The sequence below is a fragment of the Bacillus sp. T33-2 genome (assembly GCF_002860205.1).
Taxonomy (GTDB): Bacteria; Bacillota; Bacilli; order Bacillales; family Cytobacillaceae; genus T33-2.
In genome coordinates, this window is the sequence record NZ_PGVB01000020.1 from 1 (window position 1) to 42,111 (window position 42,111).

General features: G+C 45.9%; 37 protein-coding genes and 2 pseudogenes. 26 read left to right on the forward strand and 13 right to left on the reverse strand.

Annotated elements, in window-relative coordinates; all coding sequences use genetic code 11:
• Positions 1 to 545 precede the first annotated feature (545 nt).
• The 7 genes from CVD19_RS14295 to CVD19_RS14325 all read left to right on the forward strand — a co-directional run bounded on the left by CVD19_RS14295 (position 546) and on the right by CVD19_RS14325 (position 10,575).
• Positions 546 to 2,117 carry a fatty acid--CoA ligase gene (locus tag CVD19_RS14295; RefSeq protein ID WP_101582507.1) on the forward strand — a complete coding sequence of 524 codons (1,572 nt, stop codon included), beginning with the start codon at positions 546 to 548 and terminating at the stop codon, positions 2,115 to 2,117.
• A gap of 18 nt (positions 2,118 to 2,135) precedes the next feature.
• Complete coding sequence (locus tag CVD19_RS14300) at positions 2,136 to 3,275, forward strand: CaiB/BaiF CoA transferase family protein (protein ID WP_101582508.1); 1,140 nt, start codon at positions 2,136 to 2,138, stop codon at positions 3,273 to 3,275.
• A 23-nt stretch (positions 3,276 to 3,298) separates the two neighbouring features.
• Positions 3,299 to 4,918 carry a long-chain fatty acid--CoA ligase gene (locus CVD19_RS14305; protein ID WP_101582509.1) on the forward strand — a complete coding sequence of 540 codons (1,620 nt, stop codon included), beginning with the start codon at positions 3,299 to 3,301 and terminating at the stop codon, positions 4,916 to 4,918.
• A gap of 157 nt (positions 4,919 to 5,075) precedes the next feature.
• Positions 5,076 to 5,570 carry a DinB family protein gene (locus CVD19_RS14310; protein ID WP_101582510.1) on the forward strand — a complete coding sequence of 165 codons (495 nt, stop codon included), beginning with the start codon at positions 5,076 to 5,078 and terminating at the stop codon, positions 5,568 to 5,570.
• A 321-nt stretch (positions 5,571 to 5,891) separates the two neighbouring features.
• Positions 5,892 to 6,812: a ketopantoate reductase family protein gene (locus CVD19_RS14315; RefSeq protein WP_101582511.1), complete on the forward strand. Its 921-nt coding sequence runs from the start codon at positions 5,892 to 5,894 to the stop codon at positions 6,810 to 6,812.
• Positions 6,813 to 7,063: 251 nt separating this feature from the next.
• Positions 7,064 to 8,788: an ABC transporter ATP-binding protein gene (locus CVD19_RS14320; RefSeq protein WP_101582542.1), complete on the forward strand. Its 1,725-nt coding sequence runs from the start codon at positions 7,064 to 7,066 to the stop codon at positions 8,786 to 8,788.
• The gene (locus CVD19_RS14325) at positions 8,785 to 10,575 is read left to right on the forward strand and encodes an ABC transporter ATP-binding protein (RefSeq protein ID WP_101582512.1); all 1,791 of its coding nucleotides are present in this window, start codon (positions 8,785 to 8,787) and stop codon (positions 10,573 to 10,575) included. Before CVD19_RS14320 ends, CVD19_RS14325 begins: the two co-directional genes overlap by 4 nt.
• Before the next feature lie 299 nt (positions 10,576 to 10,874).
• Here the strand turns inward: CVD19_RS14325 and CVD19_RS14330 are convergent, their stop codons facing one another.
• The 4 genes from CVD19_RS14330 to CVD19_RS14345 all read right to left on the reverse strand — a co-directional run bounded on the left by CVD19_RS14330 (position 10,875) and on the right by CVD19_RS14345 (position 13,005).
• A complete protein-coding gene (locus CVD19_RS14330; protein ID WP_101582513.1) occupies positions 10,875 to 11,213 on the reverse strand; it encodes an alpha/beta-type small acid-soluble spore protein in 339 nt (112 codons plus the stop codon).
• A gap of 417 nt (positions 11,214 to 11,630) precedes the next feature.
• Positions 11,631 to 11,816, reverse strand: coding sequence for a YfhD family protein (locus tag CVD19_RS14335; protein WP_101582514.1), 186 nt, complete (start codon positions 11,814 to 11,816; stop codon positions 11,631 to 11,633).
• A 98-nt stretch (positions 11,817 to 11,914) separates the two neighbouring features.
• Positions 11,915 to 12,034: a YfhE family protein gene (locus tag CVD19_RS14340; RefSeq protein ID WP_101582515.1), complete on the reverse strand. Its 120-nt coding sequence runs from the start codon at positions 12,032 to 12,034 to the stop codon at positions 11,915 to 11,917.
• A 68-nt stretch (positions 12,035 to 12,102) separates the two neighbouring features.
• Positions 12,103 to 13,005 (reverse strand): TIGR01777 family oxidoreductase, encoded by a 903-nt coding sequence (locus CVD19_RS14345; protein ID WP_101582516.1) that lies wholly within the window; start codon positions 13,003 to 13,005, stop codon positions 12,103 to 12,105.
• A gap of 79 nt (positions 13,006 to 13,084) precedes the next feature.
• On the opposite strand from CVD19_RS14345, the gene recX reads away from it, so the two are divergent.
• Positions 13,085 to 13,897, forward strand: coding sequence for a recombination regulator RecX (gene recX / locus CVD19_RS14350; RefSeq protein ID WP_101582517.1), 813 nt, complete (start codon positions 13,085 to 13,087; stop codon positions 13,895 to 13,897).
• Positions 13,898 to 13,929: 32 nt separating this feature from the next.
• On the opposite strand, the gene CVD19_RS14355 is transcribed toward recX, so the two are convergent.
• The gene (locus CVD19_RS14355) at positions 13,930 to 14,607 is read right to left on the reverse strand and encodes an SDR family NAD(P)-dependent oxidoreductase (RefSeq protein WP_101582518.1); all 678 of its coding nucleotides are present in this window, start codon (positions 14,605 to 14,607) and stop codon (positions 13,930 to 13,932) included.
• A gap of 79 nt (positions 14,608 to 14,686) precedes the next feature.
• On the opposite strand from CVD19_RS14355, the gene CVD19_RS14360 reads away from it, so the two are divergent.
• Complete coding sequence (locus CVD19_RS14360; RefSeq protein WP_101582519.1) at positions 14,687 to 15,022, forward strand: YfhH family protein; 336 nt, start codon at positions 14,687 to 14,689, stop codon at positions 15,020 to 15,022.
• A 31-nt stretch (positions 15,023 to 15,053) separates the two neighbouring features.
• Here the strand turns inward: CVD19_RS14360 and CVD19_RS14365 are convergent, their stop codons facing one another.
• On the reverse strand, positions 15,054 to 15,221 hold the full coding sequence (locus CVD19_RS14365; RefSeq protein ID WP_101582520.1) for a small, acid-soluble spore protein K: 168 nt from the start codon (positions 15,219 to 15,221) through the stop codon (positions 15,054 to 15,056).
• Between the two features lie 162 nt (positions 15,222 to 15,383).
• On the opposite strand from CVD19_RS14365, the gene CVD19_RS14370 reads away from it, so the two are divergent.
• Positions 15,384 to 15,653 (forward strand): YfhJ family protein, encoded by a 270-nt coding sequence (locus CVD19_RS14370; protein WP_101582521.1) that lies wholly within the window; start codon positions 15,384 to 15,386, stop codon positions 15,651 to 15,653.
• A gap of 87 nt (positions 15,654 to 15,740) precedes the next feature.
• Here CVD19_RS14370 and CVD19_RS14375 read toward each other — a convergent pair whose 3' ends face one another.
• Positions 15,741 to 16,721: a metal-dependent hydrolase gene (locus tag CVD19_RS14375; RefSeq protein WP_101582522.1), complete on the reverse strand. Its 981-nt coding sequence runs from the start codon at positions 16,719 to 16,721 to the stop codon at positions 15,741 to 15,743.
• A 291-nt stretch (positions 16,722 to 17,012) separates the two neighbouring features.
• Here CVD19_RS14375 and mutY point away from each other — a divergent pair, with 291 nt between their 5' ends.
• The gene (mutY, locus tag CVD19_RS14380) at positions 17,013 to 18,125 is read left to right on the forward strand and encodes an A/G-specific adenine glycosylase (protein WP_101582543.1); all 1,113 of its coding nucleotides are present in this window, start codon (positions 17,013 to 17,015) and stop codon (positions 18,123 to 18,125) included.
• 81 nt (positions 18,126 to 18,206) lie between these two features.
• On the opposite strand, the gene CVD19_RS14385 is transcribed toward mutY, so the two are convergent.
• Positions 18,207 to 18,431, reverse strand: coding sequence for a hypothetical protein (locus CVD19_RS14385; RefSeq protein ID WP_101582523.1), 225 nt, complete (start codon positions 18,429 to 18,431; stop codon positions 18,207 to 18,209).
• 111 nt (positions 18,432 to 18,542) lie between these two features.
• Between CVD19_RS14385 and fabL the strand changes: the two genes are divergently transcribed.
• From fabL to CVD19_RS14410, 6 genes and pseudogenes are all read left to right on the forward strand, one after another.
• On the forward strand, positions 18,543 to 19,292 hold the full coding sequence (gene fabL, locus CVD19_RS14390; protein WP_101582524.1) for an enoyl-[acyl-carrier-protein] reductase FabL: 750 nt from the start codon (positions 18,543 to 18,545) through the stop codon (positions 19,290 to 19,292).
• A gap of 83 nt (positions 19,293 to 19,375) precedes the next feature.
• Positions 19,376 to 19,576 (forward strand): annotated as a pseudogene (locus CVD19_RS25890) (gamma-type small acid-soluble spore protein); the annotation flags it as partial.
• Between the two features lie 183 nt (positions 19,577 to 19,759).
• Positions 19,760 to 20,041: pseudogene (locus CVD19_RS25895) on the forward strand (gamma-type small acid-soluble spore protein); the annotation flags it as partial.
• 288 nt (positions 20,042 to 20,329) lie between these two features.
• A complete protein-coding gene (locus tag CVD19_RS14400; RefSeq protein WP_101582526.1) occupies positions 20,330 to 20,584 on the forward strand; it encodes a YgaB family protein in 255 nt (84 codons plus the stop codon).
• A 201-nt stretch (positions 20,585 to 20,785) separates the two neighbouring features.
• Entirely contained in the window at positions 20,786 to 21,316 is a 531-nt protein-coding gene (gene ntdP, locus CVD19_RS14405) for a nucleoside tri-diphosphate phosphatase (protein ID WP_101582527.1), read from the forward strand.
• An 89-nt stretch (positions 21,317 to 21,405) separates the two neighbouring features.
• A complete protein-coding gene (locus tag CVD19_RS14410; RefSeq protein ID WP_101582528.1) occupies positions 21,406 to 23,154 on the forward strand; it encodes an ABC transporter ATP-binding protein in 1,749 nt (582 codons plus the stop codon).
• Positions 23,155 to 23,388: 234 nt separating this feature from the next.
• Here the strand turns inward: CVD19_RS14410 and CVD19_RS14415 are convergent, their stop codons facing one another.
• The 3 genes from CVD19_RS14415 to CVD19_RS14425 form a co-directional block, all read right to left on the reverse strand.
• A complete protein-coding gene (locus CVD19_RS14415; RefSeq protein WP_101582529.1) occupies positions 23,389 to 24,468 on the reverse strand; it encodes an FUSC family protein in 1,080 nt (359 codons plus the stop codon).
• Positions 24,469 to 24,684: 216 nt separating this feature from the next.
• Positions 24,685 to 29,151, reverse strand: coding sequence for a glutamate synthase-related protein (locus CVD19_RS14420; protein WP_101582530.1), 4,467 nt, complete (start codon positions 29,149 to 29,151; stop codon positions 24,685 to 24,687).
• A gap of 320 nt (positions 29,152 to 29,471) precedes the next feature.
• Positions 29,472 to 30,767 carry a glutamate-1-semialdehyde 2,1-aminomutase gene (locus tag CVD19_RS14425; RefSeq protein WP_101582531.1) on the reverse strand — a complete coding sequence of 432 codons (1,296 nt, stop codon included), beginning with the start codon at positions 30,765 to 30,767 and terminating at the stop codon, positions 29,472 to 29,474.
• 136 nt (positions 30,768 to 30,903) lie between these two features.
• Between CVD19_RS14425 and CVD19_RS14430 the strand changes: the two genes are divergently transcribed.
• From CVD19_RS14430 to bcp, 5 genes are all read left to right on the forward strand, one after another.
• Positions 30,904 to 31,908 carry an ABC transporter ATP-binding protein gene (locus CVD19_RS14430; protein ID WP_101582532.1) on the forward strand — a complete coding sequence of 335 codons (1,005 nt, stop codon included), beginning with the start codon at positions 30,904 to 30,906 and terminating at the stop codon, positions 31,906 to 31,908.
• A complete protein-coding gene (locus CVD19_RS14435) occupies positions 31,908 to 32,699 on the forward strand; it encodes an ABC transporter permease (RefSeq protein ID WP_101582533.1) in 792 nt (263 codons plus the stop codon). The genes CVD19_RS14430 and CVD19_RS14435 overlap by 1 nt, the downstream gene beginning before the upstream one ends.
• A gap of 5 nt (positions 32,700 to 32,704) precedes the next feature.
• Positions 32,705 to 33,490 carry an ABC transporter permease gene (locus CVD19_RS14440; protein ID WP_101582544.1) on the forward strand — a complete coding sequence of 262 codons (786 nt, stop codon included), beginning with the start codon at positions 32,705 to 32,707 and terminating at the stop codon, positions 33,488 to 33,490.
• Between the two features lie 281 nt (positions 33,491 to 33,771).
• Entirely contained in the window at positions 33,772 to 34,176 is a 405-nt protein-coding gene (locus CVD19_RS14445) for a potassium channel family protein (protein ID WP_101582534.1), read from the forward strand.
• A 60-nt stretch (positions 34,177 to 34,236) separates the two neighbouring features.
• Complete coding sequence (gene bcp, locus CVD19_RS14450; RefSeq protein WP_101582535.1) at positions 34,237 to 34,704, forward strand: thioredoxin-dependent thiol peroxidase; 468 nt, start codon at positions 34,237 to 34,239, stop codon at positions 34,702 to 34,704.
• Between the two features lie 37 nt (positions 34,705 to 34,741).
• On the opposite strand, the gene CVD19_RS14455 is transcribed toward bcp, so the two are convergent.
• Positions 34,742 to 37,957 (reverse strand): efflux RND transporter permease subunit, encoded by a 3,216-nt coding sequence (locus tag CVD19_RS14455; protein WP_101582536.1) that lies wholly within the window; start codon positions 37,955 to 37,957, stop codon positions 34,742 to 34,744.
• 185 nt (positions 37,958 to 38,142) lie between these two features.
• On the opposite strand from CVD19_RS14455, the gene CVD19_RS14460 reads away from it, so the two are divergent.
• The 3 genes from CVD19_RS14460 (at position 38,143) to perR (ending at position 40,432) form a co-directional block, all read left to right on the forward strand.
• Positions 38,143 to 39,009, forward strand: a complete 867-nt coding sequence (locus CVD19_RS14460) for a TetR/AcrR family transcriptional regulator (RefSeq protein ID WP_101582537.1) — start codon at positions 38,143 to 38,145, stop codon at positions 39,007 to 39,009.
• 307 nt (positions 39,010 to 39,316) lie between these two features.
• Positions 39,317 to 39,865 (forward strand): cob(I)yrinic acid a,c-diamide adenosyltransferase, encoded by a 549-nt coding sequence (locus CVD19_RS14465; protein WP_101582538.1) that lies wholly within the window; start codon positions 39,317 to 39,319, stop codon positions 39,863 to 39,865.
• Positions 39,866 to 39,988: 123 nt separating this feature from the next.
• Positions 39,989 to 40,432 (forward strand): peroxide-responsive transcriptional repressor PerR, encoded by a 444-nt coding sequence (gene perR, locus CVD19_RS14470; RefSeq protein ID WP_101582539.1) that lies wholly within the window; start codon positions 39,989 to 39,991, stop codon positions 40,430 to 40,432.
• Positions 40,433 to 40,495: 63 nt separating this feature from the next.
• Here perR and CVD19_RS14475 read toward each other — a convergent pair whose 3' ends face one another.
• The gene (locus tag CVD19_RS14475; RefSeq protein ID WP_101582540.1) at positions 40,496 to 40,843 is read right to left on the reverse strand and encodes a YgzB family protein; all 348 of its coding nucleotides are present in this window, start codon (positions 40,841 to 40,843) and stop codon (positions 40,496 to 40,498) included.
• Positions 40,844 to 40,996: 153 nt separating this feature from the next.
• Between CVD19_RS14475 and CVD19_RS14480 the strand changes: the two genes are divergently transcribed.
• Complete coding sequence (locus tag CVD19_RS14480; RefSeq protein WP_101582541.1) at positions 40,997 to 41,872, forward strand: nucleotidyltransferase-like protein; 876 nt, start codon at positions 40,997 to 40,999, stop codon at positions 41,870 to 41,872.
• The last annotated feature ends 239 nt before the right edge of the window (positions 41,873 to 42,111 follow it).

The following is a 42,111-nucleotide window of genomic DNA, read 5'->3' on the forward strand; positions in this document are numbered from 1 at the left end:
TGAGCCGGTGGGCCGGGAAACTGTCCATCATAACGGCTATGAAAGACAAAAACGCGCCTGTGGGCTAGGAAACTGTCTATCATAACGGCTATGAAGGACAAAAATGAGCTGGTAGGCTAGGAAACTGTCTATCATAACGGCTGTGAAAGACAAAAATGCGCCTCTGGGCTGGGAAACTGTCTATCATAACGGCTATGAAGGACAAAAATGAGCCGGTGGGCCGGGAAACTGTCCATCATAACGGCTATGAAAGACAAAAACGCGCCTGTGGGCTAGGAAACTGTCTATCATAACGGCTATGAAGGACAAAAATGAGCTGGTAGGCTAGGAAACTGTCTATCATAAAGGTATGAAAGACAAAAATGAGCCGGTGAGCCGGGAAACTGTCTTTCATCAAGGCTATGCAAGACAAAATCGGAGCCGGTTTGGCGGATTAATGTGCTTCATAAGCCTTTAGAGTTTTTTACTTTAATAAAAAGAAGTTTCCCAGAATCCTGTCATTATTAACAGCAGCATTTTTGAAAAAATCCAAAGGAGGGGTAGCTGTGACCATAACGATTGGAAAGATTTTCGACCTTACGGCCATGAAATCGCCCCATAAGGAAGCCATTTACGATGTCAGGAAAAATGTCCGGTACACGTACCAGCAATGGAGCAGGGAAATCAATAAACTTGCCAATGCGCTTCAAGCGGAGGGGGTCAAAAAGGGTGACCTTGTCTCTACGTTCCTGTTCAACACTGAAGAGCTGGCGACAGCGTTTTTTGCCTGTGCCAAAATCGGCGCGGTATTCAATCCAATCAACTTCCGCCTGATGGGGGAAGAAGTCGCCTATATTCTGACTGATGCCTCACCAAAGGTTGTTTTGTTTGAAAAAGCCCTTGAACCTGTCATTGCCTCAATCGAAAACCGGTTCCCCCATATTGCGTTCTGGTTTATTGATGATGATACGCCTGAATACGCTGCGAGTTACCATGAAAAAGTTTCTGCAGCACAAGAGGACGAGATCAACGTTGACATTGATGAATACGACCTGTACGCCATCATGTACACGAGCGGCACAACCGGCAGGCCGAAAGGAGTGATGCACCGGCACCGCAACATGGTCGAGCAAAGCATGATCGTGATTGGTTCGACCAAGCTGCAGGCAACTGATTGCGGACTGGTGACCGCGCCAATGTTCCATTGTGCTGAACTGCACTGCGCCTTTTTGCCCCGAGTCCAGGTAGGCGCGCGGAATGTGGTCCTCCATCAGTTCCAGCCAAAAAAAGTGTTGCAGCTGATCGAGGACGAAAAAGTGACGAAATTCTTTGCAGCGCCAACAATGTGGAACATGCTCCTGCAGGAGGACCTGCAAAACTATGACATCAGCAGCCTCAAATTGGGGCTATACGGGGCAGCCCCGATGGCGCCGGCCCTTGTCCATGCCTGCCACGAAAAGCTCGGAATCAGGCTCGTGCAGGCATACGGGATGACTGAAATGGGCCCTGCAATCACGTTCCTGTCTGAAGACGACCAGCTGACAAAAGCAGGATCAGCCGGGCAGGCCTGCCTTAACCATGAAATCCGCATTGTCCGTCCGCAGGAGGACGGCCCGTCTGATCCGGATGATGTTGTCGAGCCAGGAGAAACAGGCGAAATCATTGTCAGGGGGCCCTGCATGATGAGCGGTTATTACAACCGGGAAGAAGCGAGCGAAAAGGCGATGTATAAAGGTTGGTACCATTCAGGAGATATCGGCTATCTGGATGATGACGGGTTCCTTTGGGTAAAAGACCGGGTTGACGACATGATCATTTCCGGAGGGGAAAACATTTATCCGCGGGAAGTAGAAGATGTACTGCATGCGCATGAAGGCGTCCTGGATGTTGCGGTCATTGGGCAGCCGGATGACCGATGGGGCGAAACGGTGACCGCTTTTGTCGTAAAAAAACACCCTGCTGTCACAGAAGAAGAGCTGGATGAATGGTGCAAAAACAGCGATAGCCTTGCACGGTATAAACGCCCGCGTAAATACACTTTCTGTGAGGCCCTGCCGCGTAACGCGAGCGGGAAAATCCAAAAGTTCATGCTTCGCAAACAAATGGAGGACATTTTTACAAAAGGACAGCCATCCTGACAGAAGGGAACAGCACAAATGTTAAAAGGCGTAAAAATTATTGACTTCACTAATTATTTGCCAGGCCCTTACGCATCGCTCAGGCTTGCGGAGCTTGGGGCCGAGATCATTAAGGTTGAACCTCTAAAGGGTGACCCCGCCCGCAGCACAGGCTTGTCCAAAAATGGCAACGGGCTTGTGTACCTCGCCCATAACCGCCAGAAAAAAAGCATCGCCCTTAATTTGAAGGCAGAGGAAGGACGCCACATTGCACTTGGACTGATGGCAAAAGCTGATGCAGTGCTTGAAAGCTTCCGGCCGGGGGTGATGGCGAAGCTTGGCCTGGGATATGAGGCTGTATGCAATCTTAAGCCGGACATTGTCTACTGTTCAATAACCGGTTACGGAGACAAGGGTCCCATGCGGGGGCTTGGCAGCCATGACCTAAATTATATGTCGATGAGTGGACTGCTTTCCCAGTTGACGAATGAACAAGGAAGGCCGGTCCACCCATCGATTACAATAGCTGACTATGTAGGCGGCATGGCTGCAAGTGAACGTGTCCTGGCAGGCCTTGTATCAAGAGGGTTGACGGGGAAAGGCAGCTATCACTGCATTTCGATTACAGATGTCATGGCTTCGTTAATGGCAAATCATGTATTGATTGAAAAAGAGACTGGTTACCCGAATGGTGTATCTGTACTGAATGGCGAATTGATTTCCTATGCATTGTATGAAACGAAAGATGGCCGGCATGTAAGCCTCGCTGCGCTCGAGCCAAAGTTCTGGAGGAATTTTTGCATTGCTGTCAATCGGGAGGAATGGATCCCAGCGCATTTTTCAAAGTTAGAGCCGGAAAATCCTATTTTCACAGAAATGATGCAGCTTTTTAAAAGCAAGACAATGGCGGAATGGACTGAGTTTGGCCGCCAGGTTGACTGCTGCCTGGCACCGGTGCTGCGTGCAGGCGAATTGGCGGCTGACGACTATTTCAGGATGAACGGTCTTATTTACGATGCGCCATGGGGCGACCGTCAAGTAAAAATGCACGGGGATATGGCAGGGGGAGGAGATGTACCACCACCAGAAAAAGGGGCAGACACCGTTCATATTTTAAAGGATTTATTGAATGTGTCTGAACAGCAAATCGCAGAATGGAAGCGTAATGATGTCATTTAAAAGTTGAGAGGGGAAATCCAGGTATGATGAACGTGCCATTGACAGTTGGTTCACTTTTAGAAAGAGCTGAAAAATTTTTCCCGAAAAAAACAGTCGTATCAAGGACTTTGTCCGGAATTCACCGGTTTACCTACCGGGAAATTGGCGAGCGGACCCGCAGGCTTTCAAGCGCACTTGAAAAGCTGGGGGTGGGCAAGGGAGACCGCGTCGGGACATTTGCGTGGAACCACCACCGCCATCTCGAAGTCTACTTTGCGGCACCGGGGATGGGTGCTGTGCTGCATACGATCAACCTCAGGCTTTCCCCAGAGCATGTAGCTTATGTCATCAATCACGCGGGAGATAAGGTTCTTTTAATCGATGAGGATTTACTGCCTCTGATTGAACGTGTAAAAGACAATTTTAAAACAGTAGAAGCCTATGTCATCATGACCGATAAAGATGAACTTCCTGCCACATCGCTTGAGCCGGTGTATTCCTATGAGAGATTGCTGCAAGAAGGTAACCCTGGGTATGAGTTTGCTAAGGATCTTGATGAAAATGACCCGGCAGGTATGTGCTATACATCCGCTACTACCGGAAATCCAAAAGGGGTCGTCTATTCACACAGGGGCATTGTGTTGCACAGCTATGCAATGGGGCTGGCCGACACGACTGCGCTCTCGGAGCATGACATTGCGATGCCAGTCGTGCCGATGTTCCATGCAAACGCGTGGGGGCTTCCATTTGCAGCCACCTGGTTTGGGTCTACCCAGGTACTGCCCGGGCCGCAGTTTACGCCAAAGCTTCTGGCTGAGCTGATTGAAAAGGAGAAAGTCACCATCACCGCGGGGGTTCCGACGATCTGGCTTGGGCTTTTGAATGAACTTGATAATGGCAGCTATGATACATCGTCACTGCGGGCAATCGTCTGTGGCGGTTCGGCCGCACCCCGGGGAATGATAAAAGCTTATGAAACGAAATATAATATCCCGTTTCTCCATGCCTATGGAATGACGGAGACTACGCCGCTCGCAACTGTATCACGCCTGAAAAGCTATCAAACTTCACTGGAGGAAGATGATATGCTCGACATTCGCGCCAAACAAGGGCTTCTTGTCCCTGGTCTTGAAATGAAAGTGGTTGGTGCAGACGGTGAAGTGAAGTGGGATGGCCAGGAAATGGGAGAGCTCCTCATCAGAGGGCCATGGATTGCAGATGAGTATTACAACGATGACCGCTCCCAGGACGCCTTCAAAGACGGCTGGCTATACACAGGGGATGTTGCGACAATTGATGAAGAGGGAGTTATCAAGCTTGTAGACAGGACGAAGGATTTGATCAAGAGTGGGGGCGAATGGATTTCGTCGGTCGACCTTGAGAATGCTCTGATGGCTCATGAAGCGGTATTTGAAGCAAGCGTCGTCGCCGTGCCACATCCGAAATGGGATGAGCGGCCGATTGCATGTGTTGTATTGAAGGATCCTTATAAAGCTAAGATTGATAAACAGGAACTGCTCGATTTTATTGCCCCTCAGTTTGCCAAATGGTGGCTGCCGGATGACATCGTGTTTATGGATGAAATACCAAAAACATCAGTCGGAAAGTTCCTGAAGCGGGCATTGCGCGACCAGTTAAAGGAGCATCTTGCGCAAAAATCATAAATATTTTCCTGGCTGGCCGGTGTTAAGCCAGATATCAGTTGAAGGAGCATATTATGCAAATTTCATAAGCTGTTTTTATACTGGCTAGCCTGAAGGTCAAATAGTTAAATATAGCTGGCCGGCGAGTCCGGCCTGCTTATATCAGGGAGGATGGAGCATGCTATTACAATCTTTACAGCAAGTGCGTGATGAACTTTTTGCCAGTTTTAAAGGCCTGTCCGATGAACAGCTCAATGTGAAGCCGTCAGCTGAACGATGGAGCATTGCCCAAATACTGCTGCATTTGCAACAGTCGGAATCTTATTTCGTTAATTTGGCGAGGCAGGAATTGGACAGGGAAAGTGCCCGGGTTGAGGAGAAACCAATTGCTGCTTATACGGACAGCCCGGAAAAATTGAAGTCTCCAGCCGAGCCATCTTCCGATTTTAAAAGTGGGGAAGAACTTGTTTCGAGGCTGAACCATTCCCGGCAAAAAGTGAATTCCTTTTTAAACGATGCCGATGAAAAATCGCTGGCTGACAAATCGTTGCAGCATCCAGCATTCGGACGGCTCAGCCTGAAACAGGCAATTGAATTTATCGGCCACCATGAAAAACGCCATTTAAGGCAAATAAACGAAGTAAAGGAATGGTTACAGATAAAAACAAGCTGATAAAGGCACCCTTAGGGGTGTCTTTTGAAATTTAAGCGAGAAATTTCCTTTTAAATCACTCTGTTTGCCGGCTTAAATCACCGTGTGCCACATGATAATCCCGGTAAGTGCACATTTAATCCCGGTAACTTGATTTATAATCCCGTTAAGTGAACATTTAATCCCGGTAACTTCAATTATATTCCCTGTAGATTCAAAATTTTTACAGATAAGAAAATATTACACAGACATTAGCCTGTTAACATTCCTGTAAGTAGAAGGGAAAGTCCTGAATTTTGTCGAACATAAAAAAATAAACAAATTATTTAGGGGGGTTACGCATTGAGAACTTTAGTTGTCGGGGCAGGAGCGGTAGGTGGATATTTCGGCGGGCGTCTGCTTGAAAAAGAGGAAGATGTCACTTTCCTTGTCAGGGAACGGAGAAAGCAGCAACTTGAGATAACCGGGCTTACAATTGAAAGTGTCCACGGCAACCTGGTCTGTCAGCCAAAAACGATTTTAGCAGGACAAGAGGCAGGGCCATTTGACGTGATTCTTCTTTCTACAAAGGCGTATCACCTGGATGGAGCAATTGAAAGCATCCGGCAATATGTAACCGGGGATACCGTTATTTTGCCGCTGCTGAATGGAATCGTCCATATTGGAAAACTGGCCGCGGAATTTGGCCAAGACAAAGTAATCGGGGGCCTTTGCTTCATTGAGTCCACTCTGGACAGCCAGGGTGTGATTATCCAAACCAGCCCGGTGCATGATCTCATCTTCGGAGAACGCAACGGCAAAAAAACAGCGCGGATCAAAAAAATCCAGGCAGCTTTTTCCGGGACGAAAGCCAACTTCCGGCTCAGCGATAACATTAACCAGGATATGTGGCATAAATACATGTTCATTGCCGCCCTCTCCGGCATAACAACACTGATGCGTGCCCCGGTCGGTCCGATTCGCTCAGAACCAAGCGGAAGAAATACAATCCAGCGTCTCCTGAGTGAAATTAACGAGGTTATGAAAAGAAACAACGCTCCGGTTGCTGAAGGCATCGTTCAAGCCCAGATGGTTAAGATAGAAGAAATGGGCTACGCAATGAAATCATCGATGCAGCGCGATATGGAAAAAGGTTTTCCGACTGAGGCAGATCATTTGCAGGGATATTTATTGGAAACCGCCCGAAAGGAAAATCTGTCCGTCCCAGTTTTAGAAGCTATATACGCAAATTTAAAAGTTTATGAGAGCCAGTTAAACAAATAATCGAATCGCAAGAAGGCATTCCGGACCCGTGGTAATGCCTTTCTAATTGATAAGATTAATGGGCGGCACGGCCGGACCGTGGTGATGTCTTTTTAATTGAAACGATTAACAAGCGGCATCGCCGGACATCGGTAATGCCTTTTTTTCGTTGGCCTGATTTTAAATAATGTAAAATGAAGCAAAGAAAAGATAGAATAATATGTATAAACTATTACGGTTTTCGAAGCAATGTCACAATCTTGGGGGCTGCAATCATGAAGTTATACTCTTTTCTAAAACCATACCGGTTCCATATGGCTTTTGCTTTTTCACTCATGCTCGTTGAACTGGCAGTTGAGCTGTGGCAGCCGTTGTTGATGGCGAGAATCATTGATGACGGCATCGTTAAAAAAGATTTGGGGCTGGTCCTTGAACTGGGAGGGCTCATGCTCGGACTATCCGTGCTCGCCTTTGCCTCCGGGATCACCAACTCGTTTTTCGCGGCTCATGCCAGCCAGAATTTCGGATTCGATGTACGGAACAGTATGCTCGAAAAAATCCTGTCATTTTCGTTTACCAATCTGACTCAGTTTTCGACATCGTCCCTCATTACGAGGATGACGAACGACGTGAACCAGCTTCAAAACACGCTTTTCATGAGCCTCCGGATTGCCATGCGCGCGCCATTGCTCGTAATTGGCGGGATTGTAATGGCTTTCTTTGTAAACATAAAGCTTGCCTTGATTTTTGCTGCTGTCATTCCAGTGCTGCTGATTTTTTTATTGTGGATTATGAACAAAGCTGCGTTGTTGTTTGAGGTCGTCCAAGGAAAACTTGACAGGGTGAATGCAGTAATCCGCGAAAACCTGGCGGGAATGCGCCTGATCAAGGCGTTTGCGAGAGGAACCCATGAAGAAACCCGTTTTGAAAAAGCGAACGAGACACTTATGGCCACAACTGCTTTTACATTAAGGCTTACAGAAACAACGATCCCTGTGCTGCTGTTATTCATGAATTTCAGTATCCTCATCCTCCTCTGGTTTGGCCATTTTGAAGTCAATACTGGGGAAATGAAGGTAGGGGAGGTTGTCGCGATTGTCAATTACGCAACCAGGATTACCTCTGCTTTTTCAATGTTTTCGTTTATCATTATCGTTTTTTCGCGTGCAAAAGCCTCCAAATCAAGGATTGAAGATGTACTTATTACTGAAGTGGATCTCCGCGACGCCCGGGATATTGATGGCAAGGCAGAGGTCAAGGATGGAAAGATCGAATTTAAGCGCGTCACATTTGGCTATCCGGGAGCGGGTGCCCCCGTACTTCAGGAAATCTCCTTTACTGCTGAGCCGGGCGAGACAGTCGCTTTAATGGGGGCGACGGGAGCGGGAAAATCGACATTATTTCATCTAATACCATGGCTGTATGATACAAGCAGCGGTGAAATTCTGATAGATGGCAAGAACATCAGGCTGTTCAAGCTGGAAAACCTGCGCAGGCAAGTCGGCCTTGTTCCGCAGGAAGCCCTCCTATTTACAGGAACGGTGCAGGAGAATATCGGCTGGGGAAAAGAAGATGCTTCTGATATTGAACTGATCGAAGCAGCCCAGGGAGCCCAAATTCATGATACAATCGAAAAATTTCCTCTAAAGTATGAAACACTGATTGGCCAAAAGGGGGTTAACCTGTCAGGCGGGCAAAAACAGCGCATGTCGATTGCAAGAGCACTTGTCAGGAGGCCAAAGATCCTTTTGCTGGATGACAGCACAAGCGCCCTCGATATAAAGACAGAAGCAAAACTGTTGAGCGCATTAAAACATTACAAAAGTACAACTTTGATCATCACCCAAAAAATAAGCACAGCCATGGCTGCCGATAAAATCCTGCTATTAGAAGACGGTAAGCTGCACCAGGAAGGCAGCCATGAACTTTTACTTCGAAAGTCGTCCCTGTACCGGCAAATTTACCAGTCACAGCTTGGGGAGGTGGAGGTAAAATGAAGAAACATAACCATACCGAAACTTTTAACAGCAAGCATAATACAAAAATAACCGGGACGCTGAAGAAGCTTTGGAACTATTTATCCACTTACAGACTATTGCTTTCATTCGTATGCTTTATGATAGTGGCCAGTTCTGTGCTTGGTCTCCTCGGGCCGTATTTTATCGGGAAAGCTGTCGATCGCATCGCATCAGGGGACGGTTCACGGATTTTCTTATTACTGCTTGCCGCGGGAGCTGCTTATTTGCTATATTCACTGGCTCTCTGGCTGCAAAACTTTTGGATGATCGGAATTGCCCAAAACACTGTATATACGCTTCGGACCCAGCTGTTCAGCCATCTGCATAAGCTGCAAATCGATTTTTTCAATAAAAGGCAGTATGGAGAATTGATGAGCAGGGTCATAAATGACATTGAAAACGTCAGCACGACGCTGAACAGCTCAGTGATCCAGATCGTTTCAAGTGTGCTTACGTTAATTGGGACAGTGGCTGTGATGCTGTGGCTGAGCCCTCTCCTTACCCTGATTACTTTTATCATTATTCCCCTGATGTTTGCGGGGATGAAGTGGATTACGGACCGGACTGGAAAGCTGTACAAAGAACAGCAAAAAAATCTCGGTGAATTGAATGGATTCATCGAGGAGACGATTTCAGGGCACCGGATTGTAAAAGCATTTTCTCAGGAAAACAAGGTGGAGTCGGTCTTTTTGGAAAAGAATGAAAAGCTGAAGCAATCCGGTTACTGGGCCCAGACTTATGCAGGCTTCATTCCGAAATTAATGAATGTGCTTAATAACCTCAGCTTTACAATTATTGCCGCAGCCGGGGGGATCCTTGCTTTAAAGGGATCCATTTCAATTGGTACGATCGTCATTTTCGCCGAATATTCACGCCAGTTTACCAGGCCGCTCAATGACCTGTCCAACCAGTTCAATACACTGCTGTCTGCCGTGGCGGGAGCAGAACGGGTTTTTGACCTGCTTGACGAGGAGGAGGAAGCGGCAGATGAACATGATGCTGTTGAACTGCCTGTGTTGAAAGGGGAAGTAGAGTTCCACAATGTGTCTTTTTCATACGAAAAAGATGCTGATACGGTAACTGGGCTTAGTTTCCGCGCGAGGCCGGGAGAATCAGTCGCACTTGTCGGGCCGACGGGGGCCGGGAAGTCGACAATCATTAACCTACTGTCCCGCTTTTATGAGCCGGACAGCGGCAATATCCTGATTGATGGTAATGAAAGTACACGAATAAAACGCAAAAGCCTCCGCAGCCATATGGCCTTTGTGCTCCAGGATTCTTTTTTGTTTGAGGGGACGATCAGGGAGAATATCCGTTATGGAAGATTGGATGCGACTGATGAAGAGGTGGAAAAAGCAGCGGCACAGGCCAATGCCCATGCCTTCATTACTAAACTGCCTGAAGGGTATGATACAGTCCTGAAGCAGGATGGCTCAGGAATAAGCCAGGGGGAAAAGCAGCTGCTGTCGATTGCAAGGGCAATACTTGCAAATCCGTCAATATTGATACTTGACGAGGCAACCAGCAGCATCGACACCATTACGGAATTAAAAATCCAGGATGCGCTGAAGCGTTTAATGGATGGGAGAACCAGCTTTATTATTGCGCACAGGCTGAATACCATCCAAAACGCAGACCAGATTCTTGTTGTCGAAAACGGCCGGATCATTGAACAGGGGACTCACCCTTCACTTCTTAAAAATGAAGGATTTTATTACGGCCTGCACAAGAGCCAGTTTGAACGGGAATTTGTCCAATCCCATTAATAAAAGAGAATAGAAAAAGCGAACCGGCAACGAGCTGGTTCGCTTTTTTAGCATTGTCCAGCTTCAGCGCCTAGGGTCAAGGCGCTGAAGCTTTTCTTAGTAACTTGCAACTTCACAAGATGTATATTTAAATTCAATATAAACTGCCGCGGTCAATATTCCACTTGATCATTTTTAAACCTAAACGACGCAAGCCCTACCTCTCTTGCATCCTTACGGCTCCGAAGCCGATCCAGTGTGAATAAGTATTTCATAAAAATATAAGCAGAACGCCAATATGAATGTTTAGTTTCAAGTTACTATTTTGGCGAATCTTCATTATTATATTTCATTTGATATGATTTGTCAAGTTTATTCAAAACAACCACAGGGTAGTCCAGCGAGTTTACTTTTTTAGCCAGGTCTTGCTGGGCCATTTTGATAAGCTCCCGGACCATGCTGCCGCCAAGGTTTCCCCCTACGCGTCCTGCATCATGGGCTCTGATATTTCCATTGTAGCCTTGTTTTAAAGGGACACCCACTTCTTTCGCGGTTTCAAATTTGGCATCGGCGGGGTTTTCGGTATTTGCTACTTTTGCTTTAAGCTGATCCAATCCTTGCCTTGCCTCAGGTATAAGGATGTTATTCCGTCTGGACATGCCGTTAGCCCTCCTTATGAAGGTTAGAGTGACACAATGATTTATCCAGATACTTATCAACAAACGAATCATTGTACTTAAAGTCTTCCACAGATATACCCACACTATCCACAAATATTCCTCGTTTTCCACGGACATTTTATCCACATTTATCATTTTTTTAAAATGGATATGGGAAAAGAAATCATCATATTTATCCACGTAATCCACAGTGCTGTGGGTAACTTTAATAACAGGCAAAGATTTTTGTGAAAACATTGTGAACCTGATTGTATTAACTTTTTAATAGGAGTATAGTAAAAGTATAAAAGAGTTAGTGAAATATTTCACAAACTTACAGCTTCCTCCCAAGCTGAACAGAACGATCCCCCTATCCCCTTAATAAACAGAAGCAGGCGGGAAACCTGCTTCTGTTTATTATTGCCGTCTCTGCCTTGCGCGTTCGTCTGCTGCATTCGAACGGGCCATTGCTTCCAGGTCTTCATGGTCAGCAAGGTCACGGTCGAACTCTACATCGAGGCCGTCGGTTTTCATATTCCCCGGCACCTGTGGGAGATTGGCAGTGTTTTTATCACGATTTTGATGTCCGCGTGAGCGAGGCATATTGTTTCTCCTTTCAAACCATAAAAGTACGGAAAATAGTCATTTCCGTACTTTTATGGTTTGCTTATGAAGCATTGTTATGAATGGTAAATGCTTTTTCACCGTTTGCCTGTGCGGAAGCCGCCGGCCCTGTCTGCCGCCTTGAACTCATTGTTGTACAACACTTCCTGCATGCTGGTCAAAGTATGCTTAGCTTTTTCCTTTTTCTTTTTTTCCATCCTGTTCATCCTTTCATAAGACGTTCTGGTTAACCATTATCTCCTTAAGCAACAGGATTAAACGGACATTATTGGACTAATAGGTCAGCAAGTGCTGGCTCAAGCTTCGGATAATGAAAATGATATCCGGACTGAAGCAATTTTTCTGGAATTACACGCTGACCCTCGAGCACAAGGAAACTCATTTCTCCAAGCATCGTTTTTAAGGCAAAGGACGGGACTGGCAACCAATGAGGCCGATTCAATACAGAACCAACCGTCTTCCCGAATTTCCTCATCGTCACAGGCTCTGGAGCAGTAAAATTCACCGATCCGGATATTTTATCCTTATTAAGGATGAACAGAATCCCGTTTATAACATCCTCCAGATGGATCCAGGAAAGCCACTGGTTCCCGCTTCCTACTGTTCCTCCAGCAAATAATTTATAAGGGAGGACCATTCTCGGCAAGGCACCGCCATCATGGGCGAGAATGACACCGAACCTGCAAAATACAGTGCGTACGCCGAGACTGTTTGCAGCTGCACCTGCTTCCTCCCATTTTTTAACCGTTGCAGCGAGGAAATCATCACCGGGCACTTTCGTTTGCTCGGTGAAAATTTTTGTTTTAGAAATTCCGTAATACCCGACAGCACTTGCATTAATCAGGACAGCGGGTTTCTTGTCCAGCGTGGAAATGATTCGTACAACCTCATCCGCAGCTTTCAGGCGGCTGCCCAAAATGATCGATTTTCTCTGATCCGTCCAGCGGCTGTTAATGGTGGCACCAGCGAGATTGATGATCGCATCGATACCTTCAAGCTCGCGTTCCGGCCGGCTGCCTTCATTCAGCCATTGAACATAGCGGGGATTTTGGCCGTTCTTGTTCCCTGCCTCGCGCGATAAGATGAACACCTCATATCCAAGTTGAATGAACTGCTTTGTGAGTGCTTTCCCGACAAGGCCGGTTCCGCCTGTAATGGCAATTTTCACAGTTATCCCCCTGACCTATTAATTCTTTTTTACTGAAAAACCGTTTTTCATTTGATACATTTAATATGAGGTGAGTACAATGCCTGTCATTTCAAAAATCATTGTCCAAAAAAATAATAAAGAACGATACAGCATTTTTATTGATTCCGGCAAAGGCGAAGAATATGCTTTTGGTGTGGATGAGGATGTGCTGATCAAGTTTCAGCTCAAAAAGGGCATGGAGCTGGATGATTTATCGATTACTGAACTGCTGTACCAGGATGACATCCGCAAAGCGTACCATCTTGCAGTACAATATCTTGCAAGAAGGATGAGGTCAGAATCCGAGGTTAGGGACTATTTGCAGAAAAAAGAAGTCGCCGCACCAGTCATTGAGGAAGCCATTCACCGGCTTTACGAGCAGAAATTTCTAAATGATAAAGAGTTTGCGCACGCATTTGTCAGAACCCAGATGAATACGACAGACAAAGGCTCCCAATTGATCAAGGCAGAACTGAAGGAAAAAGGGATAGCAGGGTCAATAATAGACGACAGCATAAAAGAATACCCAGAGGAAATGCAGCTGGAAAAGGCGGTGCAGCTATGTTCCAAATATGCTGCAAAAAACAGCAGGGATTCCACAAGGGTTTTAAAACAAAAGCTGGAACAAATGCTTGTCAGGAAAGGTTATTCATTTGGATTGATCCAGGCCGCGCTAAACGAAACGGAAATTGACAAACCGGATGAAGATGAAATGCTGGCGCTCAAACATCATGGAGATAAACTTCACCGGAAATATGCGAGCCTGTCCGGCTTTGAGCAACGACAAAAAATCAAGCAGGCTTTGTTCCGAAAAGGCTTCGCAATCGAACAGATTGACTGCTATTTGGACGGGCTAGAAGACTCTGAATAAGGCGGGCAGCATAATGCTGGCAGGCCAGACCTTCATTGTTTTTTTGATTCAATGATGATGTTATCCTGATCCAGCTGCGAAACAATTAATTCCGCAACTTCTCGGGGGGAGCGGAATCGCTTTGGGTCAGCCACGTGTTCGCTGCTTTCCCAAAACGGCGTATCCATGCCGCCCATGTAGGCAGCGATGAACCTGATATTACTGCGTTCGTATTCTTTTTGCAGACTTTCGGTAAAGCCGCGTACCGCAAATTTGCTCGATGCATACACCGCTTCATTTTTCTTGCCGCGAAGCCCTGCTGTAGAAATAATATTTACGACCAGCCCTTCTTGCTTCATTTCCAGATACGGAAGCACGGCTTTAGTCATATGGATCGTTCCGAAAACATTTGTTGCAAAGGTATCTTCTATTTCCGTATCTGATCCTGCAACGAAGGGGCCGAAGAAGCCGATCCCTGCATTGTTGAAAAGGCCGTAAATGTCGTACTTGTGATTTATTGAAAGAATTTTTTCTTTGACGTCTTCAAGGTTGCGGATGTCAAGGATATGGACAGATGCACTTCCTTTTTCATGCTCAATGTGTTTTTTGACATCATGCAATTTTGATTCTGTCCGTCCCGCTAAAATGATATGATAGCCCTTTTCTGCAAGCAGAATGGACAGTTCTTTGCCAAGTCCGGAGCCGGCGCCTGTAATAATTATTGATCTCATAACAGCCTCCTGTTGAAAGTAGTCCTTCTTCATTATATATAACAAAAAGACCACAGATAAACCATTAAGGGGTGTAAAAATGCCACAGGATAAAAGATATAGCCAGATGGCGGATTACGAGTTAAAGCAGGAAATTGCCAGGCTGCATGAGCAGGCAAGAAAGGCAGAGCAAATGGGAATGGTCAATGAATTTGCCGTTCTTGAAAGGAAAGCTGCCATGGCGAGAGCTTACCTTCTCAATTCAGAGGACTTTAAGCCGGGTGAAATTTATCAGGTCGAAGGCGATCCTGGCGTTTATTTTAAAATAAACTACCTGAATGGAGTGTTTGCATGGGGATTCCGGCTGAATGGAACCGGAGGGGAAGAAGCACTGCCAATATCCATGCTTAATAAACTTCAGCAAAACCAGGACTAGTTTTGCCTGGTTTTGCCGGAATATTGGCAGATTACTCTGTTGTCTCAACGTCTCGATGAGATGAAGCATACATCCGTTCCTGGGGATGGGTGTTGATTGTGCCGTCAGCCCGCTTTGAAGCAAACTCGGGCTTTGCGCGCGGTTCTCCCTGAAATTTATTGTCATGGGGATACGGGAAGTTTGTAGCTTTATTACGCATATTGGCCTCCTTGGGCGGGTATAAAATAAGCGTGATTTGCTCACGCACTTATAGTATTTAGCTTTAAAGAGTACGCTATGTATAGCAAAACGAATTGCAGCTTCCCAATCTAGATTCATGCACGAAACCTTTGAAATTTTATATGGGAATGAGGTGGAGCAAATGAACGACTATCATGAGCGGCTGGCCAATATGTTAATGGACAAGAACCAGCAAATCAGCTACAACCAGGCGCTTACCTGGGTGGAACTTCTTTGGGAAGACTTTGAAGCGACTTACGCGAAAGCCGGGCACGAATACAGGGGCAGCGAAATGACGGAAAAGGTCGTCCGTCAGTGGATAGACAATTATGGTGCGGAATTGCATGAATTTGTTGCCAGAAATCCAAAATACAAGCATCTTTTACAGCAAAATAACAGAACAATCCATTAACAAAGCGGCGCCTAGATGGCACCGCTTTGTTGTTATGTCAATAATTTTTAGAGTTGTAAAAGCTCGATTTTTGCTATCGGCAGTGTGCTATCCGGGCAGAAATTCCAGCTTTTTCTTCAGTTTTTCTTCACTGTAAATCCACCCTGTATAAGAGCTGAGGATGTCAAGGTCCAGATCGAGTTTTACGACTGCCACGAATGGATAATGGCCATTGCTTCGGTAGCGTAAATCAATGAACCTGACCTCGTAATGATCATCGTATTCATCAAGCTCCCATCGGTACACAGGCGAGAAGGACAGGAACGCCGACAGGTTCTTGTCTTTTTTTGCGGCCTGTAAAATAGGCGTTTCAGGGACAGGGACACGGTTAAACTGATCCAAAATCCTCACATGGTTTTTATGAGCCCTTCCAACAAAAAACTGGTGCTTGTTCATGATTGCGATTCTCCAGTGGTGATAGCGCATTGTGGGCGCAATAATCACATCTGTAGCATCAGGAACTGCCTGCATGACCGCCATGTACACATTGCGCTGGAAAATAAAGCGGGTGATATAATAAAGGACAAGCACTGCATATATCACCAGGAACGTATATCCAGGGTGGAGACCGAAGGCCCATAAAAACAGCCCGACCACATGGATGCCGAAAATGAACGGGTCAAAGGTGTTAATGACTCCCAGCGCCAGCCATTTGCACGAAAACGGCCTCAGGGCCTGGGTACCATATGCATTAAAAATGTCGACAAACACGTGCATGAAAACGGCTATAAAAGTCCATAACCATAAATGCAGCAAATTGGCTTCCGGGTGAAACAAGTACACCGCCGCCACAATCAAAAGTGGCCATAACAATACGGCAGGAATGGAGTGTGTTACCCCTCTGTGGTTACGGATGTACACTGCGTTATTTCTTAATTTTAGTACTGTATCAATGTCGGGAATCTGGGAGCCGATAATGGTTGCGACCAGCACGCTGCTTGCGGTCGCCGAGCTTTCTGCCACAACCGGATCAAGTGTGGCGAGGCCGCCCAACGCAAATCCCATGACGATGTGTGTACCTGTATCCAAGGAAATTACCTCCTTTGGAGGAAAACGATTTGAGTTATGACATTTCGGTAAATATTCCTTGTAACTATTGGCATAATCGTTTACCTTTATTAAGATGATGGGACCTGACCCCCACCAGGCTAAAGCACTACCGCGCCGGGGCCCTGACCCCCACTACGGTGAAGCATTACCACGACGGGGTTATGTGAAGCCCGTACAATATGTTATTAACCAAGTTGAAAATTAATGCCCCCGCTATTAGAAATGATAATATTATATTCCCAATTTTATCGCAAGTTAACACCCGGAGGAATAAAAGTGACAAGACAGAGTTTAATTAATCTTGATGGAATTGATGTTGAAGGATTTCGGAGGGAACTCATCAGCTGGTTCGAACAAGAGCAAAGAGAGCTGCCATGGAGAATTGATAACGATCCATACAAGGTTTGGGTGTCGGAAATCATGCTTCAACAGACAAGAGTGGATACCGTCATACCTTATTTTAACAGATTCATTGAGCAATTCCCAACTATTGGAACACTCGCAGAAGCGGATGAAGATAGAGTTTTAAAGGCATGGGAAGGCCTCGGTTATTATTCGCGTGCCCGAAACCTCCAAACGGCAGTAAAAGAAGTGCATGAAAAATATGGAGGAAAGGTGCCCGATACACCGGAAGGCATTTCTTCATTAAAAGGGGTTGGACCGTATACTGCCGGGGCAATATTAAGCATTGCATATGGCAAGCCGGAACCAGCTGTTGATGGAAATGTAATGAGGGTGTTAGCAAGGATTTTGCTGATCAGGGAAGACATTGCACGCCCTTCTGTCCGAAAGATTTTTGAAGAGGCGGTCCGAGCCCTTATATCGCATGAAAACCCTTCTTATTTTAACCAGGCTTTGATGGAGCTCGGAGCGCTTATTTGCACGCCATCATCACCTTCTTGCCTGCTGTGCCCTGTCAGTGATTATTGCGAGGCTTATCACGAGGGGGAACAAAATGATCTCCCAGTCAAGTCAAAAAAGAAAAAACAGAGGGCTGTCCAGCTCGCCGCGGCCGTGTTAACAGATGGTGAAGGCAGGATCCTGATCAGAAAACGTCCTTCGTCAGGCCTTCTTGCAAATCTATGGGAATTTCCAAATGTAGAAATCAATTTGCCTTTAGAACATGAAAAAGCCCTATTAGCTAATCACATTACCGACCAATATCAGACGGCAATAGAACTACGTGACATGACTGGCCATATCGAGCATGTTTTTACCCATTTAATCTGGAATATCCGCGTTTATTCAGGCCGCCTGCTCAGCAAAATAGAACAGAACGATAATGTAAGGCTTGTAACCGAAGATGAGCTTGCACAATATGCGTTCCCGGTATCCCATCAAAAAATGTGGCAACAGTACTTGCACAGAGAAAAAAACGCCTGATGGCGTTTTTTTTTACTGCAGAAACAACCAGCTGTGGGTATATCCATATCAGCCTGCAAACAAAGCCAAGATATTTCCATATCAATCGTACTTGATTTTTGATCCGTGTGTGTAATCGGCTTCGCTTCGTTTCAAACCGCCGCGCCGCTCGATTTCCTCGACGATATCCCTGTGCAATGCCTGTCCTTCGGCGTTCAGGTACGGCACGACCTGTTGCAATGAGTGGTGGAAAAACGCGAGTTCACTATCATCCCAGTCCTGTTTGGACATCATTGATAATTCGGTCATATCACGGCCGACATACATATTCATTTCATCCTTTCCTTTTTATGATGAAGCTATCGTTTGTCTATACATTGTCTTATATACCTGGAAAAGCTAAAATAAAACCAAACGGTCAGAGAAAGGAATTTTTATATGTCTAATAAAGTTGCCCTCGTTACAGGCAGCAGCCGGGGCATTGGAAAAGCTGCCGCATTGCGCCTGGCAAAAAACGGTTATGATATTGTGATTAATTATGCCCGCAGCAAAAGCGCAGCTCTTGAAACAGCTGCAGAAATAGAAGCTCTTGGCGTAAAAGCCCTCGTTGTAAAAGCAAATGTCGGGGACGTCAGCAAAATTAAAGCAATGTTTGAACAAATTAATGATCACTTCGGCAGGCTTGATGTTTTCGTCAACAATGCCGCTTCCGGAGTGTTAAGGCCAGCGATGGAGCTGGAAGAATCCCATTGGGACTGGACGATGAACATTAACAGCAAAGCCCTGCTTTTCTGTGCGCAGGAAGCAGCAAAATTGATGGAAAAAACCGGGGGAGGGAAAATCATCAGCATCAGCTCGCTCGGCTCGATCAGGTACCTTGAAAATTACACGACAGTAGGGGTTTCAAAGGCCGCGTTAGAAGCCCTTACGAGATACCTTGCAGTAGAACTCGCTCCTAAAAACATTGTGGTCAATGCTGTGTCCGGCGGTGCGGTGGATACTGACGCCTTAAAACATTTCCCGAACAGGGAGGACCTCCTTTCTGAAGCTAAGGAGAAGACGCCCGCAGGCAGAATGGTCGAGATTGATGACCTTGTCAATTGCATCATGTTTTTGGCCAGCTCCGAATCAAATATGATCCGCGGCCAAACAATCATAGTGGACGGTGGCATCTCGTTGCTCGTCTAGTTCAGCCATGAATCCCATTTCCATGAAAAGACAGGATAGCAGCCTCCCGGACTGGTTACATTAAGTTTGTGGAGGTGATAATTATGGCAAACAAATTAAACCAGACACAAGCTGGCACTAACATTCAACAAGTTAGACAGCAAAACGGCGCAGCCCAAAGTGGACTGGGGGCACAAGCAGGACAAGGTGCCCGTGGCGGACAATTTGGAACTGAATTTGCTGCTGATCAACAATTGAGAAATGCTGAGGCACTCAGACAGCAAAACCAGCAGGCACAGGCAAGCCAGGCCCAAAGCGGACTGGGCGCGCAAGCAGGATTACGCGCCCAAGCGGGACAAGGTGCGCAAGCCGGTCTCGGCGCTCAAGCGGGACAAGGTGCGCAAGCCGGTCTCGGCGCCCAAGCGGGACAAGGAGCGCAAGCCGGACTCGGCGCCCAAGCGGGACAAGGAGCGCAAGCTGGACTCGGTGCCCAAGCGGGGCAAGGTGCGCAAGCCGGACAATTTGGAACCGAATTTGCTGCTGAATCACAAACAAATGCTCAGGCAGTGCGACAGCAAAACCAGCAGGCGCAGGCAAGCCGGGCCCAAAGCGGTCTTGGTGCGCAAGCGGGTCAGAATGCCGGGGCAGGGCAATTTGGAACAGAGTTTGCTTCTGAATCGCAAACAGACGCTCAGGCAGTTCGGAGACAGAACCAGCAGGCACTGGCAAGACGCGCCCAAAGCGCTGCCCGGTCATCACAACAAAGCTAATATCACATTCCCACAGGCACTCTTCATTGAAGGGTGCCTTTTTGTCCAGCGCCTAACAGTTTTCATCATGAATACGTCATCCTGAGTGGTTTATGGTGGAAAAAAATTCATGGTCAGTGTTTTAACTCCATTATGAAACGGTAATATTAGTAAAGCCGTTTTGTCACCTTCTGGAATGTGGGTTGTACTTCGACAAAGCTTCCAGACATTTTACAGAAGTAGCCAAAGGATATCCTGCTGCGTGGCCGAATACATAAGATGAAAAAACTTACAGGCGGTGGTAGATGCATGGATCAGTTTAACCAATTGGTAACCACGCAACTGAAGACAATGGATAAGCTGCTGGATATTCAAAGTGAGCTTGAAAAGTGCCAGCAGATTGAAGAAGAACTTCAATCGCTTCAACAGGAAACAGAACTCGAAGAAATACGGGCTGAAATTCAGAGAATGAAGAACGAGCTGAGCGATATTCACCGCATTTTTGAACAGCAGACAGAAGAAGTGATCCGTTCCTACCAGGAAACGAATGTAACCCAGAGGTGAAAATCACCAGTACCGATATATGGATACATTATCGAGCCATTGTGTGAAAACAATGGTTCTTTTGTTTTAAATTCTCTCCCGAACCGTTATAATAATAAAAAATAGGAATCGTTCTTTGTTGCCTTTTGTCGTTTGGCATTTCATAGATAAAGATACATTGATAGGTTGCAAAGCTTCCGGGATAGGAAAGTAGGGGAAAAAATGGGCGTACCCATGGAAGGTGAATCTGTCCAAATCCATAGCTATAAGCACAATGGGCATATCCATCGCGTCTGGGATGAAACAACCATCTTAAAAGGGAATCAAAACCTCGTCATTGGCGGCAATGACAGGACGGTTGTCACGGAGTCGGACGGCAGGACCTGGATCACCCGTGAGCCTGCCATTTGCTATTTCCACTCCCAGCACTGGTTCAACGTCATCGGCATGATACGGGAAGACGGGGTTTACTATTACTGCAACATCAGTTCGCCCTTCATTTTTGATGGGGAAGCGTTGAAATATATCGATTATGATCTCGATATTAAAGTATTTCCTGATATGACGTTTAACTTGTTGGACGAGGATGAATACGAACGCCATCGAAAAGAAATGCAATACCCTGATGTAATCGATAAAATTCTGAAATTCAATGTAGAAAAGTTGATTCGCTGCATCAGGCAGAGAAAAGGACCGTTCGCACCGGATTTTATTGATATTTGGTATGAACGTTTTCTTACGTACCGGCGTTAATAATTGTAAAGCGATTAGGTTCAGCCGCCTGTTGACTGAGTTCAACAGGTTTTTGTTTTTTGGCCTGAGGACAGCTAGGGGGAATTTGCATGGGCAGTATCCGCAGATATTTTGAATTTGTAAAACCATACCGGTGGCAAATCATCGGAACGATTATCATTGGTATCTTGAAATTTGCCATTCCTCTCCTTATACCACTTTTAATAAAATTCGTCGTTGACGATGTTGTCCAGAATGACACGCTGTCAAAGGCGGAAAAGTCGAACCAACTGTTGGTTGTAATGAGTATCATGATTGTCATTTTCGTCATTCTCCGCCCGCCTATTGAATATTACCGCCAATATTATGCCCAGTGGACTGCAAGCAAAATCCTGTACGACATCCGTGACAGGCTGTTTACCCACCTTCAAAAGCTCAGCTTCAAATATTACGCGAATACAAGGGCGGGAGAAGTGATTTCACGGGTGATAAATGACGTAGAGCAGACCAAAACCTTCGTTATCACCGGGCTTATGAACCTTTGGCTTGACGTGGCCACAATTGTGATAGCGGTTGCCATTATGTTCACGATGGATGTAACGCTGACGATCGCCTCATTGGTCCTGTTCCCATTTTACGCGTTTTCGGTCAGATTTTTTTTCGGGAATTTGCGGATATTAACAAAGCAGCGGTCCCAGGCGCTTGCTGAAGTACAAAGCTATTTGCATGAACGGGTCGCCGGCATGTCGGTTATTAAAAGCTTCGCGATCGAGGATTACGAACAAACCCGGTTTGATCATGAAAATCACAACTTCCTGAAAAAGGCGCTGGAACATACTAGATGGAATGCCAAAGCCTTTGCTGTTGTTAACACGATCACGGATATTGCTCCTTTAATCGTGATAGGATATTCGGGATTCCAGGTAGTGCAAGGGAATCTCTCAATCGGCACGATGGTTGCATTCATCGCTTACATTGACAGGCTTTATAATCCATTGAGGAGATTGGTTAACTCTTCGACGAGCTTGACCCAGTCCATCGCTTCCATGGACAGGGTGTTCGAATTGATGGACGAAAAATACGATATCGAAGACTCGCCTGACTCAATAGAATTACAAAAGCTCCACGGGGACATCACCTTTGAAAATGTCAGCTTTGCGTATGAAGAAGGCGGCGGCATGGCTCTTAAAAATATATCACTGGATGTTAAAAAAGGTGAAACGATCGCCCTGGTCGGGATGAGCGGGGGAGGGAAATCCTCATTCGTCAGCCTGATACCAAGGTTTTACGATGTGACCGACGGGAGGATCCTCCTGGATGGCCAGGATATACGTTCGTTTAAAGTAAGGTCATTGCGTGATAAAATCGGAATAGTACTGCAGGACAATATTTTATTCAGTGAATCTGTAAAGACCAATATCCTTCTGGGGAAACCTGATGCGAATGACGAAGAGGTCATTCAGGCGGCCCGTGCTGCAAACGCGCATGAATTTATCGAGAACCTTCCAGAGGGCTACGAAACTAAAGTAGGGGAGCGGGGCGTCAAGCTGTCCGGCGGCCAGAAGCAACGGGTGGCGATTGCCCGCGTCTTTCTAAAAAATCCGCCTATCCTGATTCTGGATGAGGCTACATCTGCACTTGATCTGGAGAGCGAGCACCAAATCCAGGAAGCCCTTGAAAAACTGGCCAAAGACCGCACGACCTTTATTGTGGCACATCGTTTATCCACGATCACCCATGCAGATAGGATCGTCCTGATTGAGCACGGAGAAATTACCGAGGTGGGAACCCATGAGCAGCTAATGGCCCGGCAGGGAGGCTATTACCGGCTTTTCCAGGTACAGCAGCTTGAAAATTAATATTCTTGGGCATATTTTCGGCAGGATATAGGGCAGAAACCGGAAATCCAGGTTTTCATTATTAAGCGGAAACTAGCGTGAATTAAGCGAAAATCACAGTTGATTAAGCGAAAATAGGGTTAATTAAGCGAAAATAGGTGCCAATTAAGCGAAAAACAGGATAATTAAGCGGAACCCTACTTCTCGACAAACAGGAAAAGCAGCTGACTGGCATCAGCTGCTTTTTTGCGGGGTTTATTCATAATTCTGCTCGATGGTAACCTGATTTTCGTCTTTATGAAACGATTGGAAGCTGCTTACAAGGACATCCAGATGCTCGACTTGCTCCCCGTATTCCATAATGATTGAAACAAACTGCATCACATGGTAAAGGATAGGGCTGTCTTCGGCAGCCATATTTTTTTGCTGCGCAAGAAACAACTCAAATAATTCCTTTTTATTTAAACATGCATCGCCTTCCATAAAGGAAGCCTCCGCCCGGACTTTTCCAATAAATTTTAACAGTACCTGCTCATGGTGGTTGATGAGGCAGTCAAGCTGGTGCTGTATGGCTTCCTGGAATTCAGCAGGCATTTGGTTAAATTCGTTTTCGTAACGGTGCAGCCGTTTCAATGTTTCCAGCGCTTTTTTCGTTGCCGTGATCATCTGCCGGTAAATGACAAGCTTCCTTGACTTCGCAAGCAGATTTTTCTTGAAATAGTTCCTTTCTTCTTTGTACATCAAATAAAGCTGGTCGAGCTTGATCGATTCTTCCCTCAGTTTTTCGATATCAGCTTTCAACAGCTGATGCTCGGAGGCATGTCTTGTGCTTACGCGGATCCATTTGGTGATCTCTTCGGTGAGCAAAGCGTTCTTGTTATAGAGCTTGTTTTCATATTTTGGCGGCAGAAACACAAGGTTAACAATGAATGCAGCCACAACGCCGAGCATGATTGTGGAAAAGCGGATCAGCGCAAACTCGATAAACTCATCCCCGGGCGTTTCCATAATCGCAATTAAAGTTACAAGCGACAATGAAATAGCATTACCAAGCTTTAATTTAAGGTTAAGGGTAATGACAAGAATGGCGGCAAGGCCAATAATAAAGAAATTATTACCTAAGGCAAGCACGAATAAAACCGCGGTCGCAGCCCCAATCAAGTTTCCCTGGATTTGTTCGATAATCGATAAATAAGAGCGGTAAATGGTTGGCTGGACAGCAAAAATCGCTGCAATCCCCGCAAATACCGGAGATGGCAGGTCGAACAGCTGTGCAAGAAACAGAGATAATATGATTGCAATTCCCGTTTTTAAAATTCGGGCACCAAGTTTCATGCTGATATAATTCCTTTCCTTTTAAAGCATTGTGCAATTGTACTTTAAACTATAATACTTAAAACTAAACAATATTGTACTATACATGGGATATAGAAGAAGTTCAAGCGGCAAATTTAAGAATTATGCAATTTGGGATGAGATTCCAGGAGGACTTACTGTACTAGAATAAAAAAGCGGCCCGGGGGCCGCTTTTGATTTTTCAGTAGTGCTATATTATTCAGTAGATACTGACGGATCAGCCTGTTCTTTTACAGGTACGACTTGGAGGAAATGGTCTTCAGGGTAATCCAGCAAGGCTGACAGCTCCGCTGCTTCGGCCTCATGCCCGTTGTTCTTCAGCAATGCCGTATAGTTGCCAAGCAGTTCTTGTACATCGGCCTTTCCTTTGTCAGAGAGGTTTTCGATTGATACATTCGCCCCTTTGGCAATGCGGCGCTTGATCGCTTCCTTCGTTAACCCCATTTCAGGCTGGTGCCTCAAATAGACGACCCCGCCGGTCATTCCGGCGCAAATCCATGGACCAGGGTCACCGAGGACAAGCCCTCTTCCATTGGTCATATATTCAAACGCAAATCCTTTAATATTGGATCGTGATGCGATATTGCCAGCTTCCCTTTCAGGAAGCGGTTTTGTAACAAGCCCGCCAATTACCATATCGGCACCTGACAGCCGGATTCCTGCCCGCGCGTCTGCATTGCCCTGGGCAACAAGAAGGCCTTTCTGGGCGCCATAGCCAAATCCTTTTCCGACAGAACCGTTGTAGTATTTGCCGTCTTTTCCTTTCGATTTGAGGATTAAGATGCTGCCGCCAAACGATGTTTTGCCGACTCCGTCCTGGCCTCCGCCGTCCACTTCGATTGTGATTCCTGAAGTGTTGTATGCTCCAAGGCCATTGCCAAGGATTGAGCCTTTATAACGGAGGGAAACTGGTGCAAGCTGCTTGTATGAACCGTCAAGCCGTCCGCGGACCCTGTGGCAGGAAACGCGGCTCGCAAGTACACGCTGCTCGGAAGTAACCCTGCTGAATTCCCGGGACTGGTGCAGTTCTTCCTCGACAGCATCCAGGTATTCAGCACCAACTGCAAGCTGAAGCGGTTTGGATTCAAGTGAAGCAGCAGCCTCCTGGTGGCCGAGCTGGCCAATTTCAAGCGGCTTTAATAAATACGTCAGATCTAGAAGGTTATTTCCTTTAGCCTGCTCCAGCAGGTCGGAACGTCCGACAGCGTCCTGGAGATTTTTAATTCCTGCTGAGGCCGCAAGTGCTTTCAGCTCATTTCCGAATGCTGTGTACAGATTCATGATGCCTTGGACGGCAAGCTCGAACTGGCGCGGAACAAAGCGGCGCAGACCATGCTCCTTTGCCTGTGCCTCGGATTCAATTTGTGTGGCAATCCCGACATGGCAAGTGTCCAGATGGCAGCCGCGGCAGGTAGTACAGCCGATTGCGAGCATGGACAGGGTACCGAATCCAATCCTGTTGGCCCCGAGGAGCATCACCTTCAGGACATCCTGCGCGCTCTTGATGCCACCGTCAGCCCAGAGCTCGACTTTATCCCTTAAGCCGGCTTCCAGCAGGGAATTGTGGGCGGCTTTCACACCGATTTCAACAGGCAGGCCCACATGCTGGAGGGCATGGATCCTGGCGGCGCCTGTACCGCCGTCAAATCCGCTGAGGGTGATGATGTCAGCACCCGCTTTTGCGATTCCGACCGCAATCGTCCCGATATTCGGCACGACGGGAACCTTAACCGCAACCCTTGCTTTGTCATTGGCTGTTTTCAATTCATGGATCATTTGGGCAAGATCCTCAATCGAATAAATATCATGGTTATTCGATGGCGAAATCAAGTCAGAACCAATGGTGGCATTCCTTGCTTCCGCAATTTTCGCTGTAACCTTGGAGCCTGGCAAATGTCCGCCTTCGCCCGGCTTTGCACCCTGCCCGATTTTGATTTCTAGAAGGTTGGATGAGTTCAACAGCTCGGCGTTGACACCGAACCGGCCGGATGCAACCTGCTGGCCGCGGGTACGCGGGTATTTTCCAAGCATATCTTTAATTTCGCCGCCCTCGCCGTTCATGCTTACCATATTAAGCCTGTCAGCTCCTTCAGCATATGCGCGGAAGGCAATTTCGTTCTGTGAGCCGAATGACATCGAGGCAATCACAAACGGCAGGCTGTGTTCACCGACACTAATATCCACATCTTCAGGCCTTATTTGTGATGAAGCCGTCTTTATAGATGCAAGATGGCGGATCGTAGTCGGGTTGTTTTCTTCCTGTTCGCTGATTTTATCCCGATACGCACTGTAATCACCGGTTGAGGCAACCTCGCCAATCGCTTTCCAGATGCGCGGGAACAGGTGGAAGGTTTTGCCGATTCGTTCTTTTTCGTTCTGGTAATCGGCTGCCCGGGCGAAAGCATCCTCTTTCATCGCTTCAAAGTTAAAAGCAAGCCCCTCTGAGCCAAAAAAGTTTACAACCTTTAAATAATCAGCCACTTCTTCGTGTAAGCCTATACTTGAGAATAATCGTCCATATCCGCGAAGCTCATGGATACCGATTGTCGAAATCACTTTTTCAAGCCCTTTTGTCAATGCGTTGTACAGGTTCACAAGCGGCTTCACAGATACGTCCAGTACGGTCATGAACATATAGTAAGGACTGATTAAATCTGCTCCCAAGCCGAGTGCTACGATAATATCATGAAGGGAGCGCACTGCTGCAGAGCGTAGCAGCAATGAACAGTCACGCCTCAGTCCGGCATTCACAAGTGCCTGGTCAACCGCTGAAACGGCCAGGTGGGGGTCAAGCCAGTACGAGCCTTCCTGGTGGCACTTTGCATCATCAAGTATGATCAGCGTTTTCCCGCTTTTAACCGCAGCAACAGCGTCACTTGATATCCGCTCCAAGCTTTGAGCAATCGTTTCATCCTGGTAAAAAACCGTTTCCACATAAGCAGCCAGCTTATCTTCCTGGAACGATTGGATCACCTGGTCGTAGCTTGGCTGGCCAAGCACTTCAGAACATTCAAAACCGGCTTTTCCTTCAATAAGCAAAGGGGTTGTAAGCTCGAACACTTTTCCAGATTCTTCTTTTTCAAACAGGCCAGGACGTTTCCCGATGATGGTCCGGGTCGAGAAATGCTCTGTTTCCCGGTCACGGTCGATCGCTGGATTGGTCACTACCGCGACACTTTCTTTAATGAAATCAGCGATATTTTTCCGTTCCGGGTTAAGTGCGGCCAGCGGGGCATCATGGCCGAGTGAACGGATCGGCTCGACACCTTTTTCAGCCATCTGCTCAATCAGCTGGACATGGTCTCGTTCCCAACCGAAGGCCTTGTATTGTCCATTATGGATCTTTTCAGGATAGTTTATTGTAACGGTTTTTTCCAGCTTTGGTGCCGTCATGCGCTGGCGGGCTCCTGCGAATAAGACCCGTGCCGAAAAGCGGTTATAAACCTCGGCCTGGAAAGCATCATGTTCAAACACTTCAATGTCGGCTCCGTTCCATTTGAATCCCACTTTTTCTCCAGGGGATAAAGGCTTTGGATTATTCACATATTCATCTGCAGAAACGATTCCTGGTTCAGATGAGAACAGGAATGAGCTTTCAATTTCAACCATCCAGAGCGGACGCAGCCCAAGGGAATCCACGCTGAACACCGCTTCATCGCCGAATCTTGAAATGATTCCGGCCGGCCCCTGGGCAAAATGGCCCCAGGCCTCACGGTTATAAACATATAAATCCTGGAGATGCTCAGGATAAGATTTGATTTCATTGATGATCGGCGGAAACATCAGATCCATCGCTTCAAATAATGAGTAGCCTTCCCGGCAAATGAACGTTTCAATTGTCCGGCTCAGGTCCTGGGAATCACTGCCGTCTTTGACGAGAGGAACTTCGATCATTCTAGCTTCATCCCGAAGCCTTGCAATTGTGTTGATTTCCCCATTGTGGCCAAGTACGCTGAACGGCTGGACACGGAAAAAGCTAGACAGTGTATTGGTAGAATAACGGTTATGTCCAAGAGTCATGGTTGAAGCAACCAGCGGGCTCGCAAGGTCATGGTAGAACTTCGGCAGGATGTCCCCGGCGCCCATCACCTTATAAACGGCATGATATTGGCTTAGTGAAGCAACATGGACATTTTCGTCCTTCTCAAACTCTACGATCATATTAAATAGTGTTTTGGAAAGCTCAGGCCCTGTTTCGTCAGAAAGGCAGGCGAATTGCCAGAAAACAGGATTTTCCTGGATGGCAATCGGGCCGAGGGCGGAAGAATCAGTCACTTTATCAGACTGGTAAACTAGGCTCAGCCGCTGTGCATTGAGCTTTGACAGCAAGTCTTGTTTTATCTGTTCTGCATTGGCGCTGCGGGAAATAAAAACATGTCCGACAACGAAATTATCGTTTTCAGCCACAGAAGGGTCTACACCGGCTGATTTTAACTTCTCCTGCCATAGCACACTCGGAATATCGATGTGAATTCCGACTCCATCCCCTTCGCCATTGATAAAGCCGGCGCGGTGGTTCATTGTTACAAGGGCGTTGATGCAATTAAAGATATTATCCCTTGTGGGGATTCTCTTTTTTTCAATGCTGGCAACAATTCCACAGGCATCATGTTCCTGCCGGTGAAAATCTTTAAAAAGAGAGGGGCTCCATTGTTGTGTCATAGATTCGGCTTTAAATAGGGCTTCCCCTAAGCCGGTTCACCTCCTGAAGTTTTTTCTAAGTATAAAAATATTTTAAAAAACTAGATTAATATGGAAAACAAGAATTGAATGGGGCTGTTACGAGCATTTTTGAGAATAGTGGTTACATCATAACATAAGAATTTTCAGAAATCAATTAATTATACAGTAAAATGGATAAAAGACCAAACGACAGCTTGGTGCAATAATTGTAATTAGCCTGTAATGAAAACGTTTTCACCTCGAGGCGAAAAAAACATGGGAGCGTTAAAAGCTCCCATTTTGTATAAAATAATGTATTATTATTCATTTGACATGGAATAAAATGCATTTTCAACCGCGTGGAGCGTAGCCTCAATATCCTCCTCAGTGTGGGCAATTGTCAAGAACCAAGCTTCATATTTCGAAGGGGCAAGATTGATTCCCTGTTCAAGCATCAGCTTGAAGAACCGGGCGAACATTTCGCCATCCGTATTATCTGCCTGCTCATAGTTTACTATTTTCTCATTCGTGAAATAAATAGTGAGTGCTCCTTTTAGGCGGTTAATCGTGATTGGTATTCCATATTTGCCTGCGGCATGAAGAATCCCTTCTTCAAGCATGGCGCCGAGCCGGTCGAGGTATTCGTAAACGCCGTCCTGTTTCAAAACTTCAAGACAGGCAATTCCTGAAAGGATTGACGCTGGATTTCCTGCCATCGTTCCGGCCTGGTACGCCGGTCCCAAAGGAGCCACGGTATCCATGATTTCAGCCCTTCCCCCATAAGCGCCGATCGGCAGTCCGCCGCCGATAATTTTCCCCATGGCAGTAAGGTCTGGCTTCACACCAAGAAGGTCCTGTGCCCCTCCGTACATAAACCTGAATGCCGTGATAACCTCATCATATATGACAAGTGCACCTGCCTGATGGGTGATTTCGTTTACCTGTTCAAGGAAACCTGGCTGTGGTTCTACGATGCCGAAATTACCGACAATCGGCTCCACCAGCACAGCGGCAACCTCATTGCCCCATTTATTCATGGCTTCTTTAAATGGTTCAATATCATTGAACGGCACCGTGATGACTTCCTGGGCAATGCTTTTTGGTACACCTGCAGAGTCCGGTGTGCCAAGAGTGGATGGACCTGAACCCGCAGCGACGAGCACAAGGTCGGAGTGCCCGTGGTAGCAGCCGGCGAACTTGATGATTTTATCCCTGCCAGTATAGGCGCGGGCCACGCGGATCGTTGTCATCACTGCTTCTGTCCCGGAGTTGGTAAAACGGACTTTATCAAGCGCAGGAATGGCCTCTTTCAGCATTTTTGCAAACTTGACCTCGTGTGGTGTTGGGGTGCCGTATAGTACTCCGGTTTCTGCAGCTTTCTTGATAGCCTCGGTTATATGCGGATGGGCGTGCCCGGTTATGATCGGGCCGTATGCTGCCAGATAGTCTATGTACTGATTCCCGTCGACATCCCAGAAATATGCGCCCTGGGCACGCTCCATCACGATTGGAGCTCCGCCGCCGACCGCCTTGTAGGAACGCGATGGGCTGTTAACACCGCCAACAATATGCTCCAGTGCTTCTTTATGTATTTGTTCCGAATTTATCCTTTGCATTTTAAACCCTCCTAAATATGCATGCCAGTCTATTTTAGCACAATTTTGACCGCGGATAAGCCTTCACGGTTGTGTAAAATCTGTGGATTGGCTAAACTGTTTTTTTAGGGCAGCAGAAGTACGGGAGGAGAAAATAATGGACGCTATAGAAGTACGCGACCTGCGGAAAGAGTTCAAGGCCTATTCAAGCCGTTCAGGATTAAAAGGGGCATTCCGCGACCTTTTAACGAGAAATTATAAAATTATCCCCGCAGTGAATGACATCAGCTTCCAGGTGAAGCAGGGAGAGATGGTCGGCTATATTGGGGAAAACGGAGCCGGCAAGTCGACTACGATTAAAATGCTGACCGGGATTTTGACACCAACATCAGGGAAAATTATTGTCAACGGCATGAACCCCCATAAAGAACGTGAGAAATTCACCCGGACGATCGGCGTAGTATTTGGACAGCGGTCACAGCTTTGGTGGGACATTGCCGTCCAGGAATCGTTCCGGCTGCTGAAAAAAGTATATAAGGTTTCAGATGCCGATTATAACGAGCATATGGACCATGTGATAAAAACACTTGATATTGAGCCGCTGCTTGACAAGCCGGTCCGAAAACTGTCGCTCGGCCAGAGGATGCGGTGCGAGCTTGCGGCGGCACTGATACACAATCCGCCCCTTTTGTTCCTCGATGAGCCGACGATCGGGCTTGACGTGCTTGTAAAGCTTAAAATAAGGGATTTCCTTAAGGAGATCAATGAAAAATACAATACGACGATTTTGCTTACTACACATGACCTCACCGACATTGAGGCATTGTGTGAACGGGTGATCATGCTTGATGAAGGGAAGATCATTTACGACGGTGCGTTGAAAAGCCTGAAAGAGAGGTGGGCTGAAGGCAAGGAAATCCAGTTTGAGTTTCTTGAAAAAGCCGACCTTTTCAGGCTGAACGAGTTGTCTGCGGGGCTGCAGGTGAAGTGGGAACTGGATGAGAAAAGCCAGATATTCACTGCCATTACAGCTGACGACGACGAGTCCGTCTCCCAGGTGATTGCCCGAACTGTGGCAGCCTATAAAGTAAAAGATGTAAAAATTAACGAGCCGTCCACCGAGGAGATTGTCCGTAATATTTACGAGAGAGGGACTGTCTGATGGATAAGTACCTTGAGATGATCCGGATCAGGTTTTTGATGATGCTCGCCTATCGGACCAACTATTACACCGGAATTTTGATCTACAGCATTAACATTGGTGCCTACTATTTTTTATGGACCGCCATTTACGGCGGCAAAAGCGAAATTGAGGGCATGTCAGCGTTACAGATGACGACCTATGTTGCGGTGGCCTGGATGGCAAGGGCGTTTTATTTTAATAATATCGACCGGGAGATGGCGATGGAAATCAAGGAAGGAAAAGTAGCTGTTGAGCTTATCCGCCCGTACAGCTATCTCGGGATGAAAACGATGCAGGGGCTTGGAGAGGGAATATTTCGGCTGTTTTTCTTTTCGCTGCCGGGAATGCTGATTGTTGCTCTCATTTTCCCGATGGATTTTTCCGGAGACCCGACGACATGGGGGCTTTTTGCTGTATCGATTTTGCTCAGCTTTTTTATCAATACACAGATCAATTTGCTGACAGGAATCACCACTTTCTTCTTATATAATAATACAGGCCTGATCAGGGCGAAGCGTGTGATCATTGAGCTGTTTTCAGGGCTTTTGATTCCAGTGAGTTTTTTTCCGGTTTGGGGGCAGGAAATCATGAAGTATCTTCCGTTTCAGGGAATCAGCTATATTCCAAGCATGATTTTCACTGATGCTTTCAGCTTCGGGCAGGCTATGGAAGGGCTTATGCTGCAGGCCTTCTGGACAGTGGTGCTCGTTATCCCGATCCAATTATTATGGATGCTCGCTAAAAAACAGCTGATCATACAAGGAGGATGAGCCTTGTGTTTTACATTTCAATGTTTTTTCAATATGTCGCCCAATATATGAAAACACGGCTCGAATACCGGGCCGATTTAGTTGTTGAAATTTTTTCTGACATGCTCTTTCAGGCTGTGAACCTTGTGTTCATCCTGGTTGTGTTCGGGCATACAGAGCTGCTGAATGGCTGGAGCAGGGATGAAATCATTTTTATTTACGGTTTTTTTCTCGTGCCTTATGCGGTGTTCGGGGCGTTTTTTAACATCTGGGATTTTAATGAACGCTATATCGTGAAAGGCGAAATGGACAGGATCCTGACAAGGCCGATCCATAGCCTGTTCCAGGTGATTTTGGAGCGGATTGAGCTTGAGTCGCTCTTTGGCGGGATTACGGGACTTGCCGTCATGCTTTATGCCGGCAGCAGGCTCAACCTTGCGTTCCACTGGTATGACCCGTTGCTGTTTATCATCCTTGTGCTCGGAGCTGTCCTCGTTTATGCAGGAATTTTTGTGATGATTGCATGCATCAGCTTCTGGGCCGACGCGAGGACGTCTATCATGCCGATGATGTACAATATCAGCAACTACGGGCGTTACCCTGTTGATATTTATAACGCGGCGATCAGGTTCGTGCTCACATGGATATTGCCGTTCGCCTTTGTCGGCGTTTATCCCGCGGCGTACTTTCTCGGGCGTGATGAATGGATCGGTTATTCTTTCCTGACGCCGGTCATTGGATTGCTGTTTTTTGGGGTGTCCGTCCTGCTCTGGAATCAAGGTGTCAAACAGTACAGGGGTGCGGGGAATTGATGTATATTTTTTCCACAGGTCTTCACCGGCCTGTGGTTTTTTTATGTTGGGTAAAATTGGGCAAAGTGTAAATGATATTGTATTTGTTTAAATCATGAATATAACTGTATAAATCGATCTTCCCCCCGAAAAGTGTTTAAATTACCAAAAAAGTGATTAAAATCGTCTTCCCCGCTGAAATCCCAAACCGTATTGATTCCCCCGAATAGGGACTGGCCCGAATATGCCCCGCATGACACGCGTATAAATAGAAGGAGAGAGGGAGGAAAAGGGGCCGGGAGATGCTCTATTATTTATCATTTTTAGTTATCGTTTTAGCCATTTCAATAAGCTTAAGGATGCTTTTTGCTCCGCACAAAATTAAAGGGAAGCTCGTTTCGGTTGAAAACTTCCTGTTTCTCGCCCTCGTTTATGGAACTGTCATGATTGGATTTGGCTTGATTTATTATTTGCTTGATTTAAAGGGCTATACAGTTTTAGCGGACGGAAGCACATATAAGGAATACAGCTCTCTAAGAAGGATGGAAACAAGCATGTATTTCAGCGCGGTCACACTTTTTTCGGTTGGCTATGGTGATATCGCGCCGATTGGGATCGGGAGGATTATTGCTGTAGTGCAGGCGCTGATTGGATATACAATCCCAGCCGCTTTTGTGGCGCGGGCTGTGCTTGATTCAGATAAATAATTTGTGTTCGGCCGGGAATTTGGATAGGCTTAAAACAGAGAAAAATAGGAGGGATTGCCGATGACATTAAAAGTGGGTGAACCGGCGCCGCTCTTTGAACTGCCTGCCAGCGACGGCCCTGTAAAGTTATCCGATTTTCGCGGGAAAAATATCGTCCTGTATTTTTATCCGAAAGACATGACACCAGGCTGCACAACCGAGGCATGTGATTTCCGGGACCATCACCAGAGCTTTGAGGAAGTAAACGCAGTGATCCTCGGCGTCAGCCCGGATCCTGTTTCACGCCATGAAAAATTCATTGAAAAGCATGGGCTGCCGTTCCTGCTCCTGGCAGATGAGGAACATGAAGCAGCAGAGGCTTATGATGTGTGGAAGCTGAAGAAAAACTTTGGGAAAGAGTATATGGGAGTGGAAAGATCCACTTTCATCATTGACCGGGACGGCATTCTGGTGAAGGAATTCCGCAAAGTCAAGGTGCAGGGACATGTGGAAGAGGCACTGCAATATATAAAAGATAATCTGCATTAAAAAAGGAGCAGCTGAAAATATCAGCTGCTCCCTTTGTTTACATGTTGCCAGTTCCAAGGGCTGTTTCACGCTGTGATTTGGCTGTTTTTCTGTTTTTCAGCTTCATCAGGCTTTCATACACTATCGGAACGATAAGCAACGTCAGCAATGTCGAGCTGGTGAGCCCGCCGATAACTGTTACCCCGAGGCCTTTGGATATTAGGCCGCTTCCTTCAAGTCCGACAGCCAAAGGCGCTAAAGCACCGATTGTGGCGATCGCAGTCATGAGGATTGGGCGCAGCCTTGTTCCTGCTGCTTCAAGCAGCGCATCGCGTGTTGACAATCCTTCATTTTCCTTATGGATTACCCTGTCAATAAGCACAATGGCATTCGTTACTACGATTCCGATCAGCATCAGCATCCCGATCATGGCTGAAACACTGATCGTTTCACCGGAAATAAGCAGTCCAACCAGGCCGCCAATAACGGTGAACGGCAGGGAGAACAGAATCGCGAACGGAGCAAGGCCGCCACCAAAAGTAACCACCAATACGAGATATACAATGGCGATAGCTGCCAGCATTGCCAAGCCAAGCTGAGTGAATGACTCGGTAATGTCCTCCGTAACCCCGCCCATCGAGATCTCAACATTAGAAGGGTGCTTTAATCCGTCGATTTCCTTCTGGATGTCTGCTGAAACCTTGGCTACGTCCTTCGTGGTGATTTCGGCGGTCACATCAGCGAAAAAGCGCCCGTCCCTTCTTGTGACCGTATCGGATGTGCTGCCTTCTTTAACTTCTGCCACTTCCTTGATGGGTACTTCCACACCAAGAGGCGAACGAATGGTTTTGCCTGTCAGATCATTGACATCCTTGTATTCATTTGCTGCTGCCTCAACGTAAACATTAATATCTTTGCCTTCATGTTCAATTGTTGTCAAAACCGGACGCTGACGGTCGCCTGCGAGCTCCATTCCTATCTGGGCAGCTGTCAGTCCGAGTTTGCTCAATTTTTCCTGGTCAGCAACAATCGTGTATTCCTCGTACTCTTCAGAAATGCCTGTTTTCACATTTGTGAGTGAATCGTGTTTCTTTAAAATGTCGCTAATGTCATTGATGACTGGTTTGATATCGTCCATTGTCTCGCCGTACACAAGCAGTGACAGGCTGTTGCTTGCACCCATGCCGGAAAAGTCCTGGCTTGCCCATTCACCCTTATCAGTCATGTCTTTTAAATCATCTATGACTGCTTCTTTTTCTTTATCGAAGTTTTGCGTGTCTTTCTCATATTCAACAAAGAACAACGCGGAATTTGAATCCCCAGGATTCATTGGGTTTTCTCCGCCCGCAGAAAACTGTACTGTTTTCACTCCATCTCGTTTTAAGAACATTTCCTCAGCATCAGATGCTATGTCTGTAACTTCTTCGAATGTCTGGCCCGGTTCTGGTTCGTAAGTGGCAACCACCATTTTCTGCTCATCTGCAGGAAGGAAGCTGACGCCGATCGTTGGAATCAGGAATAAACTGCCCACAAGCAGCAGAACGGCCAGACCTGATGTTATTAATTTGTGATTTAATGACCAGTTTAACGTTTTCCTGTAAAAAGCGGCTAACTTGCCAGGCTTGTTTTCATCATGTCCGTGTTTGGCCGACAATCCGTTTTTAAACAGGGAGTTGGCCAACATCGGCACGACTGTTATTGCCACTAACAGGGAAGCCAGAAGTGAAAATACAATCGTAAGTGCGAATGGCAAGAATAGTTCGCCGACCGGCCCTTTTACAAGGCCAAGCGGAAGGAAGACCGCGATCGTAACAATCGTCGATGACATGATTGGCATGAACATTTCTTTCGTAGCTTCCAATATTAATTCTTTGCCTTTCAGATTTTCCCCTTTTAATGACATGCGCCGGAAAATATTTTCTACAACCACAATAGAGTCATCAATTACCCGTCCGATGGCGACTGTCATAGCTCCGAGCGTCATGATGTTCAGGGTGATATCCATTTGCTTTAACAGGAGAATCGCAATCAATAATGAAAGAGGGATCGAAATGACGGAAATAACCGTCGTCTTGAAATTCCTCAGGAACAACAAGATGATCAGCATGGCAAAAACTGCACCGAACAGAGCCTTGCTCAGCATTGTTTGTACCGACTCTTCGATTGGCTGGCCCTGGTCAAAAATAGGTGTAACCTTCAAACCGTCAATATCCGACTCTAGCTCATCCATTTTTTCTTTTACATTATTCACTACTTCAACAGTGTTGGCATCGGCTGCTTTAACGATTTGCACGCCGATGGAGGTTTCTCCGTTCGTTTTCGAAAGAGACTCGGCTTTACCCACAATCTTTATTTCAGCGATGTCTCCAAGTTGAACCGTCGGGATGCCTGCCAGAGCCTGGCTTCCGCTTCCCGGAGCGATGGCGCTGCCCTGGCTTTGCTGTGGCAGGCTGCTTCCCGGGTTAGCTGTCTGGCTGGTCGGCATGCCTGCGCCAGGGGCGGCATTTGGTCCAGGCTGCTGGGCTTGCGCAGGAATGGCAGGAATCTGCAATGTTTTTAAGTCTTCAATTGAAGCTATATTGCCATCAATTACAACTGACTTTTCTTCATTCCCAAATGTGTGCAGCCCCAATGGGAACAATACATCGGAACCTTTAATGATGTTTTTGACCGTTTCTTCATCGAGGCCATACTGTTTCATGCGCTCGGAATCGAACACTAGCTGTGCTTCCTCGAGCTGCTGCCCGGAAATCTGGATCGAGGCTACTCCTTCAACCCCTTCCAGCTCAGGAACAATATTTTCTTCAGCTGTTTTTGTCAGTTCAGCGAGAGACTCCTTATCGTTTGAAATGCTTAATGACATGATTGGGAAAGCATTGATGCTTAACCTTGACGCTTCTGGCTCCTGTACTCCTTCAGGAAATTCAATCGTGCTCAATGCTTCTTTTGCTTCGGTTAGCGCTTTGTCCATGTCTTTGTCGAAGCTGTATTCAACTTGGACAGAGGAGGCATTTTGGAAAGAGGTAGAGCTTACGACCTTGACTCCATCCATATTTTGGAGGCGCTTTTCAATTGGTTCGGAAACCTTATCACCGACTTGTTCAGGAGTTGCACCTGGATACACAGTCAACACAGAAATGAGCGGAGTATTGATATTCGGGATCGTCTCTAATTTCATATTCATCCCGGAATACAAACCCGCCGCTGTAATGATCAGTGTCAACAGCCACACCGCGAATTTATTTTTTAACGAAAACTGGATGATCTTCTTCATTATTCTCTCCTTTGTTTGTGATGTTCAATTGACCTGTTTGCTGAAATGTAATACGATATGACTGGGTAGTCATATCTATTATAATAAATGACCGGTCAGTCATAGGTCAATACATTTTCATAATAAACTAGTTTCGGGTTATATATAAGTGAAAAAGCAGTTTCATTCTGTCAGGGGGCTTTCATTTGAAGGAAAAGGAAAAAACGATCATTGAAGCGGCAATCAAACTGTTTGCGGCAAAGGGGTATGCCTCAACCTCGATCCAGGAAATCGTAACGGAAAGTGGAATATCAAAAGGTGCTTTTTATCTGTACTTTAAATCAAAAGACGCGTTGCTTGTTGCAATCCTTGAATATTATTTTGACAGATTGCAAAGGAATGTAGCTGAGCTTGAGGGGGCCGACCTGCCGCCCAGGGAAAAATTCACGAGGCAATTGACGGCTTTGTTTATGAATATAGTGGAGCATAAAGAATTCATCATTATGCAATCAAGGGAGCAGGCCATTCCCCTGAACGATTCGGTCAGGCATTTGATTCTAAAAAGGCATTACAACATCCAGAAATTTTACAGGGAAGGGCTGTCATCCATATACGGACATAGGATTGACGCTTATTTGTGGGATTTGGCCTTTATGCTTGAGGGCTTGTTTCAATCGTATTTAAAGGTTCTGCTGTTTGACAGCCAGAATTTTAAAATAGATGAACTCGTCCATTTTATTATGCGAAGAATGGACTCGATTATAGAAGGGATCACCGGCGAAAAGCCAATCGTTACTGAAGAAAAGATGGAATTCCTGCTCAAGAAAACGAGGGCATTTTTCCTGAATGACAAACCGGATATCAAAGCGGTGATTGGAGACATGAAGAAACATGTAGCCAGCATGAAGGACCATGAAGATCTTGAAGTTTCTCTTGAGGTATTGGAGGCTGAGGCCCTTAAGGACAGCCCGAGGCTCCCGGTCATCAAGGGAATGCTGTCAAATTTTAAGGGAATTGATTCACTGGAACATTATATCTACGAAGTTGCCAGGTCGTTTGATGTGAAAATATAAATTGATGTACCTTCTGGATATATTTAAAGCCTATTTTCCTTATTAAAGGCTTATGTCCATTCATTTTCCACGATCCGGAATAACATTATATTAGGGCATACCTCCTCAGACATTCTTTAACGGGCTTCCACAGCCCGTTCTTTTTTTGGCGAAAAACTTGCAAATGGTTGTTTCAAGCATTAAAAATTTTATAAAATGAGAAAAGAAGGTTACGATATGAACACTGGCTTTTTGAACTTTTTCAAACATAATTTGCATACATATATTAAAAACAGATGAGACATTTTTTGAAAAGGGGGGCACGAAGATGAAGATTTATACGAAGACAGGGGATAAAGGCACAACCTCGCTTATTTATGGAGAAAGAGTTGCCAAAACTGATCCACGGGTAGATGCATATGGAACATGCGATGAAGCAAATTCTGCAATCGGCCTGGGTTTGAGCTATTTAAAAGATGAATACTTTGAGGGCAAGGAGGAACTTGAACAGGTCTTTCATAAAGTCCAAACCACCCTTTTTCATGTTGGGGCTGAACTGGCAACACCAAAAGGAAAAGAAGTTAAATGGGTTTTGGAGAAAAATGATATTGAATATTTGGAACAAGTGATCGATAGGTGGGATTCCGCACTTCCTGCTTTGACAAATTTTATTTTACCAGGAGGACATTCGGCGGGCGCGTCGTTTCATGTCGCACGTACGATTGCAAGACGGGCGGAGCGCTCGGCTGTCTCCATTGTGGATGATGTCAATCCGCTCGTTTTAGCTTACCTGAACCGATTATCAGATTTTCTCTTTGTTGCTTCCAGATATGTTAATTTTCATCTGGGCATAAAAGAGCAGGCGCTGCATGAGTAGAGGGTAAAAATTAATAATACTGCACATGTTTTCGGTGGTTGTTATATTGACAAAAGTAGTAAATCGTTAGTACACTAATTATAAATATTATAATTTAAGAATTTTTTTTGGATAGAGAGGTGCATGGCGGTGGTTCAAAACCAATTAAAAGAAGCCCTGGATGCCCTGAAAGATACAGGAGTCCGTATTACTCCGCAGCGTCATGCAATACTTGAATATTTAATAAACTCAATGTCACACCCAACTGCTGATGATATTTATAAAGCACTTGAAGGTAAATTCCCAAACATGAGTGTGGCAACGGTTTATAACAACTTGAGAGTATTTCGTGAGGTTGGCCTGGTGAAAGAACTGACATATGGTGATGCTTCCAGCCGCTTTGACTTTGTGACTACGCACCATTATCATGTCATTTGCCAGAAATGCGGAAAGATCGTTGACTTCCACTATCCGGGCCTGGATGAAGTAGAGCACCTTGCATCACATGTGACCGGTTTTAAAGTTGGAAACCACAGGATGGAAATTTACGGGACCTGTCCGGAATGTACAGGAAGAGAAACGCATTAAGTTGGCTGGCAGCGATCGCTGCCATTTTTTATTGTAAACAAACAAACTCGGCAGCTGCCGAGTTTAACTTTTTTTGCGGTTGTATTTTTCGTCGAACTCTTTTCCTTCGAGATTTCGGTCGAGGGTCAATGGTTCCCGGCAATACATACACATATCGACCCGCCCAAGCATTTTTGTGGGCTTTCCACAGCCAGGGCAAATGACTTGGATGGTTTTTGTAGAAAGCATACCTATCCAGAAATAAACTACGGTGCTGGCTACGATGAATAGAAGTCCCAAAATCATGAAAATGGTCATCACAAGGGGCGAATTGCGAAAAAAGATGCCGCCGTACATGACAATAAAACCAATGAAAATCAAACTCAGGGCAAACGTCCTGATTCTATTTATTTTACTCGAATATTTGGCCATATTTTCCCCTCCCTAAAACCTAACTATACCATATGATCTTCGGGAAAATAAATAACAACGGATGGATATATGTCGAAATATGCCCCGGCCAAAGCAGGAGTTTTTTTGTATTTGTCGAAGATATACGCTAATAACAAATTGGAGGAATTATATATGGAGGATATCCTTCGTCCGCTATATCAGGAGCGAGCAAGTCAATCAAACACCATAGGTGTATTAATAATAGAGAAAAGGCACAATGCGATAACGGCCACGGATACATTTGATGCTGTACTGTTAATTATCGTAAAAGAAGCAAGACAGCCTGTCTTTGTTAAGCATTATACGTACCAGGGGAAAAAAGCGGCCATGCATATCATAACGGAAAAGCAGCTCAACGAATGGCTGCTTCTTGGCAACAACAAAACCATATTTGGCTGGCTGTATGATGGAAAAGTGATTTTTGACCGAAACGAATACATAGCAAATTTAAAAATGGAACTAAGGGAATTTCCGTTCTATGGCCGAAAGATAAAAATGGGACTGGAATTTGCCAAGTTGATACGCCGGTATACTGATGGAAAAGCTTTTTTTGATAATTTTCATTATATGGATGCCTATAACCATGTGGTTCATTCCCTTCATCATTTAGCCAGGCTTGCTCTAATAGATAACGGCATCCACCCGGAAGTGACTGTCTGGCACCAGGTAAAACAAATAGAGCCGGAAATTTATAAATTCTATCAAGAACTAATAACAAGCGAAGAAACATTAGAAAAGAGGCTGGAGCTTTTATTCCTTGCAAGCGAGTTTTTAATCCATTCAAGAACCCGAATTGGTATCACTCATCTAATAGAAGTTCTTCAGGAAAAAGAATACTGGTCTTTTAATGAACTGATCGAACATACAGAGCTAAGTGCCTATTCAGTGGATCTTGGTCTCTTGATCGAGTATCTCATTGATAAAGGAATTATTGAGGTAGTGAACGTAGAAACAAAAGGGAAAGGCATTTATCACCGGTACTACAGCGTCGCTGAAAAACTATTGTAGAAAAACAAAAAAAGGTATTGACCTTTGTTGGGATACTTGGTATATTAATAACCGTCGCTGCGAAACATGGCAAAAACCTTTTTGCGGCTGACGGAGCTTTTTAAAAAAAAGGCGTTGACTCCAATGACGCCGTATGATATATTAATAAAGTCGCTTATCGGCGATAACCGAAGATCATTGTTCTTTGAAAACTAAACAAACAAGCGTCAACAAACAATAATCATCATGTTTCTTCTATA

Excerpts from the sequence above, each read along its gene's own strand:
- CVD19_RS14300 (WP_101582508.1), top strand. The coding sequence starts at position 2,136 with ATGTTAAAAGGCGTAAAAATTATTGACTTCACTAATTATTTGCCAGGC.
- CVD19_RS14305 (WP_101582509.1), top strand. The coding sequence starts at position 3,299 with ATGATGAACGTGCCATTGACAGTTGGTTCACTTTTAGAAAGAGCTGAA.
- CVD19_RS14310 (WP_101582510.1), top strand. The coding sequence starts at position 5,076 with ATGCTATTACAATCTTTACAGCAAGTGCGTGATGAACTTTTTGCCAGT.
- CVD19_RS14325 (WP_101582512.1), top strand. The coding sequence starts at position 8,785 with ATGAAGAAACATAACCATACCGAAACTTTTAACAGCAAGCATAATACA.
- CVD19_RS14330 (WP_101582513.1), bottom strand. The coding sequence starts at position 11,213 with ATGTCCAGACGGAATAACATCCTTATACCTGAGGCAAGGCAAGGATTG.
- CVD19_RS14335 (WP_101582514.1), bottom strand. The coding sequence starts at position 11,816 with ATGCCTCGCTCACGCGGACATCAAAATCGTGATAAAAACACTGCCAAT.
- CVD19_RS14340 (WP_101582515.1), bottom strand. The coding sequence starts at position 12,034 with ATGGAAAAAAAGAAAAAGGAAAAAGCTAAGCATACTTTGACCAGCATG.
- recX (WP_101582517.1), top strand. The coding sequence starts at position 13,085 with ATGCCTGTCATTTCAAAAATCATTGTCCAAAAAAATAATAAAGAACGA.
- CVD19_RS14355 (WP_101582518.1), bottom strand. The coding sequence starts at position 14,607 with ATGAGATCAATAATTATTACAGGCGCCGGCTCCGGACTTGGCAAAGAA.
- CVD19_RS14360 (WP_101582519.1), top strand. The coding sequence starts at position 14,687 with ATGCCACAGGATAAAAGATATAGCCAGATGGCGGATTACGAGTTAAAG.
- CVD19_RS14365 (WP_101582520.1), bottom strand. The coding sequence starts at position 15,221 with ATGCGTAATAAAGCTACAAACTTCCCGTATCCCCATGACAATAAATTT.
- CVD19_RS14370 (WP_101582521.1), top strand. The coding sequence starts at position 15,384 with ATGAACGACTATCATGAGCGGCTGGCCAATATGTTAATGGACAAGAAC.
- CVD19_RS14385 (WP_101582523.1), bottom strand. The coding sequence starts at position 18,431 with ATGTATGTCGGCCGTGATATGACCGAATTATCAATGATGTCCAAACAG.
- fabL (WP_101582524.1), top strand. The coding sequence starts at position 18,543 with ATGTCTAATAAAGTTGCCCTCGTTACAGGCAGCAGCCGGGGCATTGGA.
- CVD19_RS14400 (WP_101582526.1), top strand. The coding sequence starts at position 20,330 with ATGGATCAGTTTAACCAATTGGTAACCACGCAACTGAAGACAATGGAT.
- ntdP (WP_101582527.1), top strand. The coding sequence starts at position 20,786 with ATGGGCGTACCCATGGAAGGTGAATCTGTCCAAATCCATAGCTATAAG.
- CVD19_RS14410 (WP_101582528.1), top strand. The coding sequence starts at position 21,406 with ATGGGCAGTATCCGCAGATATTTTGAATTTGTAAAACCATACCGGTGG.
- CVD19_RS14415 (WP_101582529.1), bottom strand. The coding sequence starts at position 24,468 with ATGAAACTTGGTGCCCGAATTTTAAAAACGGGAATTGCAATCATATTA.
- CVD19_RS14420 (WP_101582530.1), bottom strand. The coding sequence starts at position 29,151 with ATGACACAACAATGGAGCCCCTCTCTTTTTAAAGATTTTCACCGGCAG.
- CVD19_RS14425 (WP_101582531.1), bottom strand. The coding sequence starts at position 30,767 with ATGCAAAGGATAAATTCGGAACAAATACATAAAGAAGCACTGGAGCAT.
- CVD19_RS14430 (WP_101582532.1), top strand. The coding sequence starts at position 30,904 with ATGGACGCTATAGAAGTACGCGACCTGCGGAAAGAGTTCAAGGCCTAT.
- CVD19_RS14435 (WP_101582533.1), top strand. The coding sequence starts at position 31,908 with ATGGATAAGTACCTTGAGATGATCCGGATCAGGTTTTTGATGATGCTC.
- CVD19_RS14445 (WP_101582534.1), top strand. The coding sequence starts at position 33,772 with ATGCTCTATTATTTATCATTTTTAGTTATCGTTTTAGCCATTTCAATA.
- bcp (WP_101582535.1), top strand. The coding sequence starts at position 34,237 with ATGACATTAAAAGTGGGTGAACCGGCGCCGCTCTTTGAACTGCCTGCC.
- CVD19_RS14455 (WP_101582536.1), bottom strand. The coding sequence starts at position 37,957 with ATGAAGAAGATCATCCAGTTTTCGTTAAAAAATAAATTCGCGGTGTGG.
- CVD19_RS14465 (WP_101582538.1), top strand. The coding sequence starts at position 39,317 with ATGAAGATTTATACGAAGACAGGGGATAAAGGCACAACCTCGCTTATT.
- perR (WP_101582539.1), top strand. The coding sequence starts at position 39,989 with ATGGCGGTGGTTCAAAACCAATTAAAAGAAGCCCTGGATGCCCTGAAA.
- CVD19_RS14475 (WP_101582540.1), bottom strand. The coding sequence starts at position 40,843 with ATGGCCAAATATTCGAGTAAAATAAATAGAATCAGGACGTTTGCCCTG.
- CVD19_RS14480 (WP_101582541.1), top strand. The coding sequence starts at position 40,997 with ATGGAGGATATCCTTCGTCCGCTATATCAGGAGCGAGCAAGTCAATCA.